Origin of the sequence: Streptomyces sp. NPDC060031, assembly GCF_042736805.1 — a bacterium.
Classification (GTDB): domain Bacteria; phylum Actinomycetota; class Actinomycetes; order Streptomycetales; family Streptomycetaceae; genus Streptomyces.
Genome location: NZ_JBHWVM010000063.1, coordinates 1 through 46,927, shown reverse-complemented (window position 1 = coordinate 46,927; position 46,927 = coordinate 1). Strand labels below are relative to the sequence as shown.

Here is a 46,927-nt window from a genome sequence, read left to right as displayed (position 1 = left end):
CGGCCCGCTCCGCCGCCCGCCACGCCCGCGCCGCCGCGGACGCGGCCGATGCGGCCGCCGCCCACGCGGGCGAGGCCGCGAACGCCGCCGCCGAGGCGAAGAAGCACGCCGACGCGGCCAAGGTCGCGGCCGAAGCCGCCGACGCGGCCGTGGTGACGGCCAAGAAGGTCCGTGACATCGCCCGCGAGACCGAGGCCGCCGACCTGGCCACCCGGACCGAGGCCGCCATCGAGCAGGCCAAGTCCCGCAAGGCGCTGATCGACGGTTACGTCTCCAAGTCCGCCTCCCAGCAGCTCGAGGGCATGAACCTGGAGGCCACCGCATCCGCCCTGGCCTCCGAGGCGGCCAAGCCGGACGTGGACGTCAAGGCCACCGCGGCCAAGGGCCGCACCCTGGCCCTGAAGGCGCTCAAGCTGCGCGGCCCCTGGAGCCAGGAGACCGCGCTCGACGCGCTGGGAGGCACGGACGAGGGCGTCCTGACCTACCTGCGCACCCGCTGGAAGCAGGCCGGCCAGGACGAGATCCGCGAGCGGGTTTTCCAGCTGAGCATCCAGAGCCCGTACCCGTCCGTGCGTACCGGCGCCGCCACCGCGCTGGGCGGCACGCCCGAGCAGGTGAACGGCTTCTACACGACCGGCCAGTTCACGGCCGGCGCCGATGACCTCGCGGTCGAGGTCTCGAAGTACAACAACACCGGCGGCCCGGGGGTCAAGGACGCCTCCAAGGCGGCCCTCGCCGACGGCAGCGGCAAGGCACTCTCCGCCTTCCTCGCCATCGGCCAGTACTCCGCGCGCAACAGCGACGAGCAGGTCATCGCCTCCAAGCTCGTGAACACCGGCGGACCCGAGGTCAAGGCAGCAGCCAAGATCGCGCTCGCGGGCCCGGCCGACCAGCTGCACGAGTTCGTCAGCGTCGGCCAGTACATGGCGGACCGTAAGGACAAGCTCACCGACCACCACAAGAACCAGGTCGACCGCCTGATCGCCGAGGCCTCCGGCATCGCCGCCAAGGCCAACGAGAACCGCTGGCGCGCAGCCGAGGCCGCCGCCAAGGCCGCCGCGGCCAAGAACGAGGCCGACATCGCAGCGGCCGAGGCGCAGAAGTCCAAGGAAGCCGCCGCCAAGTCCGCCTCCGACGCCAACCAGTCCGCGACCGCCGCCGAGGCCAGCGCGACCGCGGCGAAGAACTCCGCGGCCACCGCCCGCAACGCGGCAGCTGCCGCCAGCCGGGACGCCGACGCCGCCGAGGAGTCCGCCTCCCAGGCCGAGTTCTCCGCGGCCTACGCGCGGGAGTCTGCGGCCCGCGCCAACGAGTCCGCGACCGAAGCCCGTGAATCGGCCATCGCCGCAGGCAAGAGCAAGGACGAGGCCAACGCCTTCGCCTCCCAGGCCTGGACCACGGTCAAGAAGAAGTACGAGGCCGAACAGGCCGAAGCGCGCCGGGTGGCGGAAGAGGAGCGCAAGAAGCAGGTCGAGGCGCAGAAGAAGTCGAAGAAGCCCAAGTGCATCGTCCCGTTCAACCGGGACAGCCTTCCCCCGTGCATGCTGGGTGCCGATCCGGATCAGGTCGTCTTCGCGAGCCCCGATGCCGATCTGGCGAAGCTCGTCCTCAAGGGCGCCTGGGAGCTCTCCGGCGGCGCCGACATCCAGCGCTGCATCGAGGAACCTTCCTGGGGCGGCTGCGCCATGGCCGTCGCCGGCGTCACCCCCTGGGGCAAGGCCCTGAAGGTCCTCAAGTGGGGCGAGAAGGGCGTCGAGGCGGTAGCCGACGCACGCAAGGTCGACAAGTTCCTGACGTGCCCGATCCCGCCCGCGCCGAACAGCTTCCCGGCGGGCACCCGGGTCCTCATGGGCGACGGGACCTACCGTCCCATCGAGCAGGTCGTCGTGGGCGACTCGGTCCTGGCCACCGACCCGGCGTCGAGCGTCACCGGACCGCGGCGCGTCGATGCGATCATCTACACCCCCGACGACCGCGACTTCACCGACGTCACCGTCGCCGCGGCCCAGGGCGGTGGCACGGTCACCTCCACCGACCACCACCCCTTCTGGTCCGACAGCGACAGGACGTGGAAGAACGCGGCCGACCTCAGCGTCAACGAGACCCTGAGGACCGCTGACGGAACCCCCGCACAGATCGCCGGGATCCACCGCTGGAAGTCGCTCCAGCCCGCGTACAACCTCACCGTCAACGACCTCCACACGTACTACGTGGCGGCCGGCAGTACTCCCGTCCTGGTCCACAACAGCAACCCCGAGGACTGCGTCAAGCGAGTCGCCCAGCTCGTCAAGGCGGAGTTCGACAAGGTGGACGAAGTCGCCGACGAGCTGGGTTTCAAGGACAAGCGGAACGCGTTCGGCAAGCTCGCCTGGGGCCGGAAGGACGAGAGCCTCGAGATGATGCAGGGTGAGAGGGGCGTCGAGCAGCTCAAGGCGATGCGGGAGCTGGGCATGACCAGGGAGCACGCCCGTAGGATCCGGGACGCGTACGCCAAGGTCATCGAACTCAAGCCGAAGAACCCCAGCGCGGGGCAGCGAGCCACGCTGGCCCAGTGGTACATGGACAACCTGTAGACCGAGAAGGCTCCCATGAAGTTCAGACTGACGGCGAAGCCGACGGAACCGATCACCGTCGTCTTCGAACCCGTGGCGGAAGAGTTCACGATCGCGGCCGGTGACCACATCATCGTCGAGTGGACAGGCGGTGGCATGGGCGAGATCTCCCTCGAGACCGACTACCTGACCATCGGCAGCCCCATGGGTGGGGACATGCGAGCCTGGGACTCGGAAGGCGTCGAGATCCCGATCTTATTCTGATCCGACCACGAGCACCGGAGGCCCCGGGACCCAGAGTCCCGGGGCCTCTTGCTCTGCCGCCGTCATGGACCGGCCCTTCGGGTCAAGGCGAAACGGTCCATCGGGTGTTCGCCCCGACACCCTCGGGCGCACTCCTAAGGTTGCCGAGGACGGACGGAGCCGTCAGGGCCGCCGGCCAGGGCCACCGGCGACGGCTGCGGCCGCAGCTGCCCTGCGGATGATCTCGGTACGTTGCGCCGTGCGCAGGGAGCCGGGGCAGGCATGGTTGCCCCACGGCGCCCCGCCCATCTCGTGGGTGCCCAGTCCCGGCTGGTCGGGCCGGTCGCTGACGGCGAGCGGCCAGCCGTGTGCCTCGACGCCCCAGGTGTATATCCGCGCGACCGCCTCCAACTGTGCCTCGGTCAGCGGCCGGGCCTTGAAACCGGAGGTCTCGACGGACGACCAGGCGCCGTTGCCCGCACGCTGGCCCCAGGCGCGGTCGTGGACGGAGACGTACTGCTCCGTCAGCCCGTCCTGCCCCACCCAGAAGTGCGCGGAGGCCTTCGCACCGGGAACGCTGAACTGCTCGTGGAGCGATCCCTCTCCCTCCTGGACATGCAGGACCAGACCGCTCTGCCCCTCGCGCTCGCCGAGGTCGAAGTTCACGGCCAGCGGCATGCGCACCGCCCCGGGCATCCATCCCGGTGCCGGCGGCCGGGTGACTGGCGCCGACCCGGTGCCCGGTGTCCCGCCGTCCCTCCCTGACGTCTGTCGGAGGCCGCTCTGCCCGGCACGGCTCATGGGCCCGGTGGCCAGGAACGATCCTGCGGCGAGCGCTGCGAGCAGCCCGCCGCCGGCCGTCAACAGACGCCGGCGCCCGGGCCCGCGGGGTGCTGCGTGCCTCTGGTTCATAGACGACAAGACCAGCTTCCTGAAGGCGTCCCCCTGTGACAGGGCCGAGTCTTCAGAGCGATCTTGATGGGACCACGACGAAGGCATGACCGTTCCGTGACCGTCCGCCCGGCCGGTTACCTTCCCGCGGGCCACCGAACGGCGGCGCGCGGGCCCGTATCGACGGGCTCAGGCGGCCGGGCCGACCGTGATGCGCTGGGACGGGGCCGTGGTGTCGCGCACTGCGTACGTGGCCGAGATGGCGGCCGAGGTGATGGAGGTCGGGCAGAAGAAGCCGTCCTCCAGCTTGATCGGCACTGGCGCCGTCGTCAGCCCCAGCGAGGGGGCCGCGGCTCCGGTCCCGGCGTCCCAGTGGGCCGGGAGGGAGGCGGCGGAGCCGGGGGCGGCCGTCGCGGTGCAGGACAGCAGTCCGCTGGTGCGCAGGACGAAGCCGCCCTCAGGGATGGACAGCCGGCCGGTGGCGCCCGCGGCGGAGTACTGGAGCTGCAACAGCCAAGGGGCGCGGTCCTTGTTGGTCTCCACGGCCACGCGCAGCCGGGCGCTTCGGTGGTGCACTCCTGGAACACGGGGGGCTTGATGCGCACGGTGACCGGCCCGGCGGGGTTGGTCCGGGCGGCGTCGTCGAGTACCGCGTTGCCGGGGGAGGAGGAGCGGGCGCAGGTGACGGTGATCGGCCCCGCGTCGAAGGTGACGGGCTGTTCCGCGACGGCGTCGAAGCGGTGCCCGGCGGGGGACAGGGACGTACCCGCCGGGGACGTGGCGGAGGCGGTCGTGGCCGCGAGGGCGAGCGCCCCGGCCAGGGCCGTGCAGGCGACGGAGGCTAACCGGAACTTCCTTGATCGGCATCGATGCAGTGGGCGCGCCACCCGAGATCGGCCGCTGGGACTACTGCCTGCTGCCCGCTGGCGCGGCCGAATGTGCGCCCACGGTGTCGGCCCGCTGGAGCCGACGCCGGGGAGGTGAAAACGCTGCACTGGTCGGGTGTGCTGCCTGGTGGCATGGTGGGAGTGACGGTTATGGCCGGGCGCCGCGGGCGCCAGCCCGCGGGCGAGCGGGCGCTGAGCGTGGCGCCGTGTCGGCTTTGGTAGGGCACGGGGAGGTGTCCGGTTATGGCGATCGAGAAGGATGCCGGCCAGCCCAAGACCCGGGGGCAGCGTGTGGCCGACAGCCGGGCCATGGAGGTGGCGTCCAGGGTCGGGCTCTGCGCCCGGGGAGTGATCTACGTTCTGGTCGGGCTCCTCGCCGTTCGGCTCGGGTTCGGCGGCGGTGGCAAGGAGGCTGACCGGTCCGGGGCGGTGCGGACCATCGGCGAGCAGCCCTACGGCCGGGTGTTGCTGTGGGCGCTGGTAGCGGGGCTGGCGGCGATGGCCCTGTGGCGGCTGTCCGAGGCCGCGTTCGGGCAGGCGACGGCGGGCGGTGACAAATGGACCCGGCGGCTGGGCTCTTTGGGACTAGCCATCTTCTACATCGTGGTTTGTATCGGTGTGGTGCAGACCGCGCTGGTCGGCGGGTCTGCCGGCACCCGCGCCAGTGACCAGACGTCGAAGGACTACACCGCGCGAGTGCTGGAATGGCCCTTTGGACGGGTACTCGTCGGCGTGTTCGGCGCCGTGCTGGCCATCGTGGGCGTGGTGATCGTGGTACGCAGCCTGATGCGGAAGTTCGAGAAGAATCTCCGCACGGACCGGATGAGCCAGACGACGCGGCGTATCGTCGCGGCGCTGGGCATCATCGGCGGCGTGGCGTGCGGCGTGGTCGCGGTGGCGACCGGCCTGTTCGTTCTCCTGGCCGCGGTCCGCTTCGACGCCAGCCAGGCAAAGGGCCTGGACGAGACACTGCGTTCGTTCGCTGACACGCCCGCCGGGCCCGTGCTGCTGATCGCCGCGGCGGTGGGCCTCCTACTGTTCGGCCTTTACTCGTTCTGCGAAGCGCGCTGGCGCAAAGCCCCTGAACACGACGCCCCGGCAGAGCAGCCGGTCAACCGCGATGCCGGTTGACCGCCCTGCCCGCGGCCGCTCTCACAGCAGCTGGTTCAGCCGGCCCCGACGGGCAGCGGACCGACCCGGGTCTCCAGCCACGCAGGCAGGTCCAGGAGGCGGACGCCTTCTTGTTCGTCGGGGTCGGTGCGGGCGACCAGGCAGACCATGTCCTGGTCGCCGGTGTTCACGGGCATGTGGGGGGTGTCGGCGGGGATGTGGATGTAGTCGCCCGCCCTCAGCGTCACATGCTCGGCCAAGTCCTCGCCGTGCCAGACCTCGACCTGGCCGGACTGGATGAAGATGGCCGACTCGTGCCCCTCGTGTAGGTGAGGGCGGCCGCGGGTCCCGGCCGGCATCACCAGGCGGTGGAGACACAGCCGCTGTGCTCCTGCCGACTGGGCGCTGATACCCGCGCCGAACGTGCCACCCTGCACGCCCTCGTACCGTCCGGTCCGGACCACCGTGCACTGCTTTTGATCTGCCATACGCGCAGTACACCAGGCCGCTCACGGCGTTCGATCAGTTCCCGCCAGAGGGTTCAGGCGCGAGATCGCGGCTTCGGAAGTCTGCATGCCGGTCGTATCCGTGCCGCTGTCTGGTTCGTTGATCAGGGGGATGCGGAGGCGCGCAGGGCGCACGGCCGACAGGGATTTCAGAGGCAGGCGTGATGGCTTTGACGGGTACTCCGGCCGACGGCTGCGCGGGGCGCAGTGTGATGGTCACAGGGGCGACAGGCGGGATCGGTGCCGCCACGGCCTTGCGGTTGGCGGGCTTGGGCTGGGATGTGATCGGCACGGCGCGCAATCAGGACAAGGCGGACGCCCTGCTCGCGGCTGCGGCGGGGCGGGGGCTGGGCTTGCGCACGGTGGTGCTGGATGTGGCGGATGCGGTCTCCTGCCAGGAGGCGATGGCCCGGGTGGAGGAGATGACGGGCGGCGGCGTGTGGGCGGTGGTGAACAACGCCGGTGTGCCACAGGCCGGCTCGGTGGAGGATGTCAGTGATGAGCAGGCGCGTCATCTGCTGGAAGTGAATCTTCTGGGAGCCATGCGGATCTGCCGGCTCGCACTGCCGGGGATGCGCCGGCGGGGCGGGGGCCGGATCGTGAACGTGTCCTCAGGGCTCGGGCGGGTGCCGTGGCCCATGGGAGGCTGGTACAGCGCGAGCAAGCACGCCCTGAGCGCGATCACGCACTGCCTGCGGGTGGAGACGGCGCACGCCGGGGTGCGGGTGTCGTTGGTGGAGCCCGGCGCGTTCGCGACCGCCATGCTGGACAGGGCGGTCGCCGACCTCGACAACACCGATCCCGCCGACGGCAGGCCGGGGTACGGCCGGTCGCGGACCCTGTTCACCGCCGTGAACCAACGCGTCCCCGGACCCGCGCCGGTCGCCAAGGTCATCGCCACCGCGCTGGGCGCGCGGCACCCCAGGGCCCGCTACACCGTCGGTCTCGACGCCCGCTTCCTCATCCCGCTCCACACGATGACACCGCTGTGGCTCTCCGACCGCATCAAGCACACCGTCACCGGCCTGCCCCGCACCGCACCAAGCGCCCCCACCCAAACGGTAGAGGTCGCGGCATGAACACCTACAGCCGGATCAGCCAGGTCGCAGTCCACCTGCCCCACGGGCGCCAGACCTCGACGGCTATCGAGGACCGGCTGCGCGAACACAGCCCCGCACTGCGCATTCCCGCCGGACTACTGCGCCGGATGTACGGCCTCCAGGAGCGCATCGTCGCCGACGACGGGGTCCTCCCCTCCGACCTCGCCTCCCACGCCGCCCGGACGGCGCTGACTCAGGCAGGGCTGGAGCCCGTTGATGTCGACCTCCTGCTGTTCGCCTCCGTCAGCGCCGACGTCCAAGAACCCGCCAACGCCCACATCGTGGCCGCCAAGACGGGCCTGTCCTGCCCGGTCTTCGACGTCTCCAACGCCTGCAACAGCGTTCTGAACGCCCTCGAAGTCGCCGATTCCCTCATCCGCTGCGGCCGCTACCGGCGCGTCCTGATCGCCTGCGGTGAGACGTTGAGCCGGCTCAGCCGCTGGACGATGACCAGCCGCGACGAGATGCGCACCGCGCTCGCCTCCATGACCGGAGGCGACATGGGCGCAGCCCTCATCGTCGAAGCCAGTACCGCACCCGGGATCATCGCCAGCACGTTCATGGCCAACTCCGCGGGCTGGCCCGCCGCCACCCTGTACAACCCCTACCAGGCCCCCGGCCTGCCCCACGCACTGGACATCGACTCCGAGAAGCTCATGGCTTCCTTCCTCGGTCTGGACACCCGTGCCCGGCAGTGGCTCAAGGAGCACGACATCGATCCCGGCAAACTCAGCCTGGTCTGCGTCCACCAGCCGTCCGTCCCGTTCGTACGCACCTTGTCCGAACGCCTCGGCCTTCGACCCGACACGGTCCTGGCCACCTTCCCCCGCACAGGCAACGTGGCCGCTGCCACCCTGCCCCTGCAACTCGCCCTCGCCGGCGAACAAGGCCGCCTGCACCCCGGCATGAAGATCGCACTGCTCGGTATGGCCAGCGGTGCCAGTGGCGGCGTGATGCTGATCGACTGGACAACCCCAGGGCCCAGGTAGCCGGGCAAGCAGCCGGCTCACGCGGCCGGACATCCTGCCAACCGCTCCGCACCCCAACAGACGATCACCGGACCGGCCGTGGCTCTGGGGGATGCGATGCTGACGACGCAGAACGCCAGGCGCTCCTGGGCACCGCGGAGGACTGCCCGGATACCACCGTCGTCTACGAGCTCACGACGTAGCCGCACGCGGGCCACGCCCGCGCAGGGCGTGAACCCAGCGCGGGCCGGACCTCCCGTTTGGCCGGGATCAGCGTCGGCACCGCAACGCGCTACCGTGCCGTCATCGCCGCCCGCGTCCTCACCGCCCGCCGCACCAGCCGCTCTCTGTACGACGCGACCGCGCGCTGGCCGTCGTCCGAGCAGCTGCTCCTCTTCGCTCAGGAACACCCGGCCGCGGTGAAGGCCGGTCCGGCGGTCGACCTCACGGCCCTGCGCACCGATCTGGAGGCGCTGGGGGATGACCGTCGACTACGTCGGCCGCGCCGGGCAGCGGCTCGCCGCCCCTGCGTTAAGGACGCGGACTCCGTGCCATGCGAGGCGCTGGCGACGACCGGACCGCCGTCGGCGTCACGCACCCAGGTGCGGAGCGTCTCGGGGTTGACGTTCAGATCGGTCGCGACGTCCTTGAACGTCCGCCTGCCGGCCGAAGCCAACCACAACGCGATCGCGTCGGACCGAAACTCCGCACTGTACTTCGAGGGCCTTGCCCCGTGGATCTACACCTTCCAGGATCAACAAGATCCATTGTCAGGCGTGTCCACACCACGGGGATCACCTCAAGGCTCAGGGACCCCCGGCCGGCGACCCAGATGGCCTGCAGGGCTTCGGTGATCCACGAGTGCCTGGTGGCGGAGTACGGGTTCGCCATCAACTACCAGCGCGTCAAGATCTGGGGTGAGGGGCTCGGCGAGCTCGGCTGTTCAGCCGCATCGGTTGAATGTGTCCGGGTCGGGGCCGATCCGGCCGCCGTTGTCGAGGGCGGCGATCGCGCGCATCTGCTCGTGACCGAGCCGGAAGTCGAAGACGTCGATGTTCTCCAGGATTCGGGAACGGGTCATGGACCGGGGGGTCACGACATGACCGAGTTGGAGGTGCCAGCGGATGACGACCTGGGCGGGTGTCTTTCCATGCTTCCCGGCGATACGCACCAGCGCGGGCTCATCGAGGAGCGCGCCGCCCTGGGCCAAGGGGCTCCACGCGCCGGTGGCGATGGACCGCCGGGCGCCCAACTCCCTCATGCGGCATTGCTGGAAGTAGGGGTGAAGCTCGATCTGGTTGAGGACAGGCACGATGTCGGTCCGGTCCAGCAAACGGTCCAGGGTCGCAGCGGTGAAGTTGGAGACGCCGATCGCCCGGGCGCGTCCGTCGCGGCAGAGCCGTTCCAGTGCCCGGTACGACTCGACGTACAGCTGCTGTTCGGGCACGGGCCAGTGGATCAGGTAGAGATCGACGTAGTCCGTGCCCAGTCGCTGGAGGCATGCGTCGAAAGCCCGCAGCGCGGCGTCGTACCCCTGGTCGGCGTTCCAGAGTTTGGTGGTGAGGAAGACATCTCGCCGGGGGATCCCGGCATCGCGGATCGCGCGGCCGACGCCGGCCTCGTTGTTGTACACCTGGGCGGTGTCGATGTGCCGGTAGCCGGCTGCCAGGGCGTGCGAGACAGCTGCGTACGCCTGTGCGTCCGTTAGCGGCCAGACGCCGAGGCCGAGCTGCGGAATGGGGACTCCGTTGTTGAGGGTCAGGCTCCGCATACGCGAACCTCCAGGTGCGGGGCGCCTCGATCTGCCGAGGGATCGGGCAGCCGTCGAGGGGCGCGAGGATGCGCCCGGGCTTCGGCCGGGGACGCTGGGCCAGGCCCTGCGGACCGGAGGCGGAGAACGCACGTCTCGTCAGGGGCCGGGTGGCGCCGGGGGTGGTGCGGATGGGCCGGAGGCGAGGAAGCCAATCGCCTCCACGGGACACAGGGCCGCCGCGTCCCCGGCGGACTCGTCCGGCACCGGAGCGCCAGGCCGTGCGCGCGAGCGGTTGCCCTCGCCGGACTCGAAGTGCCGCGGCGCGGTGGCGAGGCAGATGCCTGAGCCGATGCAGAGGGCCGGGTCGACGAAGACTCGTGAAGGCGCCTCCGGGACCTCCCCGTCAGCCGTGCGGGGCTTGCCGTCACGAGGCACGCCCGGCTCACCAGGTCACGGGCAGGCTGCGGGGGGCCCTGGTCTTGAGACCGGTCTTCCATTCGGGCGGCGCGGCGGCACGCAGTCCCGGGAACCGGCGCACGAGACCGGAGACTGCTTCCTGGAGCTGGACGCGCGCGATCTGGGCTCCGACGCAGTGATGGACACCGTGTCCGAACCCCAGGTGCGGATTGTGGTCGCGGGCCAGGTCGAGGATGTCCGGGGTGTCGAAGACCCTCTCGTCGTGATTGGCCGACGAGTTGACCGCCATCACGGCCTCGCCCTCGGCGATCCGGATGCCGCTGATCCGGACGTCCTCGGTGGCCACACGGAGGTTGGCCTGGACGTTGGTCTGGGCGTAACGCAGCAGTTCCTCGACGGCCCGGGGGATCATCGCCGGTTCGCGGAGCAACCGTTCGTACTGCGCGCGGTCGTCCAGCAGGAGGTGGACCGAGCCGGCGAGCCGGTCGGCGGTGGTGCCGTAGCCTCCGGCGAGCAGGACGAGGGCGAAGGAGACCAGCTCGTCCTGGCTGAGCCGGTCGCCCTCGTCCCGTGCGGCGATCAGCGTGCTCAGAACATCGTCACCCGGTCGTCGGCGCTTAGCCGCGACGAGGCCGGTCAGGTATCCGGTCATCTCCGCGACGGCCGCCGTGACCTCCGCGTCGGGGGTGGCGGTGAGGTTGCGTAGGGCGTCGCACCAGGCGTCGAGCCGATCGCCGTCCGCTCGCGGAACGCCGAGCAGGTCGCAGATCACGGCCAGCGGGAGCGGCCGGGCGAGCAGCGGAACGAGGTCGGCCGGCCGGTCGTGTGCGGCGAGCCGGTCGAGTAGCCCGTCCACGAGCCGGGCCACGTCACACCGCATGGTCTCGGCACGCCGGGCGGTGAAGGCCGGCGCGACCAGCTTGCGCAGGCGGCTGTGTTCCGGCGGGTCCGCCGCCAGGATCGAGTCCGGCAGGGTCGTGACGCGCGCCATGCGGGGACCCGCGCCCCGGGTGGCGCGCGTGCGGCTGAAGCGCGGATCGGCCAGCACAGTGCGCACGTCTTCGTAGCGGGTGACCAGCCACGCCGGGTCGCCGCTGGGCAGGACGATCCGGGCACACGGCGCGTCACGCCGCAGGGCAGCCAGCTCCGGGAGAGGACCCAGCCCGTCGTGGTGGGGGAAGGGAAAGGCGGCGCTGGGGGCCGGGTCACCGGCATCCGTGTCTGTCACGACTGCTCCGGGAGGTTTCTCGGGGGTGCGGACGTCGGGCGTCGGCGACCGTGAGGGGCGGGAGGGGGATGCTCTCAGCGGCGTTCGTAGATGGAGACGTGATATGTGCTGTCGCGGGTGAACGGCCCGCCGGCCCAGGAGCCCAGGCGGGTACGGAGCCGCAGCCCCGCCCGCTCCGCCATCAGGTCCAGCTCTCCCGGTGACGCATAGTGGAAGCGGACCCGCAGGTGGCGGGTGCGGTCGGCCTCGTGAACGAGATAATGGGACTGGTACGTCGCGGTGGACGGGTCGATCCTGCGGTGGCAGAGGATCAGATGTTCGTCGGTCTCGGAAACGACCTCGGGCACCCCCGATGCGGCGGCGACGGCCAAGGCTTCGGGTACGTGCGCGTCGAAAACGAAGGCGCCCGCCGGTTCGAGATGGTCCGCCACGGCGGTCAGGCAGCGCTGAAGGTCCTCGTGGGACGCGAGCTCGAACAGCGTGCCCCCCACGACAAGGATGAGGGAGAACGTTCCCTCGACGGGCACCTCGGCGAAGTCGCCCAGGGTCACTTCGACGTCGTTCCCGCCGGGTTTCGCACGGAGCCGGGCCGCCATCGCCGCCGATGCCTCGACGCCCTGGACGTCGAAGCCGCGTCGGGCCAACGGCAACGCGACTCTGCCCGTGCCCACGCCGAGTTCGAGCACCCGGCCCTCACCGGCGAGCTTCGCGAGGGTGTCCACGGTTGCCGCGGTGACGCCGGGCTTGGCGAACCACCGGTCGTAGTCGGCCGCGTGGTCGTCGGCGTATCGGCCCGTCGGGACGGTTGTCCGGTCGGGGCTGTCTTTCTCGCGGCCCGGTGTCCCGGCGGGCTCGCCGGCCGGGACAGCTGGCGTGTCGTGATGGATGGTCATGCCGGGGCTCCTCGGGCTGCGGTTGGTCAGGTCGCCGTACCGAGAGGAGGACGACACGGACATGTCTGTCGGGCTGACGGTGCGCGTCGCAGGGTCAGCCGAAAGGGTGTGGGCCCGGCCTGGCCGGAAGGCCACGTTCGCCGTCCGGGCCGGTCGGCAAGGCACGGGCCCCGGGAGCCACGACCCGCACGACGGTCGACCGCAGGGAGATCGCCGGTCCACAGGTGGTGTCCACGACAACGAGGTCCCCGCTGGTGTGCTCGGACAGAGCGGACGTTCCGGACCGGCCAGGTGCCACGGCTGCCGGTTCCCGGCGGACACGGCTCTGCGGGGCGTGGGATGTCCACAGCCGCAGGCTGTCCTGCCGGTGAAAGGTCCACAGCGCGTGTTTGACGGCGGAGTCCGGTGGATCCTCGCCCCGCCAGCGCGCCCACGTCTCCTTCGCCACTGGTGTGTTCATGCTCCAGCGCACCATGAGCGCCTCGTAGGCGGCCTTTTCGATCAGCGGGCCGATGTCACCCGTGTCCGGGCCGCAGCGTGCTCCGAACGTCTGCCGCGTTCCGTCAGCGGCGTGCAGAGCCATGGCGACACAGCGCGCTCCGGCGGGAGCCGGCAGGTCGAGCGCGGTCGCCGTCGCCCCGGTGCCGTCCAGCAGTTCGGCCAGGGGATCAGGCAGCCGGGCCGCCACCACATGCGGGCCCGGAAGGAGGCCGTACCAGCTTCTGCGGACGAGGTCGCGTTCCAGTACCTCCCATGCGGCGTGCTGCGTCGCCGCCTCCGGATCGGGATGGGCGGCCAGGCCGGTGGAGCTGGCGCCCGGCCCCGGATCGCAGCCGGTGGGAGCCCGGTGATGGAGGAAGACCGCCCCGGCGGGCACGTGCACGTCGGCTCCGGAGTGCATGTAGCGTCCGAGCACCCAGAGCCGGCGGGCCCCCCGCGCGTCGTCCGGCGCCACCGCCCCGCCCTCCGGCGCGAGTTCGGCGGGATCCACGGCGGGAATCCCCTTGCGGCGGAGCTCTCCGTGGGTCGCGACCACCGCCGGGTCCGACTCGGCCGCGCGGCCCGCGAGGACGTTGCCCACGCGTTCGAGGAGTTCGCCGCGCGCGCTCGCCGCCACGCGTTCCGTGTCGTGCCCGGCCGCGCTCCCCACGAGGATCGGACGGTCACCGGCGGCGCAGACGGCGTCGAACTGCGGTGATCGCGCCGCCACTCGGGCGAAGACGATCCGCGGCCAGGAGGCGTACGGGGCGAAGACCTGTGGCGTCCAGGAGGGCGTAGCCATCAGACGCGCACCTGTGCCGCCACCTGCGCGGCGTCCTGCAGAATCGCCGTTCCGTGGTCGGTGAGCGTGTCACGATGCCGCGTCATGGTGCTGACCGCCTCGACGGCGGAGCGGGCGAGCCGGTCGTGGCGCGCACGCACGGCAACGTCCGCACCGACCTCGCCCGTGTCATGGGCGAGCAGGCGCCGGTACAGCAGGACACTGCGCGCCAGGACCACCATCTGCTGGAACAGTCCGGTGAGCGGCCTGGGGTCGAGCCTGAGGGGGGTGGTGACCATCGGGCCGTTCTCCTCCATGGGCCGCAGGAACGGTCGAGCCGCCACGGATGCGGCGTTGCACCGTGTGTGGGCGCCTTCGTGGACGAGGGCTTCGGCGAGCCGGACGGGTCCGGGCAGCCCGTCGGCGTCCGGTGTGAGGCGGTCGCGCCGGATGAAGACGGCGCCGTGGACGGTGAAGTCGGTGAAGCCGTCGATGGCGGGCCCGTCCAGCAGGGCGATCTGGACGAGTAAGGTGCTCAACTCGGCCGCCGCCCCCGGCCAGGCCGATTCCAGCAGGGCGACCGCGCGGCGGGCGGTCTCCTTCTCGGGCGGGCGCCACCCGATCACCACGGAGCCTTGCGGTGCGCCGGGTGCGGCGCCTTGATCCGGTACGGACTTCAGCGCGCGGGCCACACTGCGCGCCAGATGGGGCCCCGGCACAGCCAGTCCGGTCGGCCAGGGAAGTTCGGGCGGAGGCGCGGCCGACCTGTCCGCCCGGGCGCGGTCGAGCATGCCGGTGAGAGGTGTGAGGTGCTCGGGTGTGGGCGGACCGGTCCGCAGGACATGCTGGGCGACGTGCGCGGCCTCGAGCACCGCAGGATGCGCGGCCTCCTGGGGGGAGACCTCCAGGCCCATCCGTTCCAGGGCTGTGCGGGCCATGAGCGCTAGGACGGATCGCTCCTCGGCGCTCTCGCGCGCGTCGGGTTCCAGTCGCACCGTGCGTGACCTCCGTGCTCGCGGGAGCGGGGGAAGCGGTGAGGGGATGGGCGGCGAACCGTTCGGGTTCGCCGCCCGAGCGGCGCAGCGTCAGCTGGGCAAGTCGATCATCAGCGCCAGTTCGGGAAGCTCTTCTTCGGGAATCTGCTCGATCTCCTCGTTCATGTCGATCTCCCTTCGATAGCCGCCTCCTCCGACATTGACGGGGAGTCACGGTGCAGCCACGGTAGGCACGGGCCGGAAGTGAGCACAAGGTGCGCCCCGTTCCCCACGACGTACGCACCACGGCCCGTATGACTGGCAGGACCACTGCCGGAGCCGCATCGCCGCCAGGTGCGCCGGGCGATCGACGGCGATGCCCGTGCGGTTCCCGGCCTGCGAGTTCCGGTCCGCCGGTCGCGTCGGCCGTGGCCCGGGGAGTCATCTGCCGTCGACCCGGGTGGGCACAGCCGCGCACAGCGTGCCCCGCTGTGTCACCTGCTCCCTCTCGGACACATTTCTGTCTGGAATGCGCTGAGAGTGTCGGCCCTGCCGCCGCCGGACTGGCGCTTCAGGCGTCCGGCGCAGCGTCCGGCACTGCGTCCGGCTCACAATCGGTGCGGGCAGGCGCAGCGCAATCCGGACAGTCGAATGGGCCGAAATGCTGCTCTTGGAAAGCCTGTTACCACCCAGGATGATGCTTCGTCAGCTGCCCCGTCCCGAGGAGACGCCCGTGGATCCGACGCACACCACGTCTCACCGACCTACGTCCGCCGCCGGCCGGCCCACGTCCGCCGCCACGGTCGCGGAGGGCTAGACCGGCATGCGCATCGCGTACCTGCACGGGGGTGGCCTTCCCTCGCCCTTCGCCAACGGTGTCCACGTCATGCGGATGTGCGATGCGTTCGCCGCCGCCGGGCACGAGGTGACCCTCTACTCCGCTCCCGGCTCGGGCGAGGACCCGTACGCCTACTACGGTGTGCGCCACCGCTTCCCGATCCGCCTCGTCGCCTGCCCCGACTACACGCCCTCCGGCTACTGGAAGCGCGCCGAGGACGTCCGGACAATGGTGGTGGACGGTCCGGCCCCAGATCTCGTCTACGGGCGGGATCCCTACGCTCTGGCCGCCCTCAGCGACCTGGCGCCCCTGGTGTACGAGATCCACCAACTGCGTGAGGACCTGTCTCCCGCCGGTACCGAGGAAGCGCTCCTCGGCGCGCCCCGGTTGGTCCGTGTCGTCGCGATCACCCACGCCCTCGCCCGCGATCTGCGGGACAAGTACGCGGCCATGGGCACGCTGCCCATCGTGGTCGCGCCGGACTGCGCGGATCCGCCAGGCCCCGCCCCGACGGAAGGGCTGCCGCTGCCGGGCCGCCCGGACGCCCTGAGCGTCGGCTACGTCGGCCACCTCTACGACGGGCGGGGCATCGGACTTGTCCTGGAACTCGCCGAACGGTTTCCCTCGCTCGACTTCCACCTCGTCGGCGGCATGGACGAGGACCGCGCCCGCTGGCAGCGGGTCTGCCGCTCTCCTCATGTGCACTTCCACGGCCACCGGCCGCCGGCCACGCTGGGGGAGTACTACGCCCGCTTCGACGTCGTCCTCGCACCCTACGAGCACAAGGTGTACTTGTGGGGGAAGCTGGGGGAGACCGGGCGCTGGGCCTCACCCATGAAGGTGTTCGAGTACATGTCCCACGGTTGCCCCATGATCGCTTCCGACCTGCCGGTCCTGCGGGAAGTCCTCCGGGACCGGGTCAACTGCCTCCTCCGCCCGCCCGAGGACCCGGACGCCTGGGCGGGAGCATTGCACGAACTGATCACCGACGCCGCCCTGCGCCGCAGGCTCGGCGCAGAGGGGCGTCGGCAGGTCCTGGAGCGTTACACCTGGCGCAGGCGGGCCGACGTCGTCCTCGCCGGGCTCGGCGGCCCGGAGACCGGCCGAAGCGGGCCTGCTGTATGACGGACGAAGCGCCCCTCCAGCGGGTGGTGGTGGACGGCTATCCCGGTCGGGCGAGTGTGCGGGCCGGCGAGGTCCTGCGGCTGCACCTCTCGACCCGCGCCGAACGGTTCCGGGCCGACTTCTACCGCTGCGGCCCACGCCCGCGCCTGATGGGCCACATGGAAGGACGGGGCACGTACGCGGAGCCGGGCGGTCACGACGAGGACTGGAACTGGCCCGGACACGACGTCCCGATCCCCGCGCACTGGCCCTCAGGGGTCTACGTCGCGGTGCTCGGCCCCGGTGCCGAGCCCCCGGCCATCCCGTCGCCGGCCGATGCCGCCGCCCTGGACGCCCGGCACTCGCGGCTGCTGTTCGTGGTGACGGCCCGCGAACCCGGCCGGACCGCTCGCATCCTGTACAAGGTGCCGCTTTTCACCTATCACGCCTACAACCGGAGCGGCGGTGCGAGCCTGTACGGTGCCCTTGCCCGCACCGAGGACCGCCGCACCGTCAGCCTCGGGCGCCCCGGCGGCGGGACCGGTGGCCCGGTGAAGGGCAGGCCCGACGCGCACGACCCCCGAACTCCCCGGCAGACCTTCGCACACTGGGACGCGCCGTTCATCGCGTGGCTGGAGGCATCGGGATTCACCGCCGACTACTGCACCGACCTCGACCTGGACGAGGCCCCGGAACTCGCCCACCACTACCGGCTGCTGTTGTCCGCAGGACACGACGAGTACTGGAGCGAGCGCGTCCGCCGACACGTCACTGCTTTCCGCGACCAGGGCGGCAACATCGCGATCTTCGGAGCCAACACCTGTTGGTGGCGGGTGACGCCGAACGCGGCGGGCACCGCCATCAGTTGCTCCAAGTACCCGCCTGGAGTGCCCCAGGGCGCCGACACCGACCGGATGCGGGGCGCCCCCGATCACTGGTGGGAGACCGAACCGGAGAACCGGCTCATCGGTGTCAGCTATCGCAACGGCGGCGGGCACTGGGACGGGCCGCGCGAGCCACTGGGCTTCACCGTTCAGCACGCCGGGCACCCCGCCTTCGCGGGCACCGGCCTGCGTGAGGGCGACGTCCTGGGAGCCGAGTACCACCTCGTGGGCTACGAATGCGACGGAGCCGCCTACCGGCGCGACCAGCACGGGCGGGCGGTGGCGACGGGGAATGACGGAACTCCCGACGGCTACACGATCCTGGGCGTCGCGGACCTTCCCACGGCCCCCGGGTCTGGTTGGCACACCGCCGCACGCGAGAGCGACGACCCTGGGCGAGCCGCCACCCTCGGGCTCTACACCCGGGGCGGAACCGTGTTCAACGCGGCCACCACCGACTGGCCGCGGCTCCTGCCCTTGGACCCCCGCATACAGACCATCACCCGTAACGTGATCACCCTGCTCACCTGAGGCCAGGCTGCGGCCGTACCGCTCCGGGCGCACGACACCCAACCCTCGGCGTCCCAGCCGCACGTGCCGGTCCCACCACCCGGCCCGCCGTCCCACCACCCGGCCCGCGCCGGCGCACCGGCCCTGCGCAGGACACACGTCCTGCGCCACTCGCACGCGGGCGAACCGCCCAGAGGGGACCACGCATGCCCATACGGCCCGGCACGGCCGGTCGCACCGCTCTCGCAGCGACCTCGCGCACGAGAATCCGAACCGGACGCCCCCACGCCTCGGCCAGACCACGGCCCGGGACGACCGGCCCACGGCCGTACGTGTCCGGGGAGAAGAGGTGAACCCGGCCGTTCTGAGCGGGGCGATGCCCCGCGACACCGCGACCCCTACCCCGCGGACCAGCCCGGCTCACGGCCGCGTGGTCGTCGTCGGGCAGGGCTACGTCGGGCTGTCGCTGGCCGTACGGGCCGCCGAAAGCGGATACCAGGTCGTCGGCTACGACGTGGACAAGGAACGGGTGAGCCGCCTGGTGGCCGGCGACTCCTACGTCGAAGACGTCTCCCGCGCACAGCTCCTCCCGCTGCTGGCCTCCGGTGCCTACCAGGCCAGCCGCGACCAGGCCGACTGTGAAGGCTTCGATATCGCCGTCATCACCGTGCCCACACCGCTGAGAGACGGACTGCCCGACTTGTCGCACATCGTCGAATCGGCCCGAATGCTGGGCGGGTACCTCCGGGCGGGAACCACCGTCGTCCTGGAATCGACCACTTACCCGGGAACGACCGAGGAGCTCGTCGCACCCCTCCTGGAGCAGGCATCCGGGCTCGTCGCCGGCCGGGACTTCCAGCTCGGGTACAGCCCCGAGCGCATAGACCCCGGCAACACCCGCTGGCGGCTGGACAACACGCCCAAGGTGGTCTCCGGGGTGAATACGGCCTCGCTGGTGCGGGTCACGGACTTCTACCAGTCCATCGTGGACACGACGGTGCAGGTCAGCAGCTGCCGGACCGCCGAGATGGCCAAACTGCTGGAGAACACCTTCCGCCACGTCAACATCGCCCTGGTCAACGAGCTCGCCACTTTCGCACACGATCTGGACGTCGACGTGTGGGAGGCGATCGACGCGGCGGCGACCAAACCCCACGGCTTCCTCCGCTTCCTCCCGGGACCGGGAGTCGGCGGGCACTGCCTGCCGATCGACCCTTCCTACCTGTCCTGGTGGGCCGAGCGCACCGCGGGCCGCACCTTCCGCTTCGTCGAACTCGCCAACGACGTCAACGGCCACATGCCGGACTACGTGGTGCGGCGGCTCACCGACGGGCTGCGGCAGCGCGGCAAGAAGGTGGAGGGCTCCCGCGTCCTGCTGCTGGGCCTCGCTTACAAGGCCAACACCAGTGACGCCCGCGAGACCCCGGCCGCCCGCATCGCCGAACTCCTTCTCGCCCTGGGCGCAGACGTCAGCGCCGCGGACCCTCACGTCGCCCGGTCGGTACCGCCGGCCTCCGGGGTGCTGGACGGAGTCATCCGGGTGACGGCCGGGGAGCAGGAGCTGTCGGCCGCCGACGCGGTCGTCCTGCTCGCGGACCACGACGCTTTCGACTACGGCCTCATCGCCGGATGCTCCGCCTACGTCCTGGACTGCCGTCGACGACTCGGCGGCGACAACATCGACGTCCTTTGACCGAAACCCCGACCGGGAGTGATGGTATGAAGATCGTGATTACCGGCGGCGCCGGCTTCATCGGCAGCAATCTCACACATGCCCTCGCCCATTGCGGCGAGGTGTCCGAGATCCGGGTCCTGGACGACCTTTCCACCGGCTCCAAGGACAACCTCGCCGGAGCCGACGTCCACCTCGTCGAGGGCAGCGTCCTCGACGGCCCGCTCCTCGACCGGGCGTTCCGGGGCATGGACACCATCGTCCACCTCGCCGCCCTGCCCTCGGTGTCCCGCTCGGTGGCCGACCCCCTCGCCAGCCACCGCGCCAACGCCACCGGAACGCTCATGGTCCTGGAGGCGGCCCGACGTGCGGGCGGCACCCACGTGATCGCCGCCTCCTCGTCCTCCGTGTACGGCGCCAACCCCTGCCTCCCCAAGCACGAGGACCTGCGCCCCGCCCCCCTCAGCCCCTACGCGGTGAGCAAACTGGCGGCCGAGTCCTACCTGGCCGCCTACCACCACTGCTACGACCTGCCGGTCCTGCCGTTCCGCTTCTTCAACGTCTACGGACCCCGGCAACCCGCGGGACACGCCTACGCGGCGGTGGTACCCGCCTGGATCAATGCCATGACGACAGGTCAGCAAGTCCTCGTCCACGGAGACGGCCTCCAGAGTCGCGACTTCACCTACGTGGAGACCGTCTGCCGCGTCCTCATCAGGGCGGCACTGCGCAAGGCGGTCTCCGCCAGCCCCGTGAACCTCGCATATGGAACGCGCACCTCGCTCACCGAGCTGATCACGGAGCTGGAAGCGGTTCTGGGGGCACCGCTCGACCCGCGGCACCTGCCGCCGAGGCCGGGCGACGTACGCCATTCGCATGCCGAGAACTCCCGACTGCTGAGTCTCTTCCCCGATGTTGAGCCGGTCCCGCTGCGCGAGGGGCTGGAACGGACCGTCGAGTGGTTCCGGGCGCAGCCCCGGTAGAACACCTCCTGCCACAGGAGCCGGCCCGCCGGATCTCCTCGACCGAATCGACCGAATCGACCGAAGCACCCGCCACGCACGCAATCGGAGCCGGACGTGACCGAACCCCGCCCCGCACCGCAGGACAGATCGCCCGAGGAGGAACAGCAGCGCCCACCGGCGGTCCGGACGGGGGCGGGCATGCGCATCGCGTATCTGCACCCCGGGAGCGTCCCCTCGGTCTACGCCAACAGCGTCCACGCCATGCGGATGTGTGACGCGTTCACCCAGGCCGGGCACGAGGTCACGCTGTACACGGCACCGGGCACATACACCGTCGAGGACCCGCACGCCTACTACGGGGTCCGCCACCACTTCTCCGTGACGACGGTTCCGAGCCCCGACTACTCACCGGCCGGGTACCGAGCACGGGCCGAGCGCGTCCGCTCCCTGCTGACGCGCGACACCCCGCCGGACCTGATCTACGGTCACGACCTGTACGCCCTCACCGCAGCGGCCGCGGTGGCACCGCTCGTCTACGAGACACACCGCCTGCGGGACGACCCGTACACCCTGCGCATCGAAGAGAACCTGCTCCGCGTTACTCCGCCGACGCGCATCGTCGTGATCACCCACGCGCTCGGGCGTGACTACCGGCGCGCCTACGGCCACCTGGGCGCCCTTCCGATCGTCGTCGCCCCGGAGGCCGCCGAGGAGCCCCCCGCGCCCGCCCGCCCACAGGCTCCGCCGCCGATGACAGGGAGGCCGTGCGCACCGCGCATCGGATACGTCGGGCACCTCTACGAAGGGCGCGGCATCGATCTGGTCCTGGCGCTGGCCGACCGCTTCCCCGACTGCGATTTCCACCTGGTCGGCGGTGCTCCCGAGGATCTCGCCCGGTGGCGGAAGCGGGGCGGGCCCGCGAACGCGTACTTCCACGGTCACCGGCCGCCCGGTGCCGTCCACGCGTACTATCCGCTGTTCGACGTCGTTCTCGCGCCGTACCAGGCGAAGGTCTACACGGCCGGCGGGCATTGCGAAACAGGCCGCTGGGCGTCCCCGATGAAACTCTTCGAGTACATGGCGCACGGGCGCGCCATCATCGCATCCGATCTGCCCGTTCTGCGCGAAATCCTCCAGGACGGGGTCAACTGCCTCCTGCGCCCGCCCGACGATCCGAACGCCTGGGCTGACGCCGTCGCCCACCTTGTCGCCGACGCGGTCTTCGCACGTTCGCTGGGGGACGCGGGCCGCCGGCAGTTCCTCCACCGCCACACCTGGCGCCACCGGGCCGACCTGGTACTTGCGGGCCTCGACACGACCCGCGTCGCCGCGCCGCGGTGAGACTCCCGACCGGAAGCCACCATGAAGCCGTTCGGATGGATGTCGGTATGTGCTGCCGCTTGGGCAGTTGAGCCCGAGCCGGACCAGCGACCTCGCTCGCAGCCCGTCCGCGCGCTGAAGATCCGGGTGCAGCCCTACGACCCGAAGACCGCAATCGTCAGCCCCGATAAGGCCCGCGAGAACATGGAGAAGGAAGTCGACCGGCCGCTGGGGACGGCCGTCTACCTCCAGCGCCATGCCCACGCCGCGAGGCTCGGAGGTACGTGCTCGGTGCGGACTCCAAGGAGAGCTGCCTCGCCGAGGGCGCCCGCCTCCAGCTCAACGTCCGGGACGACAAGACTCGCCGGGAGATCGTCGAAGGACGGCTTACTGCTTGGCTACTTCACCACCCCCCACACGCGTCACCCGAATATCCACTTTCATGAGGGAGGATGGCGCTTCCGGCACGTGCAGCGTCGATGTACCGCCCACAGCGCAATTGGGCCGCCACCGAGTGCATCGACACGGCTCGTGATCGAGTTGCAGTGCCCGGTAATGAGTGAAGACTGGGAAATAGGACATTTCCGCAGGTCCCGGTCTTTCGAGAGGCGCCGGGTGCGTCTCTAGTTGGACCGTGCATGGCCGCGGCAGCCCAGTCTCCGGTTGCCTGATCTAGCTCATGACGAGATCCCGCACGGCCCCGTGCGCCCATTGCCAAGTGGCCTTACGCGCCCGTTCTATCGGTGAGCGCGCAGTCGGACAGTGCTGGGACCGCCATTGCATGAGGAGATACGCGATGACGAGCGAACGTGACGACGAGCAGCGGAACGGACTGCAGCTCCATCAGATGATCTCGGCGCTCCGTACGGAACTAGAGACTGCCCAGCAGGAAGGCTCAGAGAAGCAGCTGCGCTTTGGTGTGTCTGGGGTGGAGCTTGAGGCCACGGTCCAGGTGACGGTGGAGGGAGGGGGCAAAGGGGGCGTCAGGTTTTGGGTCATCGAAGCCACCGCCGGCATGGATCGAAGCAAGGCAACCACGCAGCGGATCAAGCTCAATCTCGATGTTCCTCCCGGAACCCTCGTCACAGGTGAACGCGCAAAATGATCGGTGCGGACGCAGAGCGCCTGGTATCGATCTTGCTGGATAAGACCCGCGGATCGGGCTACCTACTTGCGCCCAACTTGGTTCTGACCGCTGGGCACTGCGTGGAGTCTGAAGGGTCCGAGGTAGAGGTGCTCAGGTTCAGTCGTGACGAGCACGGGCGATACGACCTGGCCGCGAGTTCCGCCTTCAAGGTAGCGGTGAAGAGCGGCCCGAATGCTCTCGACTTTGCCCTCCTGACCCATGAAGGGCCCACCTCTGATCCTCTGGCTCTGGGCGGCAAGGGGCGAGGCGAGGTCCGGTTGGGCCGACTCGTAGGCGAGGACCAGGTTCCGGCGCAGGCCCTCGGCTTTCCTACGTCCCAAGTGGACACCCAGCAGTACATGAACGTCGAAGATGCCCGGGGATTCGTACTCCCCCTGACCGGCAGCCGGACTGCTCAGGACGCCGAAGCGCCAACGGAGCGCTTGCACTTCCAGATCAGCACTGGGACTCCGGTAAGAAGTGTGGCCGCGTCACTGTGGGGCGGCATGTCCGGTGCGGCTCTGTTCAGCGGTGACCACTTGCTCGGCGTGATCGTGGAGGATCGCCCGACGGTCGAGGGGCGACTCCAGGCCGTTCCGGTGGAGCGGATCTTCGGCGAGCGCGGTCATGAGGAGGCGAAGGCATGCTTGCGCCGACACCAGGCCCGGAGAATCGACGACTCTCTGACCGATCCGGTATGGGCGGGACACGGAGTGCTCAAGCCGCCCTACAGTCCTCTGCCTCCCCCGGACCAGTGGTCGGAGGCCGATCTCCTACAGGCCCGATACAACGTCGTGCCGTTCTGTGGTGACGAACGTAAACGTGAACGCGACCAGTTGACCGACTGGTGCCGAACGTCAGGGAAGATCCGCATGCGGCTGCTCTCGGGAGGTGGCGCCGTTGGCAAGTCCCGCCTCGCTCGCGAGGTGTGCCGCCTCATGGGCGCTGAAGGCTGGGTCGTCGGCATCATCGACCCTCTGAGCGTCGACTTCGCTCAGGTGTGCGCTTTGGACGAGAACCGTCTGCTGGTCGTCGACGACGCCGACGCGCATGTCGGCCAGTTGGAGGCTCTCCTTACCGAAGTCGATAGGCAAGCCGAGCGCCCACATAGGCTGCGGATCCTCGTCGTGGGACACAGCGGGGGACCCTGGTGGCAAGCCCTCCGGCGTCGGCACGAGTCTCGTATGGACAGCGGTGATCCCCCGCCGCTTACCCCACCAGCCCACATCGGTCGAAAGGAAGTCTACGACGCTGCCGTTGAGGCCTTCCGACTCTGGTACCAGCAGAAGGACCTTTGGTATCAGCAGAAGGCACAGGAAGACACGACGGAGACGGAGAAGAAGGCCGCGCCCACCAGCAAGGAAGGGCCCACCGACACAACGGGCGCCTGTCCTCTGCTGGACTTCAGTAGCCGCGATTTCGACAGCTATCTTCTGATCTTGATCCAGGCCCTGGTCGACGCTCGCGCCAGACTCGACAAGGGCCCAGCTATCGCCACCGCTCCGGCATTGCGCTCTCGGGTAGATGCTCTGCTCGACTATGCCATCGATGTGGAGCGGCAGAGGTGGCAGGAATCGGCAAGATCTTCCGGTCTGCCCGACGACGCCGTGCTTCTCGAACGTGTCATCGCCATTGCGGGTATGGCCGTGGCCACCGGTCCGACAGACGGGAGCGGTGAAACAGATGCGTCCCGCCGGCTGCGGCTCGTCCCCGACCTCGCCGATGAGCCGGAGTGGCGCCGACGCGCATTCGCCCGGTGGCAGCACACACAGTTCACTGGCGAGGGCTACCTGCGTCCGCTCCAGCCACTGCGCCTGGCTGAGCGCCTCGGGGCCAGGGTGCTCGCAACATTCCCCGAGTTGGTTTCGCAGCTGCTCGATGTCGAAGGGACCGGACCGGGAATCCCGGACCGCCCAGTTGACCAGTCACACCAGGTGCTCAACGTGTTGCAGCTGCTGCAGCTCACCGCGGGAAACGAGACGGAGAACCACGATACGTGCGGCGATATCGCGGGGACGAGTTCACAGGCTCAGAAGGACGCCCGTGGCCTTCTCGAGCATGCACTCCGTGCACACGCCACCGCTTTGCTTCGGTTGGTGAAGAAGGTCGCCATGAACGATGAGGACGGAACCGCCCAAGCCATCGGTGCCTCACTGGCTGTAGCGCTCAACACGACCTTGCAGAAAGGGGCGGCTCAGGCCGTCGCTGCGGAGGTACTCACCGAGCTCGACGAGTCCTGTCCGGATGTCCTCCTAGAACTGGCCACGACCATAGCGGATCATGCAGTTGCCTATTACCAACGCAGCGACTCGCCGCACACCGAAGAAAACAGAGCGGGACTTGCCACTGCTCTTCAGCGGTGGTCCCTGTACCTGGCAAACTCCGGTCTCCGGAACCGCGCATGCGACGTCGCCTACGAGGCTGTGTACACCCACCATGCACTGGCGCAGCAAGCACCATCGCCAGAACACAAACTAGGGCTGGCCGAGGCACACAGCGATCTTGCCGACCGCCTCGACGACGTCGGCCGGTTCGAGGAGGCTCACGACCACGCTCGGGAGGCCGTGAGACTGTTCGACGAGCTGCACCAGCAGAGCCCGCCACAAGTGGACTCGTTCCGTCTTGCCAAGGCTTTGTGCACGCACGCGACGGCCGCCAACGACATCGGCCGGCATCGGGAAGCCCTCCAAGCGGCAATACGCGCATGCAAGCTGACCCAACAACTGCCAAGAGCTACCGAATTCGAAGAAGACGATCTTAAGGGAAAACAAGCGTTCGCCCTGCGGGGCTTGGCCTGGCAACTAGGCAAGAGCGGCGTCAAGGACGAAGCTTTGACCACAGCGAAGGATGCCTGTGCAAAGTACAGGGATCTATTTGGCCGGAACCCCGGACATTGGCGGCGCCACTACGCCCTGGCCTTGTCCATCTGCGGATCCCAACATGAAGCTAAAGAGGAGTGGAACGACAGCATTGAACTACACAAAGAGGCCGTGGATACACATTACAAGACACTGGAACAGCAATATCGCGAAGCTGTCCGCCCCCATCACGCCAACGCGCTGCGGCACTTGGCGGCTGGGCATCTAGGGCGGGCACGTCATCAACTGCCGCAGGTATCCACTCCCGAGAGCCTGATGCCTAGCGAACAGGCTATGGCGGATCTCGAGGCGGATCTCGACGACGCTCGGGATAGAATCGATCAAGCGCTGACGCTGTACAAGAGCATGCGGCCTGACGACAGACTGGCGAACCGTCTATCCGAGGCTTCAGCCCACCGGCTGAGAGCCGAAATTTTGGTGACCCAGGGAAACATTGATGAAGCTTCAGCCCGTCGACTGAAAGCCGAGAACCTGGCGACCCGGGGAAACATCGACAAGCGCTTCCACCCGGCGCGGCCCAGCCGGGCTTTCAAACCGGCCGAGGCGGCAGCGAAGGACTCGCTCAAGCTCTACGAGGCCATCGATAAACACACATGGCAAAGCAAGTTCGACATGATCCAGGCACGGGTATCGCTGGTCGAGGCCACGGCCGGCCAGGGACGTTCCAAAGAGGCCCGCGGCCTGGGTGAGGATGTCAGAAGTTGCCTCCTGCGACTCGGCGCCGAGGAACCTGACCGAACCGAAGTGGACGACGCGCTCGGACTGATCGAGAAATACCTGGAGGGTCTCAGCGGCCTAAGCGAAGCACCACAGAAATCGCGTAAACCGGCAAAGCTTATACTCCATCCCCGCAATCAGAACGCACGAGCGACCAGTCGTACACCGCATATCCGGCACGGAAATTACTACCAGGGTTGAACTAAACTTGCACACACCTCGAGGAGTCCTGACGATTCCTGATCCCTGCCGTACGGCTATGACGCGATATGCGCAGGGCGGTGGGCGGGCCACAGAACAGCAGCATCAGAGATCGACGCAGAGATCTTCTTCCACCGGATGATCTTTACTTCAACATGGCATTCATCAAGAATGGGTGGCGCCCGATGTAGAGGCTGTTGTGCGGCCGGTGCGGCGGCCCCAGCGGGTGAATCGACCCGAAAGCCGTCCACAAGCCGAGCTGCCCGGCCAGCGCGGCGATCGACTCCGCTTCCTCTCGCAGGACATCCCACGCAGCACGGCTCCAGTCGGCCGGGACCAGCTCTCCATCAGCTCCGGCCGCCATCACGTGCTTGCTCGGATAGACGATCGCCCCCTCGGGGAACTGCACCAGCCGCGCACCCGCCCGGCGGCCTCGACCATCAGAGCCCGGATCTCCTCCCCGGCCGCCCGCAACGCTCCTCGCTCAGCCGGGTCCTCCGGCACCGTGCTCTGCGCGACCGCCAACCGCAATGTCCTCGCCACGCCGTGGACGGTACGGCACGCCCAGATCCACGGCCAGACCCCTCGCGGACGCAGGCCAGCCCTGGCCGGATACAAGCAGTCATCTGTTCGACGGCGCGACTTTTCGGCACCAGAGAACCCGGCAACTCAGCCCGCTGGACAGCGTCGTGCGACCTGCTCCCGACCGCCGAACTGTTGATCGCAACCAGGCCGGACATCGGAGCGAAGACGCCTTGGCGGACTGCAAAACACCCGACACCACGAGCCACCGGCCTGCCAGGCTGTCTCCAACAGACCGGCACATGAGCTTGATCCGCTTTGACGGACATTCGAGATCAGGGGTTCGTCCCCGGGAGGATGTCCATCATGGAGAGCATGGGGAAGAAGAAGCCTCGCCCTCGCCGTTCGTTCACGTCGGAGTTCAAGGCCGAGATCGTCGAGCTGTGCCGGCGCGGTGACCGCTCGGTCGGTCAGATACCAAGGGCTTCGGTCTGACCGAGACCGCGGTGCGGGACTGGGTCAAGCAGGCCGAGGTCGACGCGGGCGAGCGTGACGGGCTGACCAGCAGCGAGCGTGAGGAGCTGGCCGCGCTGCGGCGGGAGAACCGCCGCCTGCGGGAGGACGTCGACATCCTCAAGCGTGCGACGGCTTTCTTCGCGAAGGAGACCCGGTGACGGTGCACCCGTTCATCGAGGCGGAGAAGCAGAGCAACCACAACGTCAAACGAGCGTGTGAACTGCTCAAGGTCTCCCGCACCGCCTTCTATGCCCGCCTGGGCGGCACTCCCGGCCCCCGCGCGGTCCGCGACCTGGAACTGACCGAGAAGATCACCGAAGCCCACGAGAACTCCCACGGCACCTACGGTGCCCCGCGCGTCCATGCCGTCCTGCAACGCGAGGGCGAGAGATGCGGGCGGCGCCGCGTCGCCAGGCTGATGCGGGATGCCGGACTCCAAGGCCGGCACCGCAGGCGGCGACACGTGACCACCGTCCCCGACCCGCGGGCCGCCGCCAGGCCCGACCTCATCGGGCGCGACTACGCGCCCGATCCGGCCGCACTCGACGTCCGCTGGTGCGGCGACATCACGTATATCCCGACCGATCAGGGCTGGCTCTATCTAGCCACCGTCATCGACGTCGCCTCCCGTCGTGTCGTCACTGGGCAACCGCCGATCATCTGCGGACCGACCTGGTCGCCGACACCCTCACACGCTGTACATCGAGTCGACCGCGATCACCCCGGGCCCGTACTCCTCGATGCGGCGCAGCAGATGGGCGGTGTCGTTGTGCCGAAAGGGCCGCACCGGGGCGCCGGCCGCCTTCGCCCGCCCACAGCGACATGTGGGCCAGCATGTCCACGTACACCGGCACCTCGGGCCCGGCCAGGGTCTGCAGCAGCCCCACGTTGGCGTCGTACCCCGACTGGCAGAACACGCCCGCCCCCGAACCGAGGTAGCGTGCCAGCTCCCGCTCCAGCACGGTCTGCGGGTTCTCCTCATACAGCAGCACCGCCGACGCCAGCCGCGCCCCCCCGCATCGCGTGCAGCGACTCGGCCACGGCGTCCACGATGCGCTTGTCGCCAGCCAGGCGCAGGTAGTCGTTGCTGTCGACCACCGTGGAGCCCGGACCCGGCAGGCGCCGGCCACGCAAGATATGCCGGCCGTCCCACCGCCCCCGAATCCCGCCCGCGTGGAAAGCCTCCACCCGTTCCTGGACGAACGCCGGCAACAGCGGGCCGGCGGCAGAAGTATCGATCATGCTGCGCAATGTAGGCCCCGCAGACCAGCCACAAGGCTCTGCCCGACCCGTCCGAGTGATCACCGCACCAATGTTCGTATCGACCGGTAGGCGACAGGTCGGCTGAGGCGGAACGGGGATGTGGTTATGCGCCGAGTACCTGTTCGAAGTGGCCGGGCCCGGTGCGGGGCAGGACGTGCGATGCACTGGTGTAGCGGTGGGTGTGGGTCTGCCAGGCGTGGTAGCCGCTCATCCACACGCCCATGATCTCCACGTACGTGTCCACGCCGGCGGCCTCGGGGCCCATCAGGCCGAGCTGCGTACACAGGGCGGGTATCTGCAGGGCGAGTTCGCGGAACCGCTCCACGCGCCGGCGGACTTCCTCCCGGGCTCCGGCGATCGCCTCCCCGCGAGTGCATCCTCGGTCGTACTCGAGGACCAGGACGAGGTTGTCCATGTCGCCACGCGCTTCTTCCTTCTCCAGAGAGTAGACGTCGTTGCACATGAAGGTGACGTCGATGGCGGCCTGCCGCATGATCCGCAGCTGGGGGCTGTGGAACGCCGGCGCCGGAACGTGGATGCCGGCGGCCCGCTCGCCCAGCGACAGCGGCAGGTCGGTACCGGCGATGCCGCGCCGCACCTGGAGGTAGCTCTCCATGTCCGCCGGCGCACCACGCAGGCGCCCGATCGCCTCGTGCGCCTGCGTGGCGAAGTAGTACTCCCACTCGTACGCGCACCGGCCGACCCACCCCGGGTGTGCGCCGTTGGTGCTGCGCGCCCAGATGTCGGCGAACGCACGCGAGCACGGATCCGCACCCGGCCCGGGCCGGGCGCCGTGGACGATGTCGATCATCTTCTGGCACACGTCCGCGGCCAGGGCCGGGTCTTGGCCGAACGGGCCGTCGAACTGGTCGTCGAAGACGAAGAACAACGCCATGGCGTCCGCGCACAGGTCCAGGGCTGGCCCCTCGGCGTAGGGAAAGCCGAGGGCGGCCAGCCGCGGCATGTCCCAGGAGGCGTACCACTCCAGGGAGCGGCCTTCGCCGACCAAACCGGTGCGCCGCACCCACGCCAGATTCCGCTCCCGTGCGCCCTCAAGGTCCGTACTGAGCCGGACGGGGAAGGGGAGATGGAACTCGATGTCCTGCGGCACGCGTGTCCTCCGTGAAACGAGCTGGTCACAGCCGGGTGGGGCAGGTGCCAGCTTTGGCTACGGGGTTCACGATCTCCCGGTTGTCTGACGTGGCGAAGCTGCCGGTCAGCCAGATCGTGGCCGGTACCCACCGTTGTGATGGCGAGGCGCTTTGGTGGGTTCCAGGCGTGCGGCCTGGATGGCGGTCGCGGTCGCGGGGGCGGGGGCCTGGGGACTCGTCGGCACTGCGTGTCGAAGGGATCCCCGGTGGGAGCTGCCGGCGCCCGTGTCGGGGCAGCGTTGTGCCGCGCCGTCACTCCTTCCGGTAACAAAGATCGCCTCGCAATCACGCCTGTCTGCCAGCCCGGTTACGTAAAGGCACTCATCAAGCCAGGCTCGGGATCGACGGGCCGCAGAAGACAGGTGACGGAAATGCGAACTGAGGCCGCCCAGCGAGTCGAGCTGATCTTCACCCTCCTGGACGTCAACGGCAACGGAGTCATCGACTCCGACGACTTCGACCTCATGACGGACCGTGTTCTGAAGGCGGCATCCGCATCGCACGACGACGCGAAGGCCGCCATCCGGGCCGCGTTCCGCCGCTACTGGACGACGCTGGCCACCGAACTGGACACCAACGGCGACGGTGTGATCAACGTCGAGGAGTTCCGTCCCTTCGTGCTCGACCCCCAGCGCTTCGGTCCCACGATCACCCAGTTCGCCCAAGCGCTCTCCGCTCTCGGCGACCCCGACAAGGACGGCCTGATCGAGCGCTCGCTGTTCGTACGGCTGATGACGGCGATCGGCTTCGATGAGGCGAACATCCACGCGACCTTCGACGCCCTGGGCCCGGACGCCGAGGACCGCATCACCGTGGCCACGTATGCCGCCAGCATCGAGGCCTACTACGCGCCGGACATGGCCGGGATCCCGGGCGACCAGCTCGTGGCCGCCCCAGCCGTCTGACACGGCCCCTCAAAGGCTGTCCCGGGACGCTGTCACTCGTTCATCATGACTTGGCTCGGCCGGTAACCGGCGGAGGCGTGGTGATGGCGAGCCGGTGGTCACCAGGGCGTAGGCGCGAGCGAGCTCCGCCAGCGCCGTGGCGGCGTGGCCGTCGGACTTCTCCATAAGGTGCTTGGCCTCGGCGCCGATGGCCGCCAGCAGCTCGTCCCGGGCTTCGGCGGCGGCAGGCACCGGCGCCACCTGGATCACTGCCGGGATCTGCTGGACCCCCTTGTTGACTTCGGCCCCGCTTAGGCTCCTGGGGGGCTGCCGGGCGCCGAGCAGTATGTGTGAGACTCCCTCTGAATGATCACTCGGGGGGAGTTTCGCGTTGAACGCGCTGTTGAAGAGGGTGTGGATCGGGCCGGCCGCGACCTTGATCGTGAGTCTGGCCGCCATGGTTCTGCCGGACCACATCCAGATAGACGACGACGGGCGCATCCACCTGGGCGCGCCCGCGCCCACGCCGTCCCCATCCACGGCGGCGCCCACACCGGAGTCCACGTCACCGCCCCTCACACGGGACGCCGTCGAGGAGGTGATCCGGACCGCGGTCAGCGCGGCGGGCCTCGACCCGGCGCAGGGCCGCCCGACCGTCGCGGCCGACCCCAACTCGGACAGGACGGGCTGGATGGCCGTCCGCGAGAAGACCGCCGCACAGTCGGAGATGAACGCGATCTGCGCCGACCTGGAGCGCCAGGGCTGGTCGCTGAACCCGAACGGCGACCGCCCCGATGCCTCCCGCAGCTACAAGCGCGGGGGCTGGTACCTGCTGGTGAGCACGCGCGGGAAGACCCAGGCGCCGTCCACCACCTCCGCCTTGACCGACTCGCAGACCTACCTGACCCTGACCGGGCTCCGGCTGAACCTTTCCGACATACCCCTCCCCGAGATCACCGTCCGCATCGGCTGACCCCTCACAGAGAAGCCCACACCGTCTCGCGGCCCGCCCGGCGTCCGACTTCGCGGTCTGGAAGCATTCCTCGATCGCCCAGCGTGATCCGGCGATCCGCACCAGCTCCTGGACGGTGGTCGCCAAAGGGGCGTAAGCGAGGTAGTAGGCGGTCTCGTCGGGCTTGCGGATGCTGCGGCGGGCCAGAGCCCACCGCATCCGGTGGGGACCTCGCCCTGGTGGTCGAACTCGGCGACGGCCGGCGACCGCACCGCCGCCCAGTGGTAGAGGCGAGGGCCCTTCGCGCCGTCACCGCACGAGATCTTCTCCCAGGCTTCGGCCGGGGCCTGCGCGAACAGGCCGTCGATGCGAGGGCAGCCCACGGTGGACTGGGACTTGGGCACGGCCAGCACGTAGCCGACGCCGGACTACTCCAGCATCCGGCGCAAGCGGCTCTCCTGTCCGTAGGCGGCGTCCGGGGTGACCCAGGCGACAGGCAGTGGCGAGGCGAGGCATCGCAGTACGATGCGCCGGGCCAGTTGGCCCTTGGTGGCGAACTCCCGCTGTTGGGGACTTTGACCGCGCGGCAGCGTTCGCGGTCCTCGGTCCAGGTCTTGGGCAGGTAGAGCTCGCGGTCGACCAGGGTCCGGCCCCGGGCCTCGCATAGGCGGCGAAGACGCCGATCTGGCAGTTCTCGGTGCGGCCGGCAGTTCCGGAGTATTGGCGTTGGATCCCTGCGGAGGTGGTGCCTTTCTTGGTGAACCCGGTGTCGTCGACGATGAGGACGCCATCACTCTCACCGAGCTTGTCGGCGACGTATTCCTGCAGGTCGTCGCGGATGTCGTCAGGGTTCCGCTTCGCTGCGGCGCGTAGGTGCTGCAGGCCGTCGGGGGTTGCGTGGCCTGCCTGTTCAGCCAGCTGCCAGCTGTTCTTCCGGGCCACTGGCGCAAGGAGGCCGCGTACGTAGTCGCGCATGCGGCGGCGTGGTTCCACCCGGCCGAAGCGATGGCCGATGTTCACGAAGAGGTCGTCCAGTTCCAGGTTCCACTGCTCGGCAACACGTGCGGTGATCACGGGGGAAGGCTGCCCCGCACGCTGCCATTACCAGCGACGCTGTCGCACGGTCGAGGGGCGGCCCGTCGAAGACCGCCCCTGACCACCCTGCCGCCCACTACACTCCAGCCGCCCAACGAAACCCGCAGGCCAGACAGCAAAATCCTGCTGGAGTACTAAGACAACGTCAGGGCGTGGCGCGACGAGTTCTGACTCCGTCGGCCTCGAAGTCGTAGACGGTGTTGTTGATCCGCAGGCCGTCGACAGCGCCGATCCACATGTGGTCGCGGCCCTTGCCCACCGCGGCGGTGTAGATGGTCGGCTGCGTGCCGCCGTCGTTGAGCGAGGTTTGCAACTGCGGGAATGTGCACATGGTGGTCTGGTTGCAGCCGGTCACGACGCCCGCGTTGCCCGTGAGGAACCACTGGCCGGTCGTGGTGGCATCCAGGTAGGGACTCCAGCGGTTCGTCACCGGGGAGGGGCCCGGCACCCACACCAAAGTGGAGTAGGTGGTGGCCGGAGCCGCCGTGAGGTTCGGATTGATCTCGAACCTGATGTTCGGCATGTTCCCCGGACCGCCGTATGAGATGTTCTCGCCGGTCTGGAAGACGTGGAACCCGACCTGGTTCAGTCCCAGCACCGGGTTGCCGTAGAAGTCGACCTCGTTGCCGAAGTCGACCTTCTCACTGGGCGGGTTGAGGGAGGTGGAGCTGTCCGCCACTTCGATTCCGAGGCTACCCCGTCCATAGGGCGGCCTCGCAGAGGGGCCCGAAATGCGGCGAATAGTCCCCCTGGTGTAGCGAACGGTGTCGACCACTCCTCTGCCGCGGCGGGGTGCTGTGCCGGCGCTCTGCGCAAGTGACTGCATCCTTTGGCCTACTGTGTTTTCGTCCCTGTGGAGGGCGCTCTCGCGGCACCGCCGGGAGAGGGTTGATCCGTGCGAACAACCATCGGATACACCGTCGAAAGCATCGGCTACGTCGTAGGAGCCCAGGGGCTCGTCAGCTTCGCTTCGCAGACCCTCTTCGGCACGGAGTGGGGCTGGATGCACAAGGTCGTCGACCTTCCGCCCACCGCCTACCTCGGCATCGTCGCCGTGGGGCTGACGCTCGTCGTCGGCGGGGTGAATACGCGGAAGGCGCCCCAGCGCCAGGAGGTCGCTTGACCGGCGGGCCTTTCAGCCCGAGACTCCCATCTCCGTGTCGTAGCGGTCGAAGCCCGCAACAAGTACGCCGACGGTCAGACGCCAAATGTTCGGCCATGCCAAACTCCCGCTCCTCCGCGAACCGCCGAGCTCCTCGCTACCAACGGCGAGGTCCCGGGTCTGTGCCGCCTCGCGGAGCTCACCGGCCTGACCTGCCGGGTACCGCCGGTACTTCTAGATTGGGGCCCTCAAACGAGGGTCCGAATCGGCGCCCCGCTACCCGATGACCTGCACGTCGTCGCAGGGCGCGGGAGCCGGTGCCAGGGCCCGCTGTGCGTCCTTCCAGTGAGCGGCCTCCCCGTCCACGCCGCGCTTTGCCGGCGTCACGTATCCGACCCATGGTCCCAGGCCTTCGTTGTCCATGGTCTCGACGCCCACCACGTACCGCTGGCCCGGCTCCAGGACGGCATACAGCTCCGGGTCCACGGTGGCGTACCGGCCCGGGGAGCCGCCCTTCTCGATCCCCTGGGTGACCGTGAGCGACTCGGGAAGGGTGCCTTTCAAGCCCTTCAGGACATGCACTTGACTGGACAGGTACGAGCTGCCGCCCGCCTCCCATGCCCGGGTGTTCTTCACCGTCTCGACCACGGCCATCACCGGAAACTCGTCGGCGACCACGGGGTCCTTCGTCAGGTCCGCGCCACAGGACCCGTGCGTGGTGCTTTCCGTACCGGCGACCGTGTACCAGCCGCCACCGGCGAGCAGCAGCCCGCCGGTCAGGCCCGCCGCAGTCCACATCCGTGCACCCATGATCAGCCCCACAGCTTCTTGTAGTTGGCCTTGTCCACGGCCTGAGGTACGTCGTAGTCCTCTTGGACCTGGGGCCACATCAGCGAGTGCGTCGTATTGAAGTCCTTGTGGCAGAGGCCGAGCGCATGCCCCAGTTCGTGGGCGGCGACACTCCGACGCTTCTTCGCCGAATACAACGACATCTTCGCCTTGTTGAAACGGATGTAGTCCGTCCACGCCGGTTCGGCGTTGTAGCTCCAGATGCCGGCCGCGGTGCTCTTGGCGTCGTTGAAGTCCTGGAAGTCGAGGTCGTTGACCGTGCTCGCGGTGTCCCCGACGATTTTGATCTTCGCGCCGGAGTACTGCCAGGCCGCGATGGCGTGCTTGATCTCCGCGTGGTACTGCGAGGAGTCCGTGTACCGGATCTCGCCTTCGTCGACGGAGCTCCGGGACTTCGATTCGGACTCGCCCTTGACGCATGGCGCCGGATCGACGGCACGCGCTGGACCGGGCGCGAGGAGCAGCAGGGAGGCGGCCGCTGATAACGCGACGAAGAACCTGTTCACCTCTCCCACGGTAGGGGAGTGCCGCGCTGGGACGATCGTTTCGTCGGGCCCCCCAAAAAACAAATTGTCTTCGGCGACCCGGAGCCGGTCGCGCGTCCAGCGACTGCTCTCCTTGGTCTGGCGGAGGACTGCCCAGACACCACCGTCGTCTACGGGCATGCCTCCTGACGGTCCCGCACCTGCGTGCCGCCGCGGACGAGGGCCGACGTGCTTGTGCTGTGGATTTCCTGAACCACACCCGCTCTGGCCACATGACCTGTTCGTGGATTCGACGGCCTGCGAGCCGCCCGGACGGTCCACCGCGCCCGGGGCAGTCCACGAGGCGCATCGCGCCGTTGGCCAGGGCCACGGCCAGGCAGGGGCGTGGGTGACAACCCTCTGCTGCGAGGGGCCGCCCCGGGAGCGGACAGCGCTTGGTTGCCCCACGGCGGCGGCTACGGTCTCCAGGACGGCGCGCTGTTGCGCGTCGATGGGTACGTCGGCCTGGCGCAGCGAGCGAAGCGTGGGCCTCTCGGCGCACAGCCGGCACAGCCGGCACAGCCGGCACAGCCCGAACACCGGCATCAGTCCGGCACCGATGGGGGTGTGCGAGGACGAGCTCTCGTAGGCGGGTCGGTAGCAGCCGGGGCACAGGCGCAGTCCTCGGGCCCATCCGCCGGCGGCGCGTCCGAACCGAGCAGTGGGACGATTCGGCGGAGGTTCTCTCCCGCTTCGGCCCATAGGCCTATCGGCCGATCCGCGCGCCGCTCGAAGGCGACGGCGCCTTCCGGGCCCTCGACGGTGCGGACCGGGGCCAGCGTGCCTGCGCCTTCCTCGGGGTCGTGGGGGAGAAACACCAGGGCGGTCCCGAACCCGGCCCTTCTCCACGCCGATGGCGTGCGCTTGCCTGGAGGCGAGGGCCGCGCTGAGATCGGTCAGCCCGCGGCCGTTGTCGTCGTTGCGCAGCCGCAGAGGCCATGCGGCCGGAGTGCCGTAGACCCAGCGGGCGATGAGGTGATCAGGATGCCGTTGCTGGACTGGCGAATGTCCAGGTGGTGCATCCCTTGTCTGGGGTGACCGGAGGTGGAAACCGCGAAACCGAAGGGCGTCCGTTTTCCCAGGTCAGGCCCGGTGGGCACGTCCCTCTCGGAGAACGATTGCCGGGGGTGGGACGGATCGAGGTGCGGCTGACGTCGGCTGCCGCGCAGAGTCTCCTACGCGCACAGCTAAATTTTTGATAACGCTTCGTCAGATTGCTGTCTAGTAACTAACCTTTTGCCCCCTTTCGAGGATTTGACGCATCGTTATGTTTCGCAAAGCGGAAGACGATCTTCCCGCTCTCAGGACATTCCCATGGGGGGATTGTGCATTTTCGCAGTAGATCGGGGGCGCCATGGTTGCGTTCCCGTTCAGTGATAGGGACTCCAGGACGGCTCGCGGTGACCGCGGCAGGGCTGGCTGTGGTGATGTCGGTTTCGGCGCTTCAAGGTGCCGCCCCGGTGCTCGCCGTGCCTCAGCCCGAGGCTCAAGGGCAGGCTGGAGACGCTGCGGTGACGGTTGCCGCTGACATCGCCTCCGCGCGTGTTGCCGCCCGTCTGTCGGGCAAGCGGGTCGAGGCTCTGTCCGAGCGGACAGAGACGTCGACGACTTGGGCGAACAAGGACGGCTCGCTGACCTCTGAGGTAGCCGCCGGCCCGGTCCGTTTCAAGGACGCCCAGGGGCAGTGGCGTGAGGTGGACGTGGACCTCGCCGCCGCGGCTGACGGTTCGGTGGTGTCCAAAGCTCATCCGCAGGGTCTGCGGCTGTCAGGCAAGAAGGGAACGACGGCCCAGTCGATGGCCGCGGCCCAGTCTGCGGCCGAGACTGACCTCGTGACGCTGGGACAGGGTGATGAGGCCATCACGCTGCAGTGGCGTGGTGGACTGCCTGCCCCGGTCCTGGACGGCACCCGGGCGACGTACGCGGATGCTGTGCCGGGTGCGGATGTGGTGGTGGAGGCCACCCGTACCGGCTTCGAGCAGTTCGTCGAGGTCAAGGCCAAGCCTGCGACTGGTTTCTCATACACGCTGCCGCTGAAGACCAAGGGACTGAAGGTCGAGCAGCAGGCGGACGGCAGCTTGCTGTTCACCGACAAGAAGTCGAAGAAGACCGCGACGATGCCCGCCCCCGTCATGTGGGACGCCACCGTCGACCCGGTCTCCGGCGAACACACCCGCCGCGCGAAGGTCGGCCTGAAGGCCGTCAAGGCCGAGGACGGCGTCGAGCTCGTCATCACCCCCGACGCCGCCTTCCTCGCGGACCCGGCAACGAAGTACCCGGTCACGGTCGACCCGTCGACCTCATCACTGGGCAACCTGTTCGACACCTACGTCCAGCAGGGCGAAACCGTCGACTGGTCCAACGACACCGAGCTGGACTTCGGCAACCCGGGCACGAAGAACGGCGACGGCACCTGGCGCACGGCCCGATCGTTCATCACCTGGAACACCGCTCCGATCGTGGACGCACTCGTCTCCGACGCCAAGCTGTCGCTGTTCAACTTCCACTCCGGGAACACGGACTGCTCGGCCCAGCCCTGGGAGGCGTGGTCCTCCAACGGTCCGACCACCGCTTCGCGCTGGACGAACCAGCCGGCCATGGTGACCAAGTACGCCACGTCCAGCGAGACCAAGGGCAACCCCGGCTGCACCTCCCAGCCTGACGGCTGGGTCAACGCGGATGTCACGGGCCTGGTCCAGCAGTGGGCCAGCAACAAGTGGACGTTCTCCAGCATGGGCCTGCGGGCCACGGACGAGAACAACACCAAGCAGTGGAAGCGGGTCAACTCCGCCAACGCCGCGAGCAACGTTCCCAAGCTGACGGTGACCTACAACTACCGGCCGCGTACGGGTACCCACCAGGAGGCGGGTCCGCCGTTCTTCTCCTACGGCGGCGCCTACACCGTCAATACGGTGACGCCGACGTTGCGCGATACGTTTGTCGATGCGAACGGCGACAAGGTCAACGGCACGTTCCAGATCTTCGACTCGGCCACCGACACCCAGGTCGGCAACGTCATCGTCTCCCCGTACGTCCCCTCCGGCCAGGTCGCCTCGGTGACCGTTCCCGCCGGCGTGCTGACGAACGGCAAGACGTACAAGTTCCGGACCTCTCCTTACGACGGCACGCACTACAACGCGGGCTGGTCGGCGTGGAAGACCTTCACGGTCGACACCTCCGCGCCGTCGGCTCCGACCGGTCTGGGCTCGACGGACTATCCGTCGAACGCCTGGGTCAAGGGTGCCGGGCAGGCCGGCAACTTCACGGTGACCCCGCCGGCCGGCGACCAGAACTGGCTCGAGTGGTCGTTCGACGCCACCACCTGGACCAAGGTGGAGACCGGCGGCACCGGGGGCGTCAAGACGCTGTCGATCGCACCGCCGAAGGACGGCACCCACGCCCTGCAGGTCCGCTCGGTCGACAAGGCGGACAACAGGTCCGACGCGGTCGCGTACACCTTCCACGCGGGACCCGGCGGCTTCGTCCAGCCGTCCTCCGGCGAGCGCACCGCCCGTCGTCTTCCGCTGGTGGCCGAGGCCGACGGCAACAAGTTCGACAAGGTGTCGTTCTCCTGGCGGCGCTCCGAGGCCGACCCCTGGACCGCGATCCCGGCCGGGCACGTCACCGCCGACGGGAACCCGCTCACGTCCTGGCCGGTGGCCATGCCGGGCGGCAAGAATCCGCCGCTGGTCTGGAATGCCACGGACACCGTCAACCCTGACGGAACGGTCCAGGTCAAGGCTGACTTCAGCGGCCCCAACTCGGCGACCGGCGCCACTGAACCGCTGACCGTGATCGTCGATCGCACCGCGGACGGCGCCGCGTCCAGCAGTGTAGGCCCCGGTTCGGTCAACCTGCTGACCGGTGACTACACGCTCTCCGGCACGGACGCCTCGGCCTTCGGGCTGTCCGTCACGCGCACGGCATCGTCCCGCATCCCGGACAAGGGGGCCAAGCAGGACGGCCAGGTCGCGATCTTCGGTAAGGAGTGGGTGTCCGGTACGACCGCGGCCGCCACCGAATCGCTCTACGGCAGTCTTCGCAAGGTCTCGGCCACGGCTGTCGACGTGGTCGACGCGGATGGCGACGCCATCCACTTCACCGCGAATGCGGCGAAGAACGGCTGGGTACCCGAGCCCGGCTCGGAGGACCTGACCCTCACCGGCAGTGTCACCGGATCGTTCACCCTGGCCGACACCGATGGCTCGGTCACTGAGTTCAGCAAGATCGACCCGGCCGTCGAGACGTGGCAGGTCACTTCGACCTTGCTCAACGGCCTCGCCAACACCACGACCACGGTGGTCTCCGAAGCGGTGACCGTCGGGAGCACGAAGCTGGTCCGCCCCAAGCGGGTCATCGCCCCGACCCCGGCCGTCAGTGCGGCCGCGTGCACCGCCGACGCGTCGGCGAAGGGCTGCCGCGTCCTGGACTTCGTGTACGCGAACTCCACGACCGCCACCGCCCTGGCCTTCGGCGACTTCGCCAACCAGGTCAAGGAGATCCGGCTGTGGTCCACGGAGCCCGGAGCGGGCTCCGCGACGTCCAAGACGGTGCAGGCGTACACCTATGACAGCGACGGCAAGCTGCGGCAGACGTGGAACCCCCTGATCACCCCTGCGCTGAAGACCGAGTACGGCTACGACTCGGCCGGACGCGTCACCGGCCTCACCTCGGCCGGCGAGCTCCCCTGGACGTTCACCTACGGCCAGGTGGGCAATGCCGCCACCGCCGGTGAAGGCATGCTGCTCAAGGCCTCCCGGTCAGGGCTCAAGCAGGGGACGTCCGACGTCGCGGAGGGCACCGCGTCGACCTCGGTCGTCTACGACGTTCCACTGACCGGCGCCAAGGCCCCGTACGCCCTCGGGGCGGCGGACGTGAAGGCGTGGGGTCAGACCGAGGTACCCACCGATGCCGCCGCGGTCTTCCCCGCGGACTCGGTGCCGGTGAGTCACTCCGGTGGCTCGCTCACCTCGTCCTCCTACGGCCGCGCCGAGGTCACCTACCTCGGTGTCTCCGGACGCGAGGTCAACTCCGCCACCCCCGGCGGACACATCTCCACCACCGAGCACGACCGCTTCGGCAACTCCGTACGCGAACTGTCCGCAGCCAACCGGGCGGTCGCGCTCGGCGTCTCGGCCGCAGACCGTGCTGTCCTGGCGGATCTGGGCATCGCTTCGCTGTCCACGGCCGAGCGTGCGAACCTGCTGGGCACGACCTCGGTGTACAACGAGAACGGCACCCGGGAGCTGGAGGAGTTCGGTCCGCTGCGGCGCATCGACCTCACCGCCGATCTGAAGTCCGGCACGACCACTCTGGTCACGGCCGGCACCTCGGTCACCGCCCGCGGCTGGAACGTGAACGAGTACGACGCGGGCCGTCCCAGCGACGGCACCGCGAAGGTCAAGGACCAGGTCACCAAGGTCACCTCGGGCGCCCAGGTGCGCGAGTACCCGGCGGTCCAGGGTGAGAACCGCGTGAGCCAGACGGTGTACGACTGGGTCAAGGGCCTGCCCACCCAGACCGTCAAGGACCCGGGCGGCCTCGCCATCACCGAGTCCACCGAGTACGACGACCAGGGACGCGTGGTCAAACAGCTCCTGCCCGGATCCAACGGGAGCGACGCCGGAGCCCGCGTCACCACGTACTGGTCCGCGACGGGCAGCGGCACCTGCCAGGGCCGTCCCGAGTGGGCCGACCTCATCTGCGCCACGGGGCCCGGCGGGTCCATCACGGGTGGCGGCTCCAACCCGAGCGAGCTGCCCACGACCACCAGTGAGTACGACTGGTGGGGCAATGCCGCCAAGGTCACCTCGACCGCGAACGGCGTCAGCCGGACCGTCACGACCAGCTACGACGGCGCCGGCCGAGCCACCACGGTGGCCGTGACCGGCGGTGTCGGGCAGCCCGTTCCCGACACCACGAGCGAGTATGACCCCGCCAGCGGACGGCCCGTCAAGACGGTCTCCTCGACCGGCGGCACGATCACGAGGGCGTACGACAAGCTCGGACGCGAGACCTCGTACACGGACGCCGACGGCGGCACCACGACCAGCGAGTTCGACGTCCTGGACCGCAAGGTCAAGGTCAGTGACAACACGCCCTCGACGGTCACGTTCACCTACGACCACACCATCGAGCCTCGTGGCATGGCAACGAAGACCAGCGACTCCGTCGCCGGTGTCTTCCAGGCCACCTACGACGCCGATGGTTCGGTCACCAGCGAGAAGCTGCCTGGCGGATACACCCTCAACGTCACCGAGGACACCACCGGCGCCGCTGTCAATCGCACCTACAGCCGTGACAGTGACGGTACGGTCGTCGTGTCCGACAACACGACCGAGTCCATCCACGGCCAGGTCACCACACACGCCGGCTGGTCGGCCCAGCGCTACGGCTACGACGCCACCGGTCGCCTGACGTCCGTCAACGACACCACCGACACGGTCTGCACCAAGCGGAGTTACACGCTCGACAACCGCACCAACCGCAAGTCCCTGACCGCGGCGGTCGGCACCCCTGGAGCGGACTGCCCCACCACCGGAGGCACGGCCACCAGCCACAGCTACGACAGTGCCGACCGCATCGTCGACAGCGGCTACGCCTACGATGCCTTCGGCCGCGCCTCGGCGCTTCCCGGCACCACCATCGGCTACTACGCGAACGACCTGGTGCAGCAGCAGGTCTCCGGCAGCAACCGTCAGACCTGGCAGCTCGACGCCAACCAGCGCTTCCGCTCCTGGAAGACCGAGAGCTACAGCGGGTCGGCCTGGACGCAAACCGGCGTCAAGACGAACCACTATGACAGTGACGGCGACAACCCGCGCTGGATCACGGAGGACCTGGGATCCGGCGCACTGACCCGTAACGTCGACTCGGCTTCGGGAGACCTGGCCGCCACGACGAGTAAGTCGGGTGACGTCGTCCTCCAGCTCACCAACATCCACGGTGACGTGGCGCTCCAGCTTCCGCTGGACGTGGCGAAGCCGCCGGTTGCCCTGGACAACGACGAGTTCGGCAACCCGCGCGCCGGCCAGGCCGCCACCCGCTACAACTGGCTCGGTGCCAAGCAGCGCTCGAGCGACACGCTGACCGGCATCATCCTGATGGGTGTCCGTCTGTACAACCCCGTGACCGGACGCTTCCTGAGCGCCGACCCCGTGTACGGCGGTGGCGACAACGCTTACGCCTACCCCGGGGATCCGGTCAACCAGTTCGACCTCGACGGCAGGTGGTGGAGCCCGAAGAAGTGGTGGAACCAGCAGCGCCAGCGCCACGCGAGCGTCGACATGGCCCACTCCGCAGGCGTCTTCGGGTTGGGTGTGGCGTCCTTCCGGTACGCGGGCCCCGTCCTCAAGGCCTCGCTCAGGCTGCGGTGGCGGCACGTGCGCAACCCCGTCCGCACCTTCAAGTACGTCAGACGCTCATGCAGCTCGGGCAACTACCGGAACTGCGCCCTCACCGGCTACGTGGCAAAGAACGTGAAGAAGACCCTGTGGCACGGGCGCAACGTGTACCGCCACGCCAGCCGGTTCATCGGAAACGGCAAGGCGTACTTCGTCAACTCCACGACTCCGTACACCTACCGTAAGACCAGCTACCGGAAGTGGGGCGGCCGGTTCTGATGCGACGAGAAGATGGTGCGATATGACAAACAGTCAGCGAAACAGGGCCCTGGTACAGGCGTGGGTCATCTGGGCCATCGCCGCCTCCCTGACTCTGGACGACGTGACGGATCTCAGCCCGTTGGAAGTGTTCTACAAGGTGATATTCGTCGTCATCACCGTGTCAGCGGTCCGCGAAAGCTGGAGCTGGATCAAGCACCGGCGCACGAAGGCTGACCTTCCGACCGACGCATAACCACGAAACACGAAACACGAAGGCCGGTGCCGCCGAGCTCATCGCTCCGCGGCACCGGCTTTTGAAGTCCTCGATGGCGAGGTCCTCGTCTGGGACACGGCGGCCGGACGGCTGTCCTTCGAGGCGCTCCAGCGTCGGGCCGCCGCCCGCGGCCGCACCGCCGCCGCGCTGGCCGTGCAGAGTCCGGCGTTCTTCATCGCCTTCGACGTCCTGCAGGCCGATGGCACCGAGTTGTTGACCCTGCCCTGCCGCGAGCGCCGCCGGCGGCTCGAGGTCTTGTTCGCGGCCCGTGCGCTGAGCGCGCCGTGGACGCTGTGCCCGATGACCACTGACCCGGCCACAGCCAGGGAGTGGCTGGAGGAGTGGACAGACGTCTCCGGGGTGGAGGGCTTGGTCGTAAAGAAGATGAACCAGCGCAATCTCCCCGGATCCCGCGCCTGGACCAAGATCAGACGCAGAGACACCACCGAAGCGATCATCGGCGCTGTCACCGGCACCCTTGCACGCCCCCAACTCCTCGTCCTCGGCCGTCACGATCCGACCGGCCGCCTCCGCCCCGTCGGCCGCACCGTCCCGCTGCGTCCCGCCGCGGCCCGTGAGCTCGCCGAGCACCTCACCCCGGCCGGCCCCGGCCATCCGTGGACCGGCGCGAAGTTCTCGTCGGCGTGGGGTACCCGTGACGTCCTGGAGACCACCCTCGTCCAGCCGGACCTCGTTGCCGAGATCAGTGCCGACACCTCCGTCGACCGCGGCGTCTACCGGTATCCGATCCGGTACGTGGGCCTGCGCCTGGACGCGGCCGTCGATGACGTGCCCCGGTTCGGCGGGGCCCGGCCACGGCCGCCGGGTGAGCGAAAACCGCCGTCGCGGCGGGGCGCAGTATGAGCAGTGCCCGTGTAGCGCAGTACCAGCAGTATGCAGTCCCCCCCCCACGCAGGTAGGTAGTTGATCACCGAGGGATGAACGGAGGAGCGAAGCGCCATCAGGATCGCCCGGGCGGAGTGTTGAGTCCGGGTACCGCAGGACATCGTTTGTGCGGTGGTCTCCGGTCAAGCAACCGCGATCCCTGCGCCTCGGGCCGCAGTCGGGCCAGGCACGCGGAAACAGTAGGCCGGTGCAGTTCCAGGGCCGGCAGGTGGTGTAGCAGTTCCTTCGGGGCCCTGGTGCCATAGGCACCAGGGCTCACGTCCACCGACAGCACGCGACGTCCGTGATCGACGGGAACAACAACTCCTTCAACCAGAGTGCGACCTCTTCCACGGTCTCGAACTGTCGGCCCAACCACGCTGTCCACGGACCAGTTTCGGGCGACTTCGCCTACGACTCGAAGAGGCTCGACTGTCACTCAGAGTGCCCGCGCCACAGAAGTTGAGCCAGAACCGGTTCTCATGAACAAAGCCAGAGGGCAGGTGGTGTTGTGCGCTCGGGGTTATGGCGGGTGGCGGGGCTTGCCTCTGCCCCTGGGGCAGGGGGCACAGTGTCCGTGTGCAAGAAGACTTGATCACTATTGGGGAGCTCGGGGCCAGGACCAGGCTGAGTTCCAAGGCTCTGCGGCTGTACGGGGACCGGGGGCTGCTGCCGCCGGCCCAGGTCGATTCGCGGACCGGGTTCCGCCGCTACGGCTCGGCCCAGGTCGAGCGGGCCCGCCGCATCGCGTTGCTGCGTGCTGCCGGCATGCCGCTGGCGCGGATCGCGGTGGTGCTCGATTCGAGCGGTGAGGTGTCGGTACGGCTGGTAGACGCGTACTGGCGAGAGCAGGAGTCCGCACACGGGGCCCGCCGGGATGCGGTGGGCCATGTCCGAGAGGTTCTGACCGGAAGGAGCCCGACCATGTACGAGATCGCCGAGCGTGACGTGCCCGAGCAGAAGGTGCTGTTTACCCAGCGTCACGTGAGCGCAGCCGAGCTGCCGGGCTTCCTTGCGGAGGCGAGCGGGCTGCTGTTCTCCCGCCTGCGGCAGGCGGGAGCGGGCTTGTCCGGACCGGTCTTCGCCGTCTACCACGGCCTGGTGAGCGAGGACTCCGACGGCTTGGTGGAGGTCTGTGCCCCGACGCAGAACGCGGTCGAACCGGCGGATCGGATCGGGGTGCGCATCGAGCCGGCGCACCGTGAGGCGTACACCGCCCTGACGAAGCGACATGAGGGCTACTCGGCGATGGCTGCCGCCCACGACGCTGTCGGCGCGTGGCTCGCCGAGCACGGGTACGCCCGCGGTGCCTCCAACCGGGAGGTGTACTACCCGAACTGGGCCACCGCCGAGCCGGGCGAGCATGTGGCGGACGTCGCCGTACCGTTTCGCCCGCACTCGGACGCGTAGGCATCTCCCTCTGAGCTGCTGGCTAGCCAGACGACCCATCCGTACGGCTTCGCCTGTGCTGTGCCCGGGGCGTTCTGGTGGGAGTGGCTGTTGAGCGGAGGCTTGACGCCGACGGTGCGGCGCGGTGCCATGCGTGGGGAGAGGGGGTGCGCGGGGGCCGACGAGGATCGCGACGCCGAGGGCCGGGGGAGGTGCGGGGGACGGTGATCGGCTGGATCGTCCACGGGGTCCGGACCGTCCGGGAGCCGGGGACAAGTTCTGGCTGGCGGTGCTCGTGCTGATCGTGGCGGTTCTCTTCCTGGCAGGCTTCCTGTCCGGGATGGGCACGGACGCCCGGCCCGCGAACCAGGACGGGTATACCGGCTGGCACTGAGTGATATGCGACGTGTGAGTAGCAGTGGACGGCGACAGTCCTTTGTACTGGGGGTGAGTTGCATCGTTCCTGGTGGCGGGGCTGGGTGGCGTTTGTTGGTGAAGGCGGGTGTCGTTTCCCGCTGAAGGGTCGGCTGTCGCTCGTGTAGGCGCCACCTGGGGCCGCTCGCCGTCCGTTGTGTCGTGTGTTCCGGGGACACCGTTTACGCCGTGCGGGTCGATGACGTGGGCGCCCATATGGAGGGCAACGGGACCGGGGTAGGCGCGCGCCTGATCACGTATGACCCGGACGGGTACCGGTCGAGGCGCACCCGGGGGGAGGGCCCCCCCCCCCGGAGCGCGGCCCCGACCAAAAAAAACAATGGGAGGGGGGCGTGGGATGGCGGGGACAACTTAGCCCCCCCCCCGCGGTTGTGCGTGGAGTTCGACATTGTGCAGGGGGAGCCGTGCGCGGTGATCCACCGGTAACCGGTCCCTGCGGCAAGAACCGCTGACCGGCGCAGCAGTGCGGGCCGCCACCCTGAC

General features: G+C 69.0%; 37 protein-coding genes and 2 pseudogenes. 21 read left to right on the top strand and 18 right to left on the bottom strand.

Annotated elements, in window-relative coordinates; genetic code table 11:
* Both ACFWB8_RS25265 and ACFWB8_RS25260 read left to right on the top strand, forming a co-directional pair.
* Nucleotides 1-2,573, top strand: a 2,573-nt coding sequence (locus ACFWB8_RS25265; protein ID WP_385231304.1) for a polymorphic toxin-type HINT domain-containing protein, incomplete at its 5' end; no start/stop codon positions are given.
* Between the two features lie 15 nt (nucleotides 2,574-2,588).
* Nucleotides 2,589-2,816, top strand: coding sequence for a hypothetical protein (locus tag ACFWB8_RS25260; RefSeq protein ID WP_385231301.1), 228 nt, complete (start codon nucleotides 2,589-2,591; stop codon nucleotides 2,814-2,816).
* Between the two features lie 162 nt (nucleotides 2,817-2,978).
* Here the strand turns inward: ACFWB8_RS25260 and ACFWB8_RS25255 are convergent, their stop codons facing one another.
* Both ACFWB8_RS25255 and ACFWB8_RS25250 read right to left on the bottom strand, forming a co-directional pair.
* Nucleotides 2,979-3,473 carry an N-acetylmuramoyl-L-alanine amidase gene (locus tag ACFWB8_RS25255; protein WP_385231319.1) on the bottom strand — a complete coding sequence of 165 codons (495 nt, stop codon included), beginning with the start codon at nucleotides 3,471-3,473 and terminating at the stop codon, nucleotides 2,979-2,981.
* A 402-nt stretch (nucleotides 3,474-3,875) separates the two neighbouring features.
* Nucleotides 3,876-4,262 carry a hypothetical protein gene (locus tag ACFWB8_RS25250; RefSeq protein ID WP_385231298.1) on the bottom strand — a complete coding sequence of 129 codons (387 nt, stop codon included), beginning with the start codon at nucleotides 4,260-4,262 and terminating at the stop codon, nucleotides 3,876-3,878.
* Nucleotides 4,263-4,816: 554 nt separating this feature from the next.
* On the opposite strand from ACFWB8_RS25250, the gene ACFWB8_RS25245 reads away from it, so the two are divergent.
* Entirely contained in the window at nucleotides 4,817-5,704 is an 888-nt protein-coding gene (locus ACFWB8_RS25245) for a DUF1206 domain-containing protein (protein WP_385231295.1), read from the top strand.
* Nucleotides 5,705-5,739: 35 nt separating this feature from the next.
* Here the strand turns inward: ACFWB8_RS25245 and ACFWB8_RS25240 are convergent, their stop codons facing one another.
* A complete protein-coding gene (locus ACFWB8_RS25240) occupies nucleotides 5,740-6,171 on the bottom strand; it encodes a cupin domain-containing protein (RefSeq protein ID WP_385231292.1) in 432 nt (143 codons plus the stop codon).
* Between the two features lie 182 nt (nucleotides 6,172-6,353).
* On the opposite strand from ACFWB8_RS25240, the gene ACFWB8_RS25235 reads away from it, so the two are divergent.
* Together ACFWB8_RS25235 and ACFWB8_RS25230 are read left to right on the top strand one after the other, a co-directional pair.
* Entirely contained in the window at nucleotides 6,354-7,268 is a 915-nt protein-coding gene (locus ACFWB8_RS25235; protein WP_385231289.1) for an SDR family NAD(P)-dependent oxidoreductase, read from the top strand.
* Nucleotides 7,265-8,278: a 3-oxoacyl-ACP synthase III family protein gene (locus ACFWB8_RS25230; protein WP_385231286.1), complete on the top strand. Its 1,014-nt coding sequence runs from the start codon at nucleotides 7,265-7,267 to the stop codon at nucleotides 8,276-8,278. The genes ACFWB8_RS25235 and ACFWB8_RS25230 overlap by 4 nt, the downstream gene beginning before the upstream one ends.
* Before the next feature lie 379 nt (nucleotides 8,279-8,657).
* Here the strand turns inward: ACFWB8_RS25230 and ACFWB8_RS25225 are convergent, their stop codons facing one another.
* The 7 genes from ACFWB8_RS25225 to ACFWB8_RS25195 all read right to left on the bottom strand — a co-directional run bounded on the left by ACFWB8_RS25225 (nucleotide 8,658) and on the right by ACFWB8_RS25195 (nucleotide 14,747).
* Nucleotides 8,658-8,996 carry a transposase gene (locus tag ACFWB8_RS25225; protein ID WP_385231316.1) on the bottom strand — a complete coding sequence of 113 codons (339 nt, stop codon included), beginning with the start codon at nucleotides 8,994-8,996 and terminating at the stop codon, nucleotides 8,658-8,660.
* A 204-nt stretch (nucleotides 8,997-9,200) separates the two neighbouring features.
* On the bottom strand, nucleotides 9,201-10,028 hold the full coding sequence (locus tag ACFWB8_RS25220) for an aldo/keto reductase (protein WP_385231283.1): 828 nt from the start codon (nucleotides 10,026-10,028) through the stop codon (nucleotides 9,201-9,203).
* 138 nt (nucleotides 10,029-10,166) lie between these two features.
* The gene (locus ACFWB8_RS25215; RefSeq protein WP_385231280.1) at nucleotides 10,167-10,445 is read right to left on the bottom strand and encodes a ferredoxin; all 279 of its coding nucleotides are present in this window, start codon (nucleotides 10,443-10,445) and stop codon (nucleotides 10,167-10,169) included.
* A 7-nt stretch (nucleotides 10,446-10,452) separates the two neighbouring features.
* Nucleotides 10,453-11,655: a cytochrome P450 gene (locus tag ACFWB8_RS25210; protein WP_385231277.1), complete on the bottom strand. Its 1,203-nt coding sequence runs from the start codon at nucleotides 11,653-11,655 to the stop codon at nucleotides 10,453-10,455.
* A gap of 74 nt (nucleotides 11,656-11,729) precedes the next feature.
* Nucleotides 11,730-12,548: a class I SAM-dependent DNA methyltransferase gene (locus ACFWB8_RS25205; RefSeq protein WP_385231274.1), complete on the bottom strand. Its 819-nt coding sequence runs from the start codon at nucleotides 12,546-12,548 to the stop codon at nucleotides 11,730-11,732.
* A gap of 94 nt (nucleotides 12,549-12,642) precedes the next feature.
* Nucleotides 12,643-13,830, bottom strand: a complete 1,188-nt coding sequence (locus ACFWB8_RS25200; RefSeq protein ID WP_385231270.1) for a YcaO-like family protein — start codon at nucleotides 13,828-13,830, stop codon at nucleotides 12,643-12,645.
* A complete protein-coding gene (locus ACFWB8_RS25195) occupies nucleotides 13,830-14,747 on the bottom strand; it encodes an aKG-HExxH-type peptide beta-hydroxylase (RefSeq protein ID WP_385231267.1) in 918 nt (305 codons plus the stop codon). Before ACFWB8_RS25195 ends, ACFWB8_RS25200 begins: the two co-directional genes overlap by 1 nt.
* A gap of 859 nt (nucleotides 14,748-15,606) precedes the next feature.
* On the opposite strand from ACFWB8_RS25195, the gene ACFWB8_RS25190 reads away from it, so the two are divergent.
* The 7 genes from ACFWB8_RS25190 (at nucleotide 15,607) to ACFWB8_RS25160 (ending at nucleotide 26,999) form a co-directional block, all read left to right on the top strand.
* Nucleotides 15,607-16,746, top strand: a complete 1,140-nt coding sequence (locus tag ACFWB8_RS25190; protein WP_385231264.1) for a glycosyltransferase family 4 protein — start codon at nucleotides 15,607-15,609, stop codon at nucleotides 16,744-16,746.
* The gene (locus ACFWB8_RS25185) at nucleotides 16,743-18,140 is read left to right on the top strand and encodes a N,N-dimethylformamidase beta subunit family domain-containing protein (RefSeq protein WP_385231261.1); all 1,398 of its coding nucleotides are present in this window, start codon (nucleotides 16,743-16,745) and stop codon (nucleotides 18,138-18,140) included. The genes ACFWB8_RS25190 and ACFWB8_RS25185 overlap by 4 nt, the downstream gene beginning before the upstream one ends.
* Nucleotides 18,141-18,495: 355 nt before the next feature.
* Entirely contained in the window at nucleotides 18,496-19,812 is a 1,317-nt protein-coding gene (locus ACFWB8_RS25180) for a nucleotide sugar dehydrogenase (protein WP_385231313.1), read from the top strand.
* Between the two features lie 26 nt (nucleotides 19,813-19,838).
* Nucleotides 19,839-20,774, top strand: coding sequence for an NAD-dependent epimerase/dehydratase family protein (locus ACFWB8_RS25175; protein WP_385231258.1), 936 nt, complete (start codon nucleotides 19,839-19,841; stop codon nucleotides 20,772-20,774).
* A 96-nt stretch (nucleotides 20,775-20,870) separates the two neighbouring features.
* Nucleotides 20,871-22,097 (top strand): glycosyltransferase family 4 protein, encoded by a 1,227-nt coding sequence (locus ACFWB8_RS25170; protein WP_385231255.1) that lies wholly within the window; start codon nucleotides 20,871-20,873, stop codon nucleotides 22,095-22,097.
* Between the two features lie 775 nt (nucleotides 22,098-22,872).
* Nucleotides 22,873-23,181 (top strand): trypco2 family protein, encoded by a 309-nt coding sequence (locus ACFWB8_RS25165; RefSeq protein WP_385231252.1) that lies wholly within the window; start codon nucleotides 22,873-22,875, stop codon nucleotides 23,179-23,181.
* On the top strand, nucleotides 23,178-26,999 hold the full coding sequence (locus ACFWB8_RS25160) for a trypsin-like peptidase domain-containing protein (protein ID WP_385231249.1): 3,822 nt from the start codon (nucleotides 23,178-23,180) through the stop codon (nucleotides 26,997-26,999). The genes ACFWB8_RS25165 and ACFWB8_RS25160 overlap by 4 nt, the downstream gene beginning before the upstream one ends.
* Nucleotides 27,000-27,144: 145 nt before the next feature.
* Here the strand turns inward: ACFWB8_RS25160 and ACFWB8_RS25155 are convergent, their stop codons facing one another.
* Nucleotides 27,145-27,408, bottom strand: a complete 264-nt coding sequence (locus ACFWB8_RS25155) for a hypothetical protein (protein WP_385231246.1) — start codon at nucleotides 27,406-27,408, stop codon at nucleotides 27,145-27,147.
* Between the two features lie 619 nt (nucleotides 27,409-28,027).
* On the opposite strand from ACFWB8_RS25155, the gene ACFWB8_RS25150 reads away from it, so the two are divergent.
* Together ACFWB8_RS25150 and ACFWB8_RS25145 are read left to right on the top strand one after the other, a co-directional pair.
* Nucleotides 28,028-28,195 (top strand): hypothetical protein, encoded by a 168-nt coding sequence (locus ACFWB8_RS25150; protein WP_107358173.1) that lies wholly within the window; start codon nucleotides 28,028-28,030, stop codon nucleotides 28,193-28,195.
* A pseudogene (locus ACFWB8_RS25145) lies at nucleotides 28,192-28,485 on the top strand (IS3 family transposase); the annotation flags it as partial. The gene ACFWB8_RS25150 and the pseudogene ACFWB8_RS25145, both read left to right, overlap by 4 nt.
* A 530-nt stretch (nucleotides 28,486-29,015) precedes the next feature.
* On the opposite strand, the gene ACFWB8_RS25140 reads toward ACFWB8_RS25145, so the two are convergent.
* Together ACFWB8_RS25140 and ACFWB8_RS25135 are read right to left on the bottom strand one after the other, a co-directional pair.
* Complete coding sequence (locus tag ACFWB8_RS25140; protein WP_385231322.1) at nucleotides 29,016-29,279, bottom strand: hypothetical protein; 264 nt, start codon at nucleotides 29,277-29,279, stop codon at nucleotides 29,016-29,018.
* Nucleotides 29,280-29,403: 124 nt separating this feature from the next.
* On the bottom strand, nucleotides 29,404-30,411 hold the full coding sequence (locus ACFWB8_RS25135) for a terpene cyclase (RefSeq protein ID WP_385231242.1): 1,008 nt from the start codon (nucleotides 30,409-30,411) through the stop codon (nucleotides 29,404-29,406).
* Between the two features lie 411 nt (nucleotides 30,412-30,822).
* Between ACFWB8_RS25135 and ACFWB8_RS25130 the strand changes: the two genes are divergently transcribed.
* The gene (locus ACFWB8_RS25130; RefSeq protein WP_385231239.1) at nucleotides 30,823-31,356 is read left to right on the top strand and encodes an EF-hand domain-containing protein; all 534 of its coding nucleotides are present in this window, start codon (nucleotides 30,823-30,825) and stop codon (nucleotides 31,354-31,356) included.
* Between the two features lie 9 nt (nucleotides 31,357-31,365).
* On the opposite strand, the gene ACFWB8_RS25125 is transcribed toward ACFWB8_RS25130, so the two are convergent.
* Complete coding sequence (locus tag ACFWB8_RS25125) at nucleotides 31,366-31,794, bottom strand: hypothetical protein (protein ID WP_385231236.1); 429 nt, start codon at nucleotides 31,792-31,794, stop codon at nucleotides 31,366-31,368.
* Between ACFWB8_RS25125 and ACFWB8_RS25120 the strand changes: the two genes are divergently transcribed.
* On the top strand, nucleotides 31,793-32,308 hold the full coding sequence (locus tag ACFWB8_RS25120) for a hypothetical protein (protein WP_385231234.1): 516 nt from the start codon (nucleotides 31,793-31,795) through the stop codon (nucleotides 32,306-32,308). The two genes, ACFWB8_RS25125 and ACFWB8_RS25120, sit on opposite strands and share 2 nt — an antisense overlap.
* A gap of 288 nt (nucleotides 32,309-32,596) precedes the next feature.
* Here the strand turns inward: ACFWB8_RS25120 and ACFWB8_RS25115 are convergent, their stop codons facing one another.
* Nucleotides 32,597-33,280, bottom strand: a complete 684-nt coding sequence (locus ACFWB8_RS25115) for a transposase (RefSeq protein WP_385231310.1) — start codon at nucleotides 33,278-33,280, stop codon at nucleotides 32,597-32,599.
* A 247-nt stretch (nucleotides 33,281-33,527) separates the two neighbouring features.
* Entirely contained in the window at nucleotides 33,528-34,061 is a 534-nt protein-coding gene (locus ACFWB8_RS25110; RefSeq protein ID WP_385231231.1) for a hypothetical protein, read from the bottom strand.
* A gap of 216 nt (nucleotides 34,062-34,277) precedes the next feature.
* Here ACFWB8_RS25110 and ACFWB8_RS25105 point away from each other — a divergent pair, with 216 nt between their 5' ends.
* Nucleotides 34,278-34,505, top strand: a complete 228-nt coding sequence (locus ACFWB8_RS25105) for a hypothetical protein (protein ID WP_385231228.1) — start codon at nucleotides 34,278-34,280, stop codon at nucleotides 34,503-34,505.
* A 255-nt stretch (nucleotides 34,506-34,760) separates the two neighbouring features.
* Here the strand turns inward: ACFWB8_RS25105 and ACFWB8_RS25100 are convergent, their stop codons facing one another.
* Entirely contained in the window at nucleotides 34,761-35,294 is a 534-nt protein-coding gene (locus ACFWB8_RS25100; protein WP_385231226.1) for a hypothetical protein, read from the bottom strand.
* Nucleotides 35,295-35,296: 2 nt separating this feature from the next.
* Nucleotides 35,297-35,839, bottom strand: coding sequence for a matrixin family metalloprotease (locus ACFWB8_RS25095; protein WP_385231223.1), 543 nt, complete (start codon nucleotides 35,837-35,839; stop codon nucleotides 35,297-35,299).
* A gap of 1,445 nt (nucleotides 35,840-37,284) precedes the next feature.
* On the opposite strand from ACFWB8_RS25095, the gene ACFWB8_RS25090 reads away from it, so the two are divergent.
* The 4 genes and pseudogenes from ACFWB8_RS25090 to ACFWB8_RS25075 all read left to right on the top strand — a co-directional run bounded on the left by ACFWB8_RS25090 (nucleotide 37,285) and on the right by ACFWB8_RS25075 (nucleotide 46,030).
* Nucleotides 37,285-43,479: a DNRLRE domain-containing protein gene (locus ACFWB8_RS25090; RefSeq protein ID WP_385231307.1), complete on the top strand. Its 6,195-nt coding sequence runs from the start codon at nucleotides 37,285-37,287 to the stop codon at nucleotides 43,477-43,479.
* A 22-nt stretch (nucleotides 43,480-43,501) separates the two neighbouring features.
* Nucleotides 43,502-43,714, top strand: a complete 213-nt coding sequence (locus tag ACFWB8_RS25085; RefSeq protein WP_385231220.1) for a hypothetical protein — start codon at nucleotides 43,502-43,504, stop codon at nucleotides 43,712-43,714.
* A gap of 78 nt (nucleotides 43,715-43,792) precedes the next feature.
* Nucleotides 43,793-44,599, top strand: a pseudogene (locus ACFWB8_RS25080) (ATP-dependent DNA ligase); the annotation flags it as partial.
* 612 nt (nucleotides 44,600-45,211) lie between these two features.
* On the top strand, nucleotides 45,212-46,030 hold the full coding sequence (locus ACFWB8_RS25075) for a MerR family transcriptional regulator (protein WP_385231217.1): 819 nt from the start codon (nucleotides 45,212-45,214) through the stop codon (nucleotides 46,028-46,030).
* Nucleotides 46,031-46,927 lie beyond the last annotated feature (897 nt).

Excerpts from the sequence above, each read along its gene's own strand:
- ACFWB8_RS25260 (WP_385231301.1), top strand. The coding sequence starts at position 2,589 with ATGAAGTTCAGACTGACGGCGAAGCCGACGGAACCGATCACCGTCGTC.
- ACFWB8_RS25255 (WP_385231319.1), bottom strand. The coding sequence starts at position 3,473 with ATGCCGCTGGCCGTGAACTTCGACCTCGGCGAGCGCGAGGGGCAGAGC.
- ACFWB8_RS25245 (WP_385231295.1), top strand. The coding sequence starts at position 4,817 with ATGGCGATCGAGAAGGATGCCGGCCAGCCCAAGACCCGGGGGCAGCGT.
- ACFWB8_RS25240 (WP_385231292.1), bottom strand. The coding sequence starts at position 6,171 with ATGGCAGATCAAAAGCAGTGCACGGTGGTCCGGACCGGACGGTACGAG.
- ACFWB8_RS25235 (WP_385231289.1), top strand. The coding sequence starts at position 6,354 with ATGGCTTTGACGGGTACTCCGGCCGACGGCTGCGCGGGGCGCAGTGTG.
- ACFWB8_RS25230 (WP_385231286.1), top strand. The coding sequence starts at position 7,265 with ATGAACACCTACAGCCGGATCAGCCAGGTCGCAGTCCACCTGCCCCAC.
- ACFWB8_RS25220 (WP_385231283.1), bottom strand. The coding sequence starts at position 10,028 with ATGCGGAGCCTGACCCTCAACAACGGAGTCCCCATTCCGCAGCTCGGC.
- ACFWB8_RS25205 (WP_385231274.1), bottom strand. The coding sequence starts at position 12,548 with ATGACCATCCATCACGACACGCCAGCTGTCCCGGCCGGCGAGCCCGCC.
- ACFWB8_RS25200 (WP_385231270.1), bottom strand. The coding sequence starts at position 13,830 with ATGGCTACGCCCTCCTGGACGCCACAGGTCTTCGCCCCGTACGCCTCC.
- ACFWB8_RS25195 (WP_385231267.1), bottom strand. The coding sequence starts at position 14,747 with ATGGCCCGCACAGCCCTGGAACGGATGGGCCTGGAGGTCTCCCCCCAG.
- ACFWB8_RS25190 (WP_385231264.1), top strand. The coding sequence starts at position 15,607 with ATGCGCATCGCGTACCTGCACGGGGGTGGCCTTCCCTCGCCCTTCGCC.
- ACFWB8_RS25185 (WP_385231261.1), top strand. The coding sequence starts at position 16,743 with ATGACGGACGAAGCGCCCCTCCAGCGGGTGGTGGTGGACGGCTATCCC.
- ACFWB8_RS25180 (WP_385231313.1), top strand. The coding sequence starts at position 18,496 with ATGCCCCGCGACACCGCGACCCCTACCCCGCGGACCAGCCCGGCTCAC.
- ACFWB8_RS25175 (WP_385231258.1), top strand. The coding sequence starts at position 19,839 with ATGAAGATCGTGATTACCGGCGGCGCCGGCTTCATCGGCAGCAATCTC.
- ACFWB8_RS25165 (WP_385231252.1), top strand. The coding sequence starts at position 22,873 with ATGACGAGCGAACGTGACGACGAGCAGCGGAACGGACTGCAGCTCCAT.
- ACFWB8_RS25160 (WP_385231249.1), top strand. The coding sequence starts at position 23,178 with ATGATCGGTGCGGACGCAGAGCGCCTGGTATCGATCTTGCTGGATAAG.
- ACFWB8_RS25140 (WP_385231322.1), bottom strand. The coding sequence starts at position 29,279 with ATGATCGATACTTCTGCCGCCGGCCCGCTGTTGCCGGCGTTCGTCCAG.
- ACFWB8_RS25130 (WP_385231239.1), top strand. The coding sequence starts at position 30,823 with ATGCGAACTGAGGCCGCCCAGCGAGTCGAGCTGATCTTCACCCTCCTG.
- ACFWB8_RS25120 (WP_385231234.1), top strand. The coding sequence starts at position 31,793 with ATGGTTCTGCCGGACCACATCCAGATAGACGACGACGGGCGCATCCAC.
- ACFWB8_RS25125 (WP_385231236.1), bottom strand. The coding sequence starts at position 31,794 with ATGGCGGCCAGACTCACGATCAAGGTCGCGGCCGGCCCGATCCACACC.
- ACFWB8_RS25100 (WP_385231226.1), bottom strand. The coding sequence starts at position 35,294 with ATGGGTGCACGGATGTGGACTGCGGCGGGCCTGACCGGCGGGCTGCTG.
- ACFWB8_RS25090 (WP_385231307.1), top strand. The coding sequence starts at position 37,285 with ATGTCGGTTTCGGCGCTTCAAGGTGCCGCCCCGGTGCTCGCCGTGCCT.
- ACFWB8_RS25085 (WP_385231220.1), top strand. The coding sequence starts at position 43,502 with ATGACAAACAGTCAGCGAAACAGGGCCCTGGTACAGGCGTGGGTCATC.